Annotated in this window: 52 protein-coding genes; 16 read left to right on the forward strand and 36 right to left on the reverse strand. The window is 62.0% G+C overall.

Annotated elements, in window-relative coordinates; translation table 11 throughout:
• Positions 1-205 precede the first annotated feature (205 nt).
• The 12 genes from AAF358_24035 to AAF358_24090 form a co-directional block, all read right to left on the reverse strand.
• Positions 206-475 carry a hypothetical protein gene (locus tag AAF358_24035; protein MEM7708648.1) on the reverse strand — a complete coding sequence of 90 codons (270 nt, stop codon included), beginning with the start codon at positions 473-475 and terminating at the stop codon, positions 206-208.
• 43 nt (positions 476-518) lie between these two features.
• Positions 519-1,814, reverse strand: a complete 1,296-nt coding sequence (locus AAF358_24040; protein ID MEM7708649.1) for an adenylosuccinate synthase — start codon at positions 1,812-1,814, stop codon at positions 519-521.
• A gap of 13 nt (positions 1,815-1,827) precedes the next feature.
• The gene (locus AAF358_24045; GenBank protein MEM7708650.1) at positions 1,828-2,013 is read right to left on the reverse strand and encodes a DUF2065 domain-containing protein; all 186 of its coding nucleotides are present in this window, start codon (positions 2,011-2,013) and stop codon (positions 1,828-1,830) included.
• Between the two features lie 214 nt (positions 2,014-2,227).
• Positions 2,228-3,094, reverse strand: coding sequence for a protease modulator HflC (gene hflC / locus AAF358_24050; protein ID MEM7708651.1), 867 nt, complete (start codon positions 3,092-3,094; stop codon positions 2,228-2,230).
• A 2-nt stretch (positions 3,095-3,096) separates the two neighbouring features.
• A complete protein-coding gene (gene hflK, locus AAF358_24055) occupies positions 3,097-4,230 on the reverse strand; it encodes an FtsH protease activity modulator HflK (GenBank protein MEM7708652.1) in 1,134 nt (377 codons plus the stop codon).
• A 43-nt stretch (positions 4,231-4,273) separates the two neighbouring features.
• Entirely contained in the window at positions 4,274-5,614 is a 1,341-nt protein-coding gene (gene hflX / locus AAF358_24060; GenBank protein ID MEM7708653.1) for a ribosome rescue GTPase HflX, read from the reverse strand.
• Between the two features lie 204 nt (positions 5,615-5,818).
• Entirely contained in the window at positions 5,819-6,046 is a 228-nt protein-coding gene (gene hfq, locus AAF358_24065) for an RNA chaperone Hfq (GenBank protein MEM7708654.1), read from the reverse strand.
• 186 nt (positions 6,047-6,232) lie between these two features.
• Positions 6,233-7,147: a tRNA (adenosine(37)-N6)-dimethylallyltransferase MiaA gene (gene miaA / locus AAF358_24070; GenBank protein ID MEM7708655.1), complete on the reverse strand. Its 915-nt coding sequence runs from the start codon at positions 7,145-7,147 to the stop codon at positions 6,233-6,235.
• Positions 7,148-7,185: 38 nt separating this feature from the next.
• A complete protein-coding gene (mutL, locus tag AAF358_24075) occupies positions 7,186-8,970 on the reverse strand; it encodes a DNA mismatch repair endonuclease MutL (protein ID MEM7708656.1) in 1,785 nt (594 codons plus the stop codon).
• An 82-nt stretch (positions 8,971-9,052) separates the two neighbouring features.
• Entirely contained in the window at positions 9,053-10,384 is a 1,332-nt protein-coding gene (locus AAF358_24080; GenBank protein MEM7708657.1) for an N-acetylmuramoyl-L-alanine amidase, read from the reverse strand.
• A 64-nt stretch (positions 10,385-10,448) separates the two neighbouring features.
• Entirely contained in the window at positions 10,449-10,919 is a 471-nt protein-coding gene (gene tsaE, locus AAF358_24085; protein ID MEM7708658.1) for a tRNA (adenosine(37)-N6)-threonylcarbamoyltransferase complex ATPase subunit type 1 TsaE, read from the reverse strand.
• Positions 10,910-12,394, reverse strand: a complete 1,485-nt coding sequence (locus AAF358_24090; GenBank protein MEM7708659.1) for an NAD(P)H-hydrate dehydratase — start codon at positions 12,392-12,394, stop codon at positions 10,910-10,912. Before AAF358_24090 ends, tsaE begins: the two co-directional genes overlap by 10 nt.
• A 95-nt stretch (positions 12,395-12,489) precedes the next feature.
• Here AAF358_24090 and queG point away from each other — a divergent pair, with 95 nt between their 5' ends.
• Complete coding sequence (gene queG / locus AAF358_24095; protein ID MEM7708660.1) at positions 12,490-13,527, forward strand: tRNA epoxyqueuosine(34) reductase QueG; 1,038 nt, start codon at positions 12,490-12,492, stop codon at positions 13,525-13,527.
• On the opposite strand, the gene pgi is transcribed toward queG, so the two are convergent.
• The 5 genes from pgi to pcnB form a co-directional block, all read right to left on the reverse strand.
• Positions 13,524-15,152, reverse strand: a complete 1,629-nt coding sequence (gene pgi, locus AAF358_24100) for a glucose-6-phosphate isomerase (protein ID MEM7708661.1) — start codon at positions 15,150-15,152, stop codon at positions 13,524-13,526. The genes queG and pgi overlap by 4 nt on opposite strands.
• On the reverse strand, positions 15,149-15,529 hold the full coding sequence (gene panD / locus AAF358_24105; protein ID MEM7708662.1) for an aspartate 1-decarboxylase: 381 nt from the start codon (positions 15,527-15,529) through the stop codon (positions 15,149-15,151). Before panD ends, pgi begins: the two co-directional genes overlap by 4 nt.
• 444 nt (positions 15,530-15,973) lie before the next feature.
• Positions 15,974-16,834 carry a pantoate--beta-alanine ligase gene (gene panC, locus AAF358_24110; GenBank protein ID MEM7708663.1) on the reverse strand — a complete coding sequence of 287 codons (861 nt, stop codon included), beginning with the start codon at positions 16,832-16,834 and terminating at the stop codon, positions 15,974-15,976.
• Positions 16,831-17,385, reverse strand: a complete 555-nt coding sequence (gene folK / locus AAF358_24115; protein MEM7708664.1) for a 2-amino-4-hydroxy-6-hydroxymethyldihydropteridine diphosphokinase — start codon at positions 17,383-17,385, stop codon at positions 16,831-16,833. The genes panC and folK overlap by 4 nt, the downstream gene beginning before the upstream one ends.
• Entirely contained in the window at positions 17,382-18,677 is a 1,296-nt protein-coding gene (gene pcnB, locus AAF358_24120; protein MEM7708665.1) for a polynucleotide adenylyltransferase PcnB, read from the reverse strand. Before pcnB ends, folK begins: the two co-directional genes overlap by 4 nt.
• Positions 18,678-18,793: 116 nt before the next feature.
• Between pcnB and fdxA the strand changes: the two genes are divergently transcribed.
• Positions 18,794-19,117, forward strand: coding sequence for a ferredoxin FdxA (gene fdxA, locus AAF358_24125; protein MEM7708666.1), 324 nt, complete (start codon positions 18,794-18,796; stop codon positions 19,115-19,117).
• Positions 19,118-19,134: 17 nt separating this feature from the next.
• Here the strand turns inward: fdxA and bamC are convergent, their stop codons facing one another.
• Positions 19,135-19,758, reverse strand: a complete 624-nt coding sequence (bamC, locus tag AAF358_24130) for an outer membrane protein assembly factor BamC (GenBank protein MEM7708667.1) — start codon at positions 19,756-19,758, stop codon at positions 19,135-19,137.
• An 8-nt stretch (positions 19,759-19,766) separates the two neighbouring features.
• Complete coding sequence (gene dapA, locus AAF358_24135) at positions 19,767-20,666, reverse strand: 4-hydroxy-tetrahydrodipicolinate synthase (GenBank protein MEM7708668.1); 900 nt, start codon at positions 20,664-20,666, stop codon at positions 19,767-19,769.
• 133 nt (positions 20,667-20,799) lie between these two features.
• Here dapA and AAF358_24140 point away from each other — a divergent pair, with 133 nt between their 5' ends.
• Positions 20,800-21,264, forward strand: coding sequence for a peroxiredoxin (locus AAF358_24140; protein ID MEM7708669.1), 465 nt, complete (start codon positions 20,800-20,802; stop codon positions 21,262-21,264).
• Between the two features lie 93 nt (positions 21,265-21,357).
• Positions 21,358-22,737: a PhoH family protein gene (locus AAF358_24145; GenBank protein MEM7708670.1), complete on the forward strand. Its 1,380-nt coding sequence runs from the start codon at positions 21,358-21,360 to the stop codon at positions 22,735-22,737.
• 13 nt (positions 22,738-22,750) lie between these two features.
• Here the strand turns inward: AAF358_24145 and AAF358_24150 are convergent, their stop codons facing one another.
• Positions 22,751-23,869: an AI-2E family transporter gene (locus AAF358_24150; protein ID MEM7708671.1), complete on the reverse strand. Its 1,119-nt coding sequence runs from the start codon at positions 23,867-23,869 to the stop codon at positions 22,751-22,753.
• A gap of 168 nt (positions 23,870-24,037) precedes the next feature.
• On the reverse strand, positions 24,038-25,369 hold the full coding sequence (locus AAF358_24155; GenBank protein MEM7708672.1) for a hypothetical protein: 1,332 nt from the start codon (positions 25,367-25,369) through the stop codon (positions 24,038-24,040).
• 244 nt (positions 25,370-25,613) lie between these two features.
• On the opposite strand from AAF358_24155, the gene neuC reads away from it, so the two are divergent.
• From neuC to AAF358_24170, 3 genes are all read left to right on the forward strand, one after another.
• Positions 25,614-26,783, forward strand: a complete 1,170-nt coding sequence (neuC, locus tag AAF358_24160; protein MEM7708673.1) for a UDP-N-acetylglucosamine 2-epimerase — start codon at positions 25,614-25,616, stop codon at positions 26,781-26,783.
• A gap of 28 nt (positions 26,784-26,811) precedes the next feature.
• Positions 26,812-27,921, forward strand: coding sequence for a DegT/DnrJ/EryC1/StrS family aminotransferase (locus AAF358_24165; protein ID MEM7708674.1), 1,110 nt, complete (start codon positions 26,812-26,814; stop codon positions 27,919-27,921).
• Between the two features lie 193 nt (positions 27,922-28,114).
• A complete protein-coding gene (locus AAF358_24170; GenBank protein MEM7708675.1) occupies positions 28,115-29,176 on the forward strand; it encodes a hypothetical protein in 1,062 nt (353 codons plus the stop codon).
• 6 nt (positions 29,177-29,182) lie between these two features.
• Here the strand turns inward: AAF358_24170 and AAF358_24175 are convergent, their stop codons facing one another.
• From AAF358_24175 to tusD, 4 genes are read right to left on the reverse strand one after another with little or no spacing between them, the layout of a single operon-like run.
• Positions 29,183-29,530 (reverse strand): TusE/DsrC/DsvC family sulfur relay protein, encoded by a 348-nt coding sequence (locus AAF358_24175; GenBank protein ID MEM7708676.1) that lies wholly within the window; start codon positions 29,528-29,530, stop codon positions 29,183-29,185.
• The gene (locus AAF358_24180) at positions 29,527-29,868 is read right to left on the reverse strand and encodes a DsrH/TusB family sulfur metabolism protein (protein ID MEM7708677.1); all 342 of its coding nucleotides are present in this window, start codon (positions 29,866-29,868) and stop codon (positions 29,527-29,529) included. The genes AAF358_24175 and AAF358_24180 overlap by 4 nt, the downstream gene beginning before the upstream one ends.
• Positions 29,856-30,215, reverse strand: coding sequence for a DsrE family protein (locus AAF358_24185; protein MEM7708678.1), 360 nt, complete (start codon positions 30,213-30,215; stop codon positions 29,856-29,858). The genes AAF358_24180 and AAF358_24185 overlap by 13 nt, the downstream gene beginning before the upstream one ends.
• On the reverse strand, positions 30,212-30,589 hold the full coding sequence (tusD, locus tag AAF358_24190) for a sulfurtransferase complex subunit TusD (protein MEM7708679.1): 378 nt from the start codon (positions 30,587-30,589) through the stop codon (positions 30,212-30,214). Before tusD ends, AAF358_24185 begins: the two co-directional genes overlap by 4 nt.
• Positions 30,590-30,682: 93 nt before the next feature.
• On the opposite strand from tusD, the gene phoB reads away from it, so the two are divergent.
• The 6 genes from phoB to ppx all read left to right on the forward strand — a co-directional run bounded on the left by phoB (position 30,683) and on the right by ppx (position 38,652).
• Entirely contained in the window at positions 30,683-31,372 is a 690-nt protein-coding gene (gene phoB / locus AAF358_24195) for a phosphate regulon transcriptional regulator PhoB (GenBank protein ID MEM7708680.1), read from the forward strand.
• A complete protein-coding gene (phoR, locus tag AAF358_24200) occupies positions 31,369-32,694 on the forward strand; it encodes a phosphate regulon sensor histidine kinase PhoR (protein MEM7708681.1) in 1,326 nt (441 codons plus the stop codon). Before phoB ends, phoR begins: the two co-directional genes overlap by 4 nt.
• Positions 32,695-32,778: 84 nt before the next feature.
• A complete protein-coding gene (locus AAF358_24205) occupies positions 32,779-33,264 on the forward strand; it encodes a GNAT family N-acetyltransferase (protein ID MEM7708682.1) in 486 nt (161 codons plus the stop codon).
• A gap of 93 nt (positions 33,265-33,357) precedes the next feature.
• Positions 33,358-34,905, forward strand: coding sequence for a M48 family metalloprotease (locus AAF358_24210; protein ID MEM7708683.1), 1,548 nt, complete (start codon positions 33,358-33,360; stop codon positions 34,903-34,905).
• A 109-nt stretch (positions 34,906-35,014) separates the two neighbouring features.
• Positions 35,015-37,075 (forward strand): polyphosphate kinase 1, encoded by a 2,061-nt coding sequence (ppk1, locus tag AAF358_24215; GenBank protein ID MEM7708684.1) that lies wholly within the window; start codon positions 35,015-35,017, stop codon positions 37,073-37,075.
• Positions 37,072-38,652 carry an exopolyphosphatase gene (ppx, locus tag AAF358_24220; protein MEM7708685.1) on the forward strand — a complete coding sequence of 527 codons (1,581 nt, stop codon included), beginning with the start codon at positions 37,072-37,074 and terminating at the stop codon, positions 38,650-38,652. Before ppk1 ends, ppx begins: the two co-directional genes overlap by 4 nt.
• On the opposite strand, the gene phoU is transcribed toward ppx, so the two are convergent.
• Positions 38,649-39,389, reverse strand: coding sequence for a phosphate signaling complex protein PhoU (gene phoU, locus AAF358_24225; protein ID MEM7708686.1), 741 nt, complete (start codon positions 39,387-39,389; stop codon positions 38,649-38,651). The genes ppx and phoU overlap by 4 nt on opposite strands.
• A gap of 227 nt (positions 39,390-39,616) precedes the next feature.
• Between phoU and AAF358_24230 the strand changes: the two genes are divergently transcribed.
• Genes AAF358_24230 through AAF358_24240 form a run of 3 tightly spaced genes read left to right on the forward strand, consistent with a single transcriptional unit; the run spans position 39,617 to position 41,781 of the window.
• Complete coding sequence (locus AAF358_24230) at positions 39,617-40,768, forward strand: glycosyltransferase family 1 protein (protein ID MEM7708687.1); 1,152 nt, start codon at positions 39,617-39,619, stop codon at positions 40,766-40,768.
• Entirely contained in the window at positions 40,765-41,322 is a 558-nt protein-coding gene (locus tag AAF358_24235; GenBank protein MEM7708688.1) for a phosphatase PAP2 family protein, read from the forward strand. The genes AAF358_24230 and AAF358_24235 overlap by 4 nt, the downstream gene beginning before the upstream one ends.
• Before the next feature lie 18 nt (positions 41,323-41,340).
• Positions 41,341-41,781 carry an arsenate reductase ArsC gene (locus AAF358_24240; protein ID MEM7708689.1) on the forward strand — a complete coding sequence of 147 codons (441 nt, stop codon included), beginning with the start codon at positions 41,341-41,343 and terminating at the stop codon, positions 41,779-41,781.
• Positions 41,782-41,807: 26 nt separating this feature from the next.
• Here the strand turns inward: AAF358_24240 and dksA are convergent, their stop codons facing one another.
• The 10 genes from dksA to AAF358_24290 all read right to left on the reverse strand — a co-directional run bounded on the left by dksA (position 41,808) and on the right by AAF358_24290 (position 53,447).
• On the reverse strand, positions 41,808-42,233 hold the full coding sequence (gene dksA, locus AAF358_24245; GenBank protein MEM7708690.1) for an RNA polymerase-binding protein DksA: 426 nt from the start codon (positions 42,231-42,233) through the stop codon (positions 41,808-41,810).
• A 52-nt stretch (positions 42,234-42,285) separates the two neighbouring features.
• Positions 42,286-43,086 carry a UDP-2,3-diacylglucosamine diphosphatase gene (locus AAF358_24250; protein MEM7708691.1) on the reverse strand — a complete coding sequence of 267 codons (801 nt, stop codon included), beginning with the start codon at positions 43,084-43,086 and terminating at the stop codon, positions 42,286-42,288.
• Between the two features lie 186 nt (positions 43,087-43,272).
• Positions 43,273-45,108, reverse strand: coding sequence for a hypothetical protein (locus tag AAF358_24255; protein MEM7708692.1), 1,836 nt, complete (start codon positions 45,106-45,108; stop codon positions 43,273-43,275).
• Between the two features lie 138 nt (positions 45,109-45,246).
• Positions 45,247-48,390, reverse strand: a complete 3,144-nt coding sequence (locus AAF358_24260) for an outer membrane beta-barrel protein (protein MEM7708693.1) — start codon at positions 48,388-48,390, stop codon at positions 45,247-45,249.
• A 6-nt stretch (positions 48,391-48,396) separates the two neighbouring features.
• On the reverse strand, positions 48,397-49,569 hold the full coding sequence (locus AAF358_24265; protein MEM7708694.1) for a hypothetical protein: 1,173 nt from the start codon (positions 49,567-49,569) through the stop codon (positions 48,397-48,399).
• A 12-nt stretch (positions 49,570-49,581) separates the two neighbouring features.
• Entirely contained in the window at positions 49,582-50,208 is a 627-nt protein-coding gene (locus tag AAF358_24270) for an energy transducer TonB (GenBank protein ID MEM7708695.1), read from the reverse strand.
• 31 nt (positions 50,209-50,239) lie between these two features.
• Positions 50,240-50,650 (reverse strand): biopolymer transporter ExbD, encoded by a 411-nt coding sequence (locus AAF358_24275; protein MEM7708696.1) that lies wholly within the window; start codon positions 50,648-50,650, stop codon positions 50,240-50,242.
• Between the two features lie 9 nt (positions 50,651-50,659).
• Entirely contained in the window at positions 50,660-51,259 is a 600-nt protein-coding gene (locus tag AAF358_24280) for a MotA/TolQ/ExbB proton channel family protein (protein MEM7708697.1), read from the reverse strand.
• Entirely contained in the window at positions 51,259-52,686 is a 1,428-nt protein-coding gene (locus tag AAF358_24285) for a MotA/TolQ/ExbB proton channel family protein (GenBank protein ID MEM7708698.1), read from the reverse strand. Before AAF358_24285 ends, AAF358_24280 begins: the two co-directional genes overlap by 1 nt.
• Positions 52,683-53,447 (reverse strand): DUF3450 family protein, encoded by a 765-nt coding sequence (locus tag AAF358_24290; protein ID MEM7708699.1) that lies wholly within the window; start codon positions 53,445-53,447, stop codon positions 52,683-52,685. Before AAF358_24290 ends, AAF358_24285 begins: the two co-directional genes overlap by 4 nt.
• Positions 53,448-53,629: the final 182 nt, after the last annotated feature.

Here is a 53,629-nt window from a genome sequence, read left to right on the forward strand (position 1 = left end):
CGCCGGCCAGGGTGGTTCCCTGGCCAAGGCTCGCAACGCCGCTCCAGGCCTTGTGGGACGCGCCCGAAGGGAGCCCCCTTGGGCAACCATAACCGCGTTGCACCGCTTGCCAAGGGCTACGGCCATTGCCGGCGCGATGCGCCTTGTTCTTGGCGCCCAACGGGGCTCTGAAACGCAACGAACTTGCCAAACAGGACACTGGCCGTCAGGATCGGCGAATACGAACCACTTTCATGATTTCGATTTCCATGCCCGCGACCGTCTCGGTTGCCGGGTAGTAGGTCAGGTTGACCCGCGCCCCCGCCAGGTTTTTATATTTTTTGCGGCGACGGTATTTGAATGGTGTCAGTTCACCCTCGAGCATCACGGTATTGAGATACCACTCGCCGTCTTCGCGCTGAACATGGCTATCGACCTTGCGCAGCTCCGAGTGCACGAGGCCGGGGTGTTTCTTCAGCAGCCGTTCGGGATCCATCGACTCAAGGTAGCGTCATGCTCCGGAGGAGAGCTTGCGAACGTCAGGAAAACGGGTGCTGCAAGACGATGTTTTCGCGGCGGTCCGGGCCGGTCGAGACGATATGAACCGGACTGCCAATCACCTCGCTCAGGCGTTCAAGGTATTGTCGCGCCGCGCTCGGCAGCTTGTCCCAGTCTGTCACGCCCCGGGTGCTGTCGTGCCAGCCCGGAAAGTCCTCAAACACCGGCTCACAGTGGGCGTAGTCGGCCACGTCGGTGGGCGGGACGTCAAGCAGCTCACCGTCGAGTCGGTAGCCCACCGCCATGCGAACCGCATCGAACCCATCCAGCACGTCGAGCTTCGTCACGCACAGGCCGCTGATGCCGTTGACCATAACGGCACGCCGCAGCGCAATCGCATCCATCCAGCCGCAGCGGCGCGGACGGCCCGTCGTGGCGCCAAACTCGTTGCCCCGTTTGGCGATCCGGCCTCCAACCTTATCGTTGAGCTCCGTTGGGAAGGGGCCACCGCCGACACGGGTGGCGTAAGCCTTGGTGATACCGAGCACGTAGTCGATTTCGCCGGGTCCGATTCCGACGCCGGTGCAGACACCACCTGCGGTGGTGTTGGACGAGGTGACGTACGGATAGGTGCCGTGGTCGATATCCAGCATGGCTCCTTGCGCCCCCTCAAACAGGAGGTCGCCATCGCTACTGCGATGCGCAGCAACAGCCGCCACCACATCACCCGCCAGCGGCCGCAACGCCTCGCCCCAGGCCAGCGCCTGGTCGATGGTGGCCTCAACGTCTACACGGCTGGATCGGAGGTACCGATCGAGGACAAAGTTGTGATAATCCATCACGCCACGGAGCAGCTCGCTGGCGCGCTCGGCGTGGAACAGATCCGCAACCCGGAGACCGCGCCGGGACACCTTATCTTCATAGGCTGGGCCAATGCCGCGGCCGGTGGTGCCGATGGCCTGCTTGCCTCGGGCTTTTTCCCGCGCCGCGTCCAGCGCCACGTGATACGGCATAATCACCGGACAGGCGCTGCTGATCAGCAGCCGATCCCGAACCTGTACACCCTTGTTCTCCAGCGCCTCAATTTCTTTGAGCAGCGCGTCTGGCGCCAGGACCACACCATTGCCAATCAGGCACTGAACCGTGGGGTGAAGGATGCCGGAGGGAATCAGGTGCAGGACCGTGGTTTCGCCGTCGATCACCAGGGTATGGCCGGCGTTATGCCCACCCTGGAAGCGGACCACCGCCGCCACCTTCTCGGTCAGGACGTCAACAATCTTGCCTTTGCCCTCGTCACCCCACTGGGTTCCGAGCACCAGTACACTTTTCCCGCCCATAGCCCTCAGTGTCCTACTGTTTTACAAAGTTCAGCAAAATCAGCCCCGCCAGCATACAGGCGCCGCCGAAGGTCCGCAGAGTTTTGTCGTCAAGTGAGGCTAGCTGTCGCATGGCCTCTCGCCAGGCTGAAGGGCTGGCGAACGGCAGCAGGCCTTCGAGGATCAGCACCAGGCATACAGCGGCCAGCAGATCAGACACGCAAACTCCCCATGTATTTCTCGCGAAGACGGCAACAGTGGCTGGATAAGATCAGAGTGAGTTCCAGCGCGGCCACCGCCCGGGCGACGCGCAAGAGCGGCGGCGCGTCCGCCGGTCGCCGTTAGGTTTGAGCGGCGAAACCGCCCCGGTTGTGACACCTTCGACCACAGGCCCGACCGCTAAGCCGGCTGAGCCCAAAGCCGTCGAGGGGACGCTAGTCGACGTCTACCTGTTGGCCGAAGTAGTCGAAAAATTCCGAAGTAGAGTCCAGCATCATGACGTCACCGCCATTGCCGAAGGTTTGCCGGTAGGCCTGCAGGGAGCGGTAGAACGAATAGAACTCGCGATCTCTTTCGTAGGCCTGCGCGTAGAGGTTTGCAGCCTGCGCATCTCCCTCACCGCGAATCCGCTCGGCGTCGCGTTGCGATTCAGCCAGCAGGACGGTGCGTTCTCGGTCAGCACCAGCAGCAATTTTTTCAGCCTCCTCGTTGCCTTCCGAACGCAGCTCGTTGGCCACCTCTTTTCGCTCAGCCCGCATCCGGCTGAATACCGAGCTGCTGACCTGATCCGGAAGATCGATTCGCTTGACGCGGACGTCAACAATTTCGATACCCAGCGAACTGGCGACGCCGCTGGCGCGAACCACCAGCGACTGCATAATCTCTTCGCGTTCGGTTGAGATCACTTCCTGCAGCGTGCGCTTCGCAAACTCGGCCCGCAGTCCGTCAGCGATGATCTGGCTGAGGCGCTGACGCGCTCGAACCAGGTCTCCGCCTCCGGTGGCAGTGTAGAAATCGCGAACGTCGGAGATGCGCCATTTGACGAAGGAGTCGACGATCACGTCCTTTTTCTCGGAGGTGATGAAACGCTCCGGCTGCGCATCCAGCGTGAGAATCCGACGGTCGAATTTGCGCACGTTGTTCACGATGGGCAGCTGCCAGTGCAGGCCCGGCTCAAAATCGGTTCGAACGACCTCACCCAGGCGGAACTTGGCGGCGTATTCCACCTCGGAAACGGTGAACGCCGACAGGTAAAGCAGGATGGCGACCAGTGCGCCGACAATAATTCCTAATCCTTTCATGATCAGCTCCCATCCCGGCCGCGACGCGGCGTTTGTCTCGGGTCGAAGGTGTCGTTGTTCGCACCCGAGTCCGACCGGAAGTCAGAATTGTTGCTGCGCTGCAGTGCTGGCGTCGTGTTCCGAATGATTTCGTCCAGCGGCAGATACATCACGTTGTTGCCTTCTTTGACGTCGACAATGACTTTGGACGTGCTCCCAAGGACGTTTTCCATCGTCTCGAGGTACAGACGCTGGCGGGTGACCTCCGGCGCCAGCTGATACTCGTCGAGCAGCAGGCTGAAGCGCTGGGCTTCACCTTCAGCCCGAGAGGTGACCGCCGACTTGTAGGCTTCCGCCTCCTGGATCAGGCGAGCCGCTCGGCCGCGCGCTTCCGGCACTACCGAGTTGGCGTAGGCCTGGGCTTCATTCTGAGACTTCTCTTTGTCCTCGCGAGCCTTGATGGCATCGTCGAAGGCGTCTTTAACTTCCTGGGGCGGTCGAACCTCCTCCAGGTTGACCGCGGTGATCTCAACGCCGGTTTCGTAGCGATCCATGATGGACTGCTGGATTTCGCGAATCTGAAACGCGATCTCAGCCCGGCCCTCGAGCAGGACAAAGTCCATAATGTTGTCGCCGACCACCTGACGCATCGCCGATTCAGCGGCCTGCCCCATGGTGGCCTCGGGATCCTGCACGTTGAACAGGAAGGCCTCAGCGTCTTTCACCCGGAACTGGGTCGCCATACGCATGTCCACGATGTTTTCGTCCAGCGTGAGCATGTAGCCTTCCGCAACGTCGGAGCGAATCTGCTCGACGTTGACGCGATAAACCCGATCGATGGGTCTCGGCAGCGTGAAGTTCAGGCCGGGCTGCATCGTTTTGACGTGCTGGCCGAAGCGCAGCACAACCCCGCGCTCCGGTTCGTCGATGGTGTAGACCGAGTCGACCAGCAGCCAGACAACAATGGCTGCGATCGCCAGGAAAAACAGGCCAGCATTGCCGCCGCCGCTGCTTGATCCGCGTCGACCACCGCCGCCAAAAATGCCGCTGATCCGGTTCTGCAGATTGCGAAAAACCTCATCCAGATCGGGCGGCTGATCGCCACCGCCACCAGACTTCCAGGGGTCTTTTCCGTTGCCGGGTTCGTTCCAGGCCATGCGTAATTCCTATAGTGACGGGGTGGGCGGCGAGCCCACCATTTTAAAGTTCTCTCCCGGCAGCAGCAACATCACCGGTAGGTTCCTGCCCCGCGTTGACGGCTGAATCCGGGCATTGACCGGGCGGGAAATGGTCCGGCCACTCCCGCTCCAGCGCTTCGTACTCTCGACCGGCGATGGCACAGCATAGCTGCCAGCCGCCCTGATCTGTGGACTGCTCCTGGGTGACGCAACCCATGCTGAACAGTCTCGCGCGCAGCTTGCCCTCCGAAGGCTCGAGCGTCAGCTCGCGCTCCACCAAGCGTCCCGCCAGCTGTTCGCGGATCGCCACGAGCAGCAGGTCGAGCCCGGCGCCGGTATTAGCTGAAAGCCACACGCGCTCGCCGTCCGTCCGCTGCTGACGTTCGGGCGGCCGGCCCAGCAGGTCAATCTTATTGTTGACCACCAGCTGAGGCACGTCGCCCGCGCCGATTTCTTCCAGGACCGCCGCAACCGATTCCACTCGCTCGTCGCGGTTGGGGTCAGCGGCATCCACCACATGGAGCAGAAGATCAGCGTCCCGGGTCTCCTCGAGCGTCGACTTGAAGGCCGCCACGAGCTCATGGGGCAGGTGACGAATAAAGCCCACCGTATCCGCCAAAACCACATCCGACCCGCCCGAAACGGTTCCGTTTGGACCTTCCACCGCCGAGTAGTTCAGTCGGCGCAGTGTTGGGTCGAGCGTCGCAAACAGCTGATCAGCCGCGTAGACCCCGCCGTCGGTGAGCCGATTGAACAGCGTCGACTTCCCCGCGTTCGTATAGCCCACCAGCGACACCAATGGCACTGAGCTACGCGCTCTGGACCGACGGCTCTGCCGCCGCTGCCGGGTCAGGCGCTCAAGCCGCTTGTTCAGCGTCTTTACTCGCGCCCCAAGCAGTCGACGGTCGGTTTCGAGCTGGGTCTCACCTGGACCACGCAGTCCGATACCGCCTTTCTGCCGCTCGAGGTGCGTCCAACCTCTCACCAGCCGAGTGGACAGGTGTTTGAGCTGCGCCAGCTCCACCTGCAGCTTGCCCTCGTGCGAGCGTGCCCGCTGCGCAAAGATATCCAAGATCAGCGTGTTCCTATCGTGAACACGCCGGCACGTGATTTTTTCCAGATTCCGTTCCTGGATCGGGCTGAGCTTGTGATTGACCAAAATCGTATCGATCTTAAGCTCTTTCGCCGCCTCGGCGATCTCCTGAACCTTGCCCTTACCGACGAGCGTCGCCGCGTCCGGCGCGCCGCGCGGCGCTTCGATTTCCGCGCACACCTCCAGGCCAGCGGAAGTCGCCAGCTCTCGAAACTCATCGAGATCTTCCTGGCTATCGCGCGCCTGGAAGCGCGGGTGCAGAAGCAGCACGCGGTCGCCACCAGCAGTCGGCTGGCCAGCGTCGTTGGGCAAAAATTCGATCAACGGTCGGATGTGTCGATTGGTACTAACTTATTAAAGATGTGGGGCGCCTTCGGTCGCAAGGCAAGCGCAGTGTTTCGGCGGCGCAGAGCGGCCAGCGGTGGTCAGAGACAGACCTCGTTGTTTGCGCCCGTGAGGGCGCGTCGAGCCAAGTTACTGGTCTTCGTCGGTAATTTTGACGTTTCGCGACGGGACCACGGTCGAAATCGCGTGCTTGTAGATCATCTGACTGACAGCATTTTTTAGTACCACCACAAACTGATCGAATGAATCGATCTGACCCTGCAACTTGATGCCGTTGACCAGATAAATGGACACCGGCACGCGCTCTCTCCGGAGCGCGTTAAGAAACGGCTCCTGCAGTGAATGGCCTTTGGACATCGGGGCGCTCCTTGTTTTTTCTTAGTATCGGGGCTTCAGAAGGGGCATTCCCTGCGGATCCTTCCTGCCGCACCTAACCTGCCTCACGTAAAACCGCGTTAGCCTATACCTGCGGGCTGACGCTAGGGGTTACAACCTTCGCCGGCCGAAAGCCGAACGCAGGTGGGCAGATCCCAATCCAAAACTCTAGCACACGGGAGTGTGTAGGAAGCGTGCAATCTGGCTTCTCGCCGCGGATTTCCAACTTTTTTCCGTAGGATCCAGCCAGCTGACGTCGTCTAGATGGCGAAGCCAGGTGAGCTGTCGTTTGGCGAGCTGCCGAGTCGCCGCACAGGCTCGGGCCTCAAGGTCGTCCAGCGACCCGTGTCCAGCCAGGTGGGAGATGGCGTGACGATAACCAACGGCCCGCATCGCCGGGGTTTCTGCGGTCAGCCGCGGGTCGCTCATGAGCGCCTTGACCTCGTCCAGAAACCCTAGCCGCAGCATGGCCGCAAAGCGGTTGTTGATCTGCCCGTGCAGGACCCGCCGCTCGCGTGGCGACACGGCCAGCCTTAGGAAATTACCCGAAAATCCTCCCGATTTTCCCGCCTGCAGCGTCGACAGCGGCTCGCCCGTGATTCGAAACACCTCCAACGCCCGCTGAATTCTTTGCGGATCGTGACGATGGATGCGGGCAGCCGCGGCGGGATCCACGCGCGCCAGCTCGTCGTGTAGCGCCGGCCAACCCTTGCGTTCCGCCTCTCGCTCGAGGGCCGCCCTCACCTCAGGATCCGCATCCGGCAGCATCGCCAACCCGTCGATCAAGGCGCGAAAATAGAGCATCGTCCCGCCTACCAGCACCGGCGTGTGGCCACGAGCGGTGATTTCGCCAATCTGGCTGGCGGCGTCAGCGGCAAACTCGGCGGCGCTGTAGGTCTCCCAAGGTTCCCTGATGTCGAGCAGGCGATGGGGTGCGCGGGCCAGGGTGGCCGGATCAGGTTTGGCCGTGCCGATGTCCATGCGGCGGTACACCTGAGCCGAATCGACGCTCACCAGCTCGAATCCACCTCGTTCGTAGAGGTCGATCGCGAGCGCCGTCTTGCCCGCTCCCGTGGGGCCCATGACGCAAATGACGGGCGGCCGTGCGGCCCCTGACAAGACTAGCGTCCCCGCAAAAACAGTCGGTCGAGCGATTTCATGTCAAGCTGAGTCCAGGTGGGCCGGCCGTGATTACACTGGCCGCTGCGCTCGGTTCGCTCCATGTCGCGGAGCAACGCGTTCATTTCGCTGATTTCCAACCGTCGGTTGGCCCGGACAGAGCCGTGACAGGCCATGGTGGAAAGGACCTCGTTGCGGGCCTCGCGCAGCCGGTTCGAGTGCCCCACGCCAGCGAGGTCGGACAGCACATCCCGGATCAACGCCTCCGGATCGGCCTTGATCAGGATTGACGGCACCTGCCGAATCTTGATTTCTTCCGGCCCGGTCCGATCCACCTCAAACCCGAGTTCGCTGAACACCTCGGGCCTCGTTGCCGCGAGCTCCGCCTCCGGTTCGCTGACCCGCAGCGTCAGCGGCACCAGCAGCGGCTGGCTGCGCACGGCGTTGTCGTCCGCCGAGGTCTTCAGCCGCTCGTAGGTGATGCGCTCATGGGCAGCGTGCATGTCCACAAGCACCAACCCGGCGCTGTTCTGCGCCAGAATGTATACCCCGTGGAGCTGCGCCAGCGCATACCCCAACGGCGGCGCCTCGGCAGGATCAGCCGCGGCCGGCGCCAGCTCCATCGCCACCTTCGCTGACCCCGCTGCGCCCGATCGATAGAGGCCAGACCAGTCGGCCGCCGGCTCGCGGACGCTCAGGGGTGCGCGCAGCTGCGAGGGCGGCGCCAGCGACATTGTTGAGGTCGAGCCACCGGCATAAGCAGGTGCCGGCGGACCGTCATCCTGACCTGGCCGGAGTGATCCGAGGACGCCGTGCAGTGACTGAAAGATAAAGCTGTGGACCAGCCCCGAATCGCGGAACCGAACTTCGTGTTTCGCTGGATGCACGTTCACGTCCACCCGCTGCGGATCGAGCGTAAGCTCGAGCACAAAGACCGGGTGGCGACCGTGATAGAGCACGTCGGCATAGGCCTGTCTCACGGCGTGCGCGACCAGCCGATCCTTGACCATGCGGCCGTTGACAAAAAAGTGCTGCGCGTCCCCCTGGGATCGGGAAAAGGTCGGCAGCCCGACCCGGCCGCTCAGACGCAGCCCGGCACCCTCCTGCTCGACCGCTACCGACTGCTCGACAAAACCCTGTCCGAGAGCAGCGGCCAGTCGCCGCAGCGAGCGCGCCTCGTTGTCCGCAGGCGGATAGTGCCGGACCGCTTTGCCGTTGTGAGAGAGTCGAAAATCGACGTGAGGGCGGACGAGCGCCAGGCGCCGAACGAGATCGTCAATGTGCCGGAATTCCGTATTCTCGGTCTTCAGAAATTTTCGTCGCGCCGGCGTGTTGTAGAAGAGGTCATTCACCTCGACGGTTGTGCCGATGGGATGCGCAGCGGGTTCGCTGGCCACAACCTCTCCGCCGTCGATGCGCAGCGCCCAGGCTGACGGTTGATCGGCGGCCCGCGAAACCAGCGACATCCGTGACACCGACGCGATGCTAGGCATCGCCTCACCCCGAAAGCCGAGGCTCGCGACCTGCTCCAGATCATCGAGCGACTGAATCTTGCTGGTCGCGTGTCGCGTCAGAGCGAGCTCGAGCTCCTCCCGAGCGATCCCGCCACCGTTGTCGGTGAGCTTGATTCGGCGGCTGCCGCCCCGCTCAATCGCGATGTCGATGCGGTCGCCGCCGGCGTCAAGGCTGTTCTCGGCCAGCTCCTTGACCACGGAGGCCGGGCGCTCGATCACCTCGCCGGCGGCGATTTGGTTGATCAGCTGAGAGGGGAGCTGGCGAATGCCCATCCCCCATTGTCCTACAGGGGGGTGGCCGTTGCCAAAAAATAGCTGTCAGCGCGGGAGGCTGGGCGCCAGCACCCAACCGGAATCATCCAGCTGGGATCACCAGCACGGTGCCGACCTTGAGCATATCGCCGTTGATGGAATTGGCCGAACGCAAGCGACGCAGGCTCACCCGATGTCGTTCGGCGATGCCGCTGAGCGTTTCGCCGCTGGCCACGATGTGCGACCGCTCGGCCGGGTTATTGGCCAGCCAGGTGTCCGGTGGTGGATTGCCATAAAAGTAGTTTTCAATGCCCGCGGCAATGGCGGCAGCAATTTTTCGCTGCCAGTGCGCGGTGCGCAGGCGCCGCTCTTCCTCGGGGTTGCTGATGTAACCGGTCTCGACCAAGACCGATGGAATATCGGGTGCGGTTAGCACCGCAAATGGCGCACTTTCCACGTAGTCTTTGTGAACCGGACCGATACCGCCGAGGGCGTCTAGAATCCGGTCGCCAATCGACTTGCTGACGCCCATGCTGGCGCCCTGTGACAGATCGAGCAGCACCGCAGCCAGGGTTTCATCCTTGTCACCGAGGTTTACCCCGCCCACGAGGTCGGACTGATTGGCACGGTTGGCGAGAAACTTGGCCGCCTCACTACTCGCGCGCCGCCGCGACAGCACAAACACACCGGTTCCCTTCACCTTGCGGTTCTTGAACGCGTCGGCGTGGATCGAGATAAACAGGTCAGCTCGCGCGGCGCGCGCTTTGGCCGGGCGCTCCAGGTGGGGAATGTAGTAGTCGCCGGTCCGCACGAGCATGCCGCTGAAGCCCGGCTGGGCGTCCAGCTCCTTTTTCAGGGCTTTGGAGATCGCCAGCACCACGTCTTTTTCGTAGGTGCCGTTGAGGCCGATGGCGCCTGGATCTTCCCCGCCGTGGCCTGCATCGATGGCCACGATGATGTCGCGGTTGGCTCGTCGATCCATCTGTTTCACGGGTTTAACCGGCGCCGCGGGCGCAGCCGCTTTACCGGCCGGAAACAGGTCCACCACCAGCCGGTGCCCGTACTGTGCAGCCGGCGGCAGGAGAAAGCTCTGCACCTTGGCGCCGGCCTGGAGATCAAGCACCACCCGCAGGCTGCCGTTGTCCCGGCGGCCTGTGCGAACCCGTCTCACAAAATCGCTGTCAGCCGGGGCCGGTGAAAAGCCGTTGGCCGCTTTGGCGTCACTCAGATCCAGCACAACCCGGTCGGGCGAGTCCAGCGTAAAAAGTCGATAGTCCACTGCGCCCGAAAGGTCGAGCACGGCCCGGGTTTTGTCCGGGCTGGTCCACACCCGAAAATCCACCAGCTCTGTGGCGCCGGCGCCACCACAGGCGGCGAGCACCAGCAGTGCAGCAAGCACCCGGTAGCGACAATAATTCGAGACGAAACCCAACATAACGCCCAGGATTTACCGGATTGAGCGGTGTTTTTCAACTATTTTATCGCTTAAACGCGATAAATTATTGATTCTCCAACGTAAAAGGGGCGAAAAACCCATCCTCAGGGGCTTTTAGCGTTGCCTGCCTGGACGGCCCACCCGTCCGTTCCAGCAGGATGCTCAGGCCCGGCTCTGGGAGCACACCGAGACCCCGCTCTGGCCATTCCACCAGCAGGATCGCTCGCTCCGCCAGCCAGTCTTCCAGCCCCAGGAACTCAAGCTCCTGGGCATCAGCCAGCCGATAAAGGTCCAGGTGATAGCAGCGCCGGCCCGCCAGCTCGTAGGGCTCAACCAATGTGTAAGTGGGACTCTTTACCGCACCGCCCACGCCGCCGGCGCGCAGCACCGCGCGAGCCAGCGTCGTCTTCCCGCTGCCTAGGTCGCCGGTGAGAAATACGATCAGCGGCGCATCGACAGGTGCTTCGGCCAGGCGCTCGGCCAGCCGTGCACCGAGGCGCTCGGTGGCCGCCTCGTCCGCCAACGTCAGCTGCACGGATTGACGACCCGCCGTAGCTGATCCACCACATCTCCTGCCAGTAGACCTCGCTGACCGCCTTCGGCGGCCAAGTCTCCGGCCGCTGCGTGCACCGTCACCCCCAGCGCCGCGCCCTCGGCTGGCGTAAAGCCCTGGCAAAGCAGCGAAGCGATCACGCCGGTCAGGACGTCCCCCATGCCCGCCGTGGCCATGCCGGGATTTCCCAGGCTGCACACCTTGAGGTTCTGGCCGTCGTCGATGATGGTCCCGGCTCCCTTGACCAGCGCCACTCCGCCAAGCTCCGAGCGGGCTCGCCTTACGGCAGCAAAGCGATTGGCCTGGACCTCGGCACTGGAGACTCGCAGCAGCCGGGCCAGCTCGCCCGGGTGCGGCGTCAGCACCCAGTTGTGACGTTGAAACGGTTCAGCGGCCAGCAGGTTGAGCGCGTCGGCGTCGACCACCATCGGCCCGTCAAAATTGGCGCAGGCGTGCCAGATTTCCTGAGCCCAGGGGTCGGTACCTAGGCCAGGACCCACCGCAACCACGTCCGCCTGGTCCAGCAGCGGAGCCAGCTGATCGGCGTCAGCCACCGAGCGGATCATCAGCTCCGGGCGACTCTCCGCCACGGCCTGACTGTAGCTGGGATGGGTCGCCAGCTGCACCACGCCCGCGCCGCTGCGCAGCGCGGCGGCACCCGCCAGACGCAGCGCGCCTGGCATCCCCTGATTGCCCCCAACCAGCAGCAGGCGCCCGAAGCTGCCTTTGTGACTGTCGGCCGGTCGCGGCGGCAGGCTCGTCTGAATCAGCCGCTCGCCGAGGCGCGTCGCTGCGGGCGGAACCTGCGCGTACACCGACGGCTCGACGGCCAGGTCGTCGAACAGCAGCTTCCCGCACTGCTCAGGGCCGGCACCGGTCAGCAGCCCCTGTTTCACGCCGATAAACGTGAGCGTCACGTCAGCCTTGACCGCTTGCCCGAGAATGCTGCCGGTGTCGGCACACAGGCCGCTCGGCACGTCGATGGCCAGCACCTGACTCTCAGCATCGTTGATCTTCTCCACCGCGCCGGCAAACTCACCGCCCACGGGACGCGTAATCCCGGTGCCGAGCAGCGCGTCAACGATGACCGCTCCCTTCAACGATGCGCGGATGCCGGACTCAATTTTGCCGCCAGCGGTGACAAAGTCGGCGCATGCCCGCGCTGCGTCACCTCGGAGCGACTCGGCGTTGACCAGCGCATAGAGCGACACGGTCAGGCCCGCCTGGCGAGCCAGCCTTCCAATGACGTAACCATCGCCAGCGTTGTTGCCTGCACCGCACACGATACTGACGGATGAACCCGGCCACAGCGACTGCAGCCGATCCAGCGAGGCCTGCCCGGCTCGGCACATCAACCTATAGCCGTCGGGGTCGCCGTCGCGGGTTGCGATCGCGTCGAGTTCCCGAGACTGTTCTGCCGTGTAAAGGGTTTGGGGTAGTGCCTCAGCCGGAGCCATTGCCGGTATCCTATGGATGATGTTGCAACTTCTGGACCCCACAAATTAAACCAGACCTACCGCCAACTGCCCACCCGGATCCCCAGGCGCACGACATGATCGAGCTCGCCGGACAGATCAAAGACTGGGGCCAGGCGCTGGGATTTCAGCAAGTGGGCATCTGCGATACGGACCTCGCCAGGCACGAGCAGCATTTTCTGCGCTGGCTGGACCTTGAGCGTCACGGCACGATGGCGTACATGGCCCGCCACGGAACGCGGCGTAGCCGTCCCAGCGAGCTGATTGCGGGTACCTGCAGGGTGATCTCGGTACGCATGGATTACCGTCCGCCAGCGCGCCCGCTGGAGCAGGTGATGGCTGACAACGAGCTGGCCTGCGTCTCCCGTTATGCGCTCGGCAGGGACTATCACAAGGTGATTCGCCGGCGACTGCAAAAGCTTGCTGACAAGATCAGTGGGGTGGTTGGCCCCTTCGGCTATCGGGCGTTCGTGGATTCCGCGCCGGTGCTGGAAAAGGCGTTGGCGGAAAAAGCGGGCTTGGGGTGGATAGGGAAACACAGCAACCTGCTCAACGAAAATGCCGGCTCCTGGTTTTTTCTTGGCGAGCTGTATACCAATTTGCCGCTGCCGATCGACGAGCCCGCGGTGAACCACTGCGGCCGCTGCCGACGCTGCCTGGATGCCTGCCCCACCGACGCTATTGTCGCGCCGTATGAAGTCGACGCCAGGCGGTGTATTTCCTACCTCACCATCGAGCTTAAGGGCGCCATTCCGGAAGCGCTGCGTAAACCGATGGGAAACCGCATCTACGGCTGCGACGACTGCCAGCTTGTGTGTCCCTTCAACAAGTTTTCCGAAGAAACCGAGGAAACCGATTTCTGGCCGCGACACAACCTGGATGATGTGACCCTGATCAGCCTGTTTGCCTGGAGCGAAACGGATTTCGAGCAGCGCACCGCCGGCAGCCCCATCCGGCGCATCGGCTACCTTCGCTGGCTCCGCAACATCGCGGTTGCGCTGGGTAATGCCGGCACGAGCGAGGAGGTACGCGCGGCGCTGCAGGCCCGCGCCGAACACCCCTCAGCGCTGGTTCGGGAACACGTTGCGTGGGCGCTCGCGCAGCACCATCGCTAACGTTTCAGCCAGTCGATCCAAGGTTCGAGACTGGGATCGGGGGTTAATCCAGCGGCAGCCGCGGAATCACCCGAAAGGCGCTCCTCAACCGCCAGCGCCAGGGTTTTGCCCAGCTCCACACCCCATTGGTCGAAGGCGTTGCTGTTCCACAGCACCGACTGCACGAAGACCCGGTGCTCATAGAGCGCCAATAACGCGCCCAGCGACCGTGCGTCGAGCCGATCCAGCATAATGATCGTGCTGGGTCGATTGCCGGGGAAGGTCATGTGAGGCGCGAGCCGCCGAGCGTCTTCCTCGCTGCGACCGGCTTGGATGAGCTCCGCAAAGGTTTGCGCCTCGCTGCGCCCAAACGCCAGCGCGCTGGCCTGCCCGAGCAGGTTTGCCAGCAGCTGGCGATGATGTTCGCCATAAGGATGCTGCGGATCGCGTACGCCGATAAACTCGACGGGCGTCGGGCTGGTGCCTTGGTGAAGCCACTGAAAGTAGGCGTGTTGCCCGTCCGTGCCGACGCCGCCCCAGACCAGCGGGCCGGAATCATGAGCCAGCGGAGATCCATCGAGCGCCACCCGCTTGCCGTTGCTCTCCATGTCCAGCTGCTGGAGCCACGCCGGCAGAAGGCCGAGCCGGTTGGCGTAAGGCACCACCGCGTAGCTTCCGGCTCCGGCGAGATTGCGGTGCCACGCGCCCAGCAAGCCCAGCGTCATCGGCAGGTTGTCCGCGACGGGCGCAGTGAAGAAATGTTCATCCATCGCCGCCGCGCCGGCCAGCAGTTCAGCGAACGTGTCGGCGCCCAGCGCAACCGCGATGGGCAGTCCAACCGTCGACCAAAGCGAGTAACGCCCGCCCACCCAGTCCCACATCGGGAGGATGTTTTCTTCCGCGACGCCGAAATCCACGGCCCGCTGCACGTTGGCGCTCACCGCCACCAGATGCGCCGCCATGGACGCCTCCGGACCGAGCGCGCTGAGCAACCAGCTTCTTGCGCTGTTCGCGTTGGTCAACGTCTCGCGGGTGCCAAAGCTTTTGGAGGTCACGCAGAAAACGGTGGTCGCCGGCTTGAGCTGGGCCAGCAGATCGTCGATCGCGACGCCGTCGATATTGGCAAGAAAATGCACCGACACCGGCTGCTGATCGGACCGGCTCAGAGCCTGAACAACCGCCCGCGGCCCCAGATCGGAACCGCCGATGCCGATGTTGACAAAGTCGGTGATGACCTCACCCGTTGCGCCGCGCCATTGGCCTGAGCGAAGCTTCTCAGCGATTGCCGCCAGCTGGGCATTGGCCGCGTCGATGTCCTCCGCCACGCTGTTCGCTTCGGCACAGCCTCGATGGCGCAGCGCGCTGTGAAGCGCGGGCCGACCCTCCGTCGGATTGATCAAAGCGCCGCCACGCATTCTGTCTGCAGCACCCATCAAGCCAGCGGTGTCGCCCCACCCGCTTAGGGCGGCCCATGCTTCCGGATCGAGCCGATGGCGCGAGTAGTCCACCCGCAGTCCGGCAACCTCGGTGGTCAGCCGCCTCGCCCGCTGCGGATCATCTTTGAACAGGCCGCTGAGGGTCTGATCGGACAGCCGGCGGGCATGGCCTTCCAGCAGCTTCCAGACCTCAGGGGTGGATTGGGTCATGCCGCTTGGGCAGGTATCGCGTTTTTCTGATGCGTGATGCGATTGTCGCCATCGACATAAACCAAGCTGGGCTTGAAGTCCGCGGCCTCGGAGTCTGACAGGTGACAGTAAGCGCAGATGATGACCAGATCACCCGGGTTAGCCCGGTGGGCGGCAGCGCCATTGGCGGAAATGCAGCCCGACCCTCGTTCACCGCGGATGGCGTAGGTGGCAAAGCGGTCGCCGGTGGTGATGTTGTAAATCTCGATACGCTCGAATTCGCGGATGCCAGAGGCTTCCAGCAGCAGCCCGTCAATCGCGCAGGAACCCTCGTAATGCAGCTCGGCCTGGGTGACTGTCGCGCGGTGGATTTTGCCTTTCAGAAACTGGAGAGTCATAGTCTGCCGTCGGTGAGCTAGTAGTGCATGAATGATGGGGTTTTCGCCGCCGATATTCAATTTTTCGGCGCAGTTGTTCACTGGATTGATGCTCGGAGAGAATCCGGAATCGGACTGGACGAGTTTTTGTGTCCCCCAAAAAAAACGCGCCCCCTCAACTTTCGCTGAGGGGGCAGAATCGGAGTGACGATTACCTTAAAACAAATGCGCCCTGTGCCTTGGGAGCTTCGTGGGATGAAGAGAGGAAGCTCTTTTCCCAAGGACAGCTACAGACTAGCACCTACAAAGTCAAAAAGCCAGCAAAGAAGCAACGTTTTGTCGTTTTTCCCCAACCTGTGTCATTTTCGCAACACTCTAACTCGTCCCGCGATCGCTGGCGCCGCTACCGCGACGCCAAAAGTGATGAAAAATCCCTGAGCTATCGGTGATTTTTCCTATGTTTTGCTACCGAACGGTTACAGGCGCCGGCAGCACCAGATTGTCGATCAGGCGCGTCCCGCCAAGGCGAACAGCGGCCAGTAGCACCCACGATTCAGCGCGGCCAGGCGTCGGCAATTCAAGGGATTGCGGGTGGCGAAGCTCGAGATACTCAGGGTCGAGCCCCGCTTGCCGGAGCTCCGTGAGCGCAACTTCTCGTTGCTCCGCCCAGGATTGATCACCCTCGGCCAAGTCATCGCGGAGTTGTTCAAGCGCCCGGTACAGCGCGCTTGCCTGTTGCTTTTGTGCATCCGAGAGATAGCCGTTGCGTGAACTCATCGCCAGCCCGCTCGATTCTCTGGCGATCGGCGCCGCCACCAGGGAGACCGGAAGGAGCAGTTCCGCCACCATTCTTTCCATGGTTTTTAGCTGCTGATAGTCCTTCTGCCCAAAAACGGCAATATCCGGGCTGACGGCGTTCAGCAGGCGGGTAACCACCGAAGCCACCCCCCGAAAATGGCCGGGCCGTGAGGCGTCACACAGACCGGTACCCACGGCGGGTACATCGACCGTCGTGAAACCCTCGATACCCATGGGATAGAGTTCCTCTTGCGACGGCAAAAACGTCAGGTCGCACCCTCGGCTGGTCAGCTTCTCCAGATCCGCTTCTAGCGTGCGCGGATAGCTGGCAAAGTCTTCGCTGGGGCCAAACTGGGTCGGGTTGACGAAGATGCTGGCGACGACGCGGTCAGCCTCCTGGCGGGCGCGGTCAACCAGCGTCAGGTGCCCCTCGTGCAGGTTGCCCATGGTCGGCACAAACGCCACGGTCTCACCGGCCCAGGACAAACGTTTTTGCCGGAGCGCGGCAACCGCAGCCACCGTTTTCACAAAGTGGTGTCCAGCAACTCCACGCGGCTGTCGTCGGGGCACGCTTCGAGCAGCGCTTCCACCGTTTTGCCCGTGCCCGGCACCTCAAAATCCGCCGCAAGCTCAGCCCACGGCACCAGCACAAATTTCCGCAGATAGGCGCGGGGGTGCGGAATCTGGAGGCCAGGACGGCTGATTTGCCAGTCACCCTGCGCCAGCAGGTCAAGATCGAGCGTTCGGCTTCCCCAGCGCGTCTCACTCTCGCGGCGTCGACCCAACGCATGCTCTACCGCCATGAGAATATCCAGGACGTGATGCGGATCTGTGGTGGTACCCAGCGCGATCACCGCGTTGGTGAACGGCTCGACGGACTGACCGCCCCAGGGATCTGTCCGGTAGAGGGATGACGTGCCCAGGAGTCGGATTTCGCGGTGAGCGGTGATCAGCTCGCGCGCCCTGGCAAAGGTCCGCGGCGTGCCTTCGCGATTTCCCCCCAGGCCCACAAAGAGCAGTTCCGCCGCATTGCCATGGCTCGGCCCAAACCGCAGCTCGCTGGCAAACGGTTTGTTCACCCTGCGCCGGCCGCTCGCCGCTGGGCCGGCGACCGCAATCGCTCACGGCGCTCATCGGGGTCCAGCTCCTGCAGCTCGGTCCACCAGTCGGCCAGGCTCTCCAAGCGGGGGTCGGCAACGGCGCGCAGGAGCAGAAAGTCGTAGGCGGCTCGAAACCGTGGGTGGTTATAGAGACGCTGGGCCCGCTTTCCCTGGCGGGAATTGAAACGCGGCTGCAGCGACCAGATTTCCCGCATCGGCACGCTGAAGCGTCGGGGAATGGAGATTCGGCTCACCTGTCTGGAAATGACCTTGTCGGCCGCCAGCTCTGCCGCCGGTAGTGGTTTCATGCCCTGCTGTCGATTGGCGGCTGCCTGACGCTCGAGCGCCGGCCAGAGCAGAACGGCAAACAGGAATGCAGGAGTGGTCGGCTTCCCCACCCGAATGCGCTCATCGGTATTCGCCATGGCGGCCGCGAGCATCCGCTCCAGCCCATCACCTTCTGCCGCCTCCAGCGCCGGAACGGTATCCGGAAACAGGTGGCGCAGGAGGTTGTGCTGATCGAGGGACCGGAAGCTGGCCGCAGCGTGACCCTTCATAAACAGCTTGAGCGATTCGTCAAACAACCGAGCCGCCGGGACGTCATCCAGAAGATCCCCCAGCCCGCTGATCGGTGCTTGGGTCTCAGTCTCAATCTGGAAATCCAGCTTGGCGGCAAAGCGCACCGCGCGAAGCAGGCGGACGGGGTCTTCCCGATAGCGTGCGACCGGCTCACCCACCAGCCGCAGCCGCCGAGCGTGCACGTCTTCATAGCCCTGGTGATAATCGTGGATCGTCAGGTCTGACGGATCGAAATACATCGCGTTGACGCTAAAGTCCCGCCGCGCGGCGTCTTCGTGCATCGGTCCATAAACGTTCTCGGTAATCAGTCGGCCCTTCTCACTTTCGTGGACGCGGCCGTTACCCCGAAAGGTGGCAACCTCGATCACGTCCCGGCCAAAGTGAATGTGGGCCAGCCGGAAACGTCGCCCGATCAGACGACAGCTCCGTTTGAACACCGACTTCGCTTCCTCGGGCGTTGCGTCCGTAGCGACGTCGAAGTCTTTGGGCTCCAGACCGCACAGCAAATCCCGGATGCAGCCGCCGACCAGATAGGCCGCAAAGCCGTGCTTCTGGAGACGGTAAACAACCGAGAGCGCATGACGGTCGAAGTCCTCCGCCTTCAGGCCGTGCTGATCGGCGGAGATGATGTGGGGTGACTGGGTAATTTTTCTAGGTGCTACAGGAACTTCGATGGCGCGACATCCTACCAACGCCGCTTGCCGGGCGGCAACCCGCGAGTCGTTCTTTCGTTTCTCTTAACGAGGGTTTTACCGGCCCAAGCAACGTGCAAAAATACTGGCTGCTTTTACAGGGCCCATTGATTGTTATGACCTTCGTAGTGACCGAAAGCTGTATCAAATGTAAGTTCACCGACTGCGTTGAGGTGTGCCCGGTGGACTGTTTTCACGAAGGTCCGAACTTCCTTGTGATCGATCCGGAAGAATGCATCGACTGTACGCTTTGCGAGCCCGAGTGCCCGGTCGACGCCATCTACCCGGAGGAAGACCTGCCCGCAGACCAGGAGCACTTCACGGAGCTCAACGCCGAGCTGTCGTTGGAATGGCCAGTGATCACGGAGCGCAAGGACCCTCCACCCGACTCCGATGAGTGGGAAGAGGTCAAGGATAAGCTCCAACACCTGGAGCGTTAGCGCTCGGCTCCTGGGTGTTAGCCGAGTCGATCGCGCAGGGGTACCAGCACGTCATCGAGGACCCGGTCGGCCACCCGACCCGGCTCCTCACCGCTAACCTTAATCAGCGTCACGTTGCTCCGGTGAGCGACCACCGATAGGCGATAGGTGCCGCTGTGGTCAGCGGGCCCCTTCTTGCGCAAAAACCATCGGGAAAGAACGCCGGGCCGCTGATCGCGGGCCGTACGGTCGACGTAGTCGATGTCGTAGGTCGCCGTTTCCTCGTCCTGTTCTTCCACCTCCACGCCGAGCCGATCCAGCGCCAGCCCCAGTCGTCGGTAGACGCTGTTGGGGTTGTCGCTCAGCGCCAGTAGCTGCTCGCCTTCCAGCTCAACCAGGCGCACCCCGCTAAGGTTTGCCAGCGGATCAACCTCTTCGGGCTGCCCGACAGCGCCTCCGGCCACCGCAGAATAGGTTGAGCCCGGGACTCGCAGCGAGGTGCTGCCGTCGGGACGGTCGAGGTCGGGCGGGATTTCCAGCGCTTCGCCCGGATCGACCTTCTCAAAAGAAGACTGTTTAGGAAATAGCCCACATCCTGTCGAAGTGAGCACAAAGGCAGCGACCCCGGCTGCCAACCAGCTGTTTCTATTCATCATTTTCATTGTAAGTTCTATTCCGTCCAGGTCGCCGGCAATTCGGCAACCAGCTCAGACAAGGTCATTTTAGTCGCTGACGTGGCTGGTACCAACGGCAGCGCCAGATGTTCTTCCAGCAAACCCAGCTGCGCCAGAGCCGCTTTGACCGGTATGGGGTTCGGCTCCATCATCATCGCCCGATGCAGCGGCGCGAGCTGCTCGTCAAGCTTCGACGCCTGCTCGACCTCTCCCGTCATGACCAGGTCAGCCAGCCGAGCCATGGGCTCGGGCGCAACGTTGGCGGTGACTGAAATCACGCCACTTGCCCCGCGAACCATAGCCTGACAGGCCGACTCGTCATCCCCACTTAAGACCGCAAAATCGCCAGAGGTTTCCCCGACCAGCATTTCGATGCGGCCCATGTCGGGCACCGCCTCTTTGATCGCCACAATATTCGGGTGGCCGCTGAGACTGATAGTCGTCTCCGGCAGCAGGTCGTTTGCGGTCCGCCCAGGCACGTTGTAGAGGATCACCGGGACCGAGGCAAGGTCCGCGAGCGCCCGAAAGTGAGCCTCGAGCCCAGCCTGCGTGGTTTTCAGATAGTAAGGGGTCACGCACAGCAATGCCGAAGCGCCACACCGTTCGGCAGCCCTAAGCTGCACCTTACACTTGTCGGTGGACGGTGACCCCAAGCCAGCAATGAGCGCAACATTGCTGTCGCTGACCACATCGCGGGCTACCGCCATGCACGCCTCGAACATCTCCTCCGACAGAACGGCGCCCTCGCCGGTTGTACCCGCGATAACCACACCGCTGGTACCAGCGGCCAGCTGGCGCCGCAGAAGCTTTTGCAGCGCCCCGCGATCGAGCTGCGCGTCGCTGTCCATCGGCGTCACGGTGGCAACAATGCTGCCGCTGAAAGGGGTCGTAGGCATGATGGTTCGCGCGAAAAACGAGAGCCGCATGGTACTTGAGCGTCAGCGGCGCAAACAAGTTGCCGGTGTACCTGGCTGGTCGATCTCGATACACTTCGGCGGTCTTTATCGATCCTAAGGAGAACCTCCGTCGATGCCAGAACTGGGCAGAGTTGTACCAGACTTCAAGGCCGAAGCCACCGGCGACCAGACCATCCAGCTCAAAAAACTTCGGGGTAAGAACGTTGTCCTGTACTTTTACCCGAAAGACAATACGCCCGGCTGCACCCGGGAAAGCCAGGATTTTCGGGACCTTGCAGAAGACTTTGCCAGCGCTGATACCGTCATCCTCGGCGTTTCCCGCGACAGCCTCAAATCCCACGACCGCTTTCGGGAGAAGCAGGAGCTGAGCTTCGACCTGCTGTCAGATCCTGACGAAAAACTTTGCCAGGCCTTTGACGTGATCAAGGAAAAGAACATGTATGGCCGTAAGGTTATGGGCATCGAGCGCAGTACGTTCCTGATCGACGCCAAAGGCAAACTTCGCGCTGAGTGGCGCAAGGTCAAAGTGCCGGGGCACGCCCAGGCTGTCCTCGACGCCGTCAAGGAACTGGACTAAGTCGAGTCCCCGCCCCCTACCCGCCTGACCGCGTGAGCGGCGCCCACAAGCCTCTCGACGCACCTCAGGCCCGTCATCCGGAGCCGTTCGCTTATGACCCGTGAAAAGCGCCTCTATGTGCTCGACACCAACGTGTTGATGCACGACCCCACAGCCCTGTTCCGATTCAAGGAACACGATATCTTTCTGCCGATGATGGTGCTCGAGGAACTCGACTCCGCCAAAAAGGGCATGTCGGAAGTCGCTCGCAACGTTCGCCAGGTCAGCCGATTCTTGAGCGAATTGATCGACGCCAACGACGGTGAAATCGGTTCAGGCATCGAGCTCAAACAGCCTGGTGACCTGGACCTGAGGCTGGATGGTGAGCACGGCCAGCTGTTTTTTCAGACCCGCAACGGCGAAACTAACGGCCGGCTCCCCGACAACCAGATTCTGGCCGCGGCGCTTCACGAGCGGGACGAGCGCGGCACCGAAACGGTGCTGGTGTCGAAAGACATCAATCTGCGTATCAAAGCGTCCATCGCCGGGCTGCCGGCGGAGGACTATCAGAATGACCGCGCGCTGGACGATCTGGCGCTGCTCTACAGCGGCACTTCCGAGGTCAGCAACGAGCTCTGGGGCGTTGGCGACAAGCTCAAATCCTGGACCGAGGGCCCGCACACGTTCTACGAGGTTCGCACCGACGGCGCCCACGGCTGGCACCCCAACCAGTTCCTCTACACCGCTGGCGAAGCGGGCACGGAGGCCGTGGTGCAATCGGTCGACAACGGCTCGGCGGTGCGCCTGCGTATCGCCACCGATTACCGCAACGAACGCCACAGCGTGTGGGGCATCACCGCGCGCAACCAGGAGCAGAACTTCGCGCTCAACCTGCTGCTCGATGAGAACATCGATTTTGTCACGCTGCTGGGCACCGCCGGCACCGGCAAAACGCTCCTGTCACTGGCCGCCGGCCTGACGCAGACGCTCGAGCACAAGCGCTACACCGAGATCATCATGACGCGGGCCACGGTGCCGGTCGGCGAGGACATCGGCTTCCTGCCGGGGACCGAAGAAGAAAAAATGACGCCCTGGATGGGCGCGCTCACCGACAACCTCGAGGTGCTGACCGGCAGCAGCGAGTCCGGCGAATGGGGCCGGGCGGCAACCAACGATCTGCTGTCCAGCCGCATCAAGATCCGCTCCATGAACTTCATGCGCGGTCGGACTTTCCTGAACCGCTACGTGATCGTCGACGAGGCGCAAAACCTCACGCCCAAGCAGATGAAAACGCTGCTGACCCGGGCTGGGCCCGGGACCAAGATGGTGTGCCTTGGCAATGTCGAACAGATCGATACGCCCTACCTGACTGAGACCACGTCAGGTCTGACGTTTGCGGTCGACCGCTTCAAGAACTGGGAGCACAGCGGACACGTCACGCTACGCCGCGGCGAGCGTTCCAGGCTGGCAGATTTTGCGTCGAGTACCCTCTAGACGGCCAATCGGCTCAGGCGGCTGAGCTTTCAACCTCCGGGTTGGACAGCGCTTCGCTGGTGGCCTCAGCCGCTTCGCTGGCCGCGATCTGTCCCGTCCTGAATGCCCTTAACAGCGCGCTGCTGAGGGTCGCCAGCGGAATGGCGAAGAACACGCCCCAGAATCCCCAGACGCCGCCAAACAGGAGCACCGCGGCAATGATCGCGACCGGGTGGAGATCCACCACCTCGGAGAACAGCAGCGGCACGAGCGCGTTGCCGTCGAGCATCTGAATGATGCCGTAGGAGATGAGCACCCAGGCGAACTGGGAGGTCCACCCAAACTGGTAAAACGCCACGATCGCCACAGGCAGCGTAACCACCGCCGCCCCGATGTAGGGCACCAGCACGGAAAAGCCCACGATGGTGGCTAGCAGCGCGGCGTACTGCAGGTTCAGAAACTGGAAGGTCACGAAGGTCACAACGCCCACCACCAGAATCTCTACCGCCTTGCCGCGCACGTAGTTGCCAAGCTGAACGTCCACCTCGCGCCACACTGAAATGGCCAGGTGACGTTCTTTCGGCAGAAACTGCTGGAACCAGCCGATCAGCTGGTGCTTATCTTTCAGCAGGAAAAACACCAGAATCGGCACCAGGACCAGAAATACCAGCAGGGTAATCACGCCGCTGATGGAGGCGAGCGTCTGGGTCACCAGCCCCTGCCCCGCTTCGGCCAGCTGATCACCCAACGAACCCATAAAGGCCGTGATCTGCTCCTGGCTGACGAGCTCCGGATACTTTTCCGGCAGCGTTTCGATGGTCGTTTGAAGACGATTGACGAAGGCCGGAACCTGCTGGACAAGCTGGGTAACCTGCCGAGTCAGCAGCGGCACGATGCCAAAAAACATCACGAGCAGCGTGGCGACAAAGATGACAAACACCAGCGACACAACCAGGAGCCTGGGGAGGCCAAAGTCCTGCAGCCGGATGACCACACCTTCCAGCAGATAGGCGATGACCAGCGCTGCGAACAGGGGCGCAAGGATGTTGCCAAATGCCCAAACAGCCACAAAACCGAGCAGCACGAGCGCCAGCAGGATGAAAACCTGCGGGTTCGAGAAGCGGCGCACAAACCATTCGCGCAGTAGCTGCATGGGTGTCCTTTTACCTCGGTCGCCAGAAAAGCTGGACGCTTGCTGCTATGAAACCTGAAATGCCCTCACCGCACAAGATGGCTTAAGCAATGGATGAACCGTTGTCAGCTAAAGAACAGAAAGCGGCCAAACGAGATCGGTGCCGACGCGAAGCCGGCGGGTGGTGGGTCAGAAGTTCAGCGTCCAGAGCAGTTCCAGCTCGATGCTGTCGCCGCGCAGATCCGTGGGGCTCGCAAACTGCGGGTTGCCCAGGTAATACTCCGCCGGCGCATAGCTGGCGTTGACGCTGAGTCGGGAGTTCAGCGTCGTCTGGTGATCCAGGCCGAAGCTGATGTTGCGGTCGGCAACGTCGCGCCGTAACGCCCGAGCCAGCAGCGGCGAATCGGGTTCGGGCTGTTGCGAGGTGCTGTAGCTAACCGACCAGGACGACCGGTCGCTGCTTTGCCAGCTCCAACCCACCTGGTAGACGGTCAGGTCGTCCCAGTTAAAGTCCGGGCTGGCGCTATCGCCGAGCAGCGACAGGAAGCGATCGGGCAGCAGCGCCGTCGTGAACGTGCTGACTTCGCTGTAGAAGACCCGCTGCACGTCAAAAGTCACCGCAGACCGGCGTCCGGACCGCACCGTGACGCCAAAGTTGGCGCTCGCCGGTATGTCGAAATCGCCGGGCTCGGCGTAAATGCCCCGGTAGTTCTGGAACGCCTCCATGTCGATGCGCGACTGGAATGACGCCCCCATGGTCACGTCCGGATTCAGCTCTGACGTCAGCCCGAGACGCAGACCGGCGCCGCTGGACTGCTCTCCCTGGCGCAGGAACTGGTTGCGTTTCTGATCGAGGCGTCGCATCTGGCCCGGATAGTCGTAGGCCGTATTGGCAGTGACGGCGCCAAAGCCGGGCGTGGCGTATCCCTGCTGCGCAAAAACCGCCGAAACGTCGATGCTGCTCTCGTCGCCAAGCGCCTGGCGGAACCCGGAGGAGATCACCGACCGCTCAAACTCAAAGCCGCCGACCCGCTGATCCAGCAGCCGCTGAGGGCCGTTGCTGGAGATCTGCGCCATGCTCGGCCCCTGCCGGGAGGAGAACCGAAAGGTCAGCGCCGTCTGCGCTGGCGGCGCCAGGTTGGAAAATTCCGGTCTGAGGAGATCGTCGTTGAGGCTAAGCAGCCCGATCTCCACGTCGACGTCGAACCCGAGTTTGTCCGCAAAGTCCGGCATCAGCGCGCGCTGAGCGTAATCGCGCCAGTCGCGAAGGTTCATGCGACCAAGGGCCATCGCGGCAACCGGGGAGCGCAGCACGGTCGTGCCCGGCAGCGCGAGCGCGTTTGCCGCCAGCTGCTGCTGCGCGGCGGTGATCGACGGCAGCGATCCTGCCTGCGAGGGAGCCGCCAAAACCAGGCCGAGCGCGAGCGTCAGCCCACGGCCCCAGCGGGCAACGGACTGTCTGCAGCTAACTCGTTGATTTATGGCGATACGAATGTGGTTGTCCCCCAAGCGCACATACACGCGTTATCTAAGCCAAACTATGGCAAGAACACAACAGACTGTCAATTGAACTCCATCACGTTCTGAGCCTTACGCCACAAGGGATTGCGAAAGGGTTGCCGGGGGTCAAAGACCGGCTCACGTGGCGATTGTTGCTCAAAAACCACAGCTTGGAGACGCCGCGCCCGCCGACCGTTGAAGCGAGGATTGCAGTCCGCGCGTCCGAACGACATGATAGCCCGCCCGTCCGCATGCTCAGCAACCCATGGACCAGCGTCCCCGAAGGATAACCGCGCTCACCTCATCGAGGGCCGATTACGCTCACCTCTATTGGGTGCTTCGCGCGCTCCAGGCGAGGCCCGAGCTGGACCCGGAGGTAGTGCTGTTCGGTGCCCACCTGTCACCGGAGTTCGGCCATACGGGTGATCTGGTGAAGCAGGACGGCTTTCGCGTCCGGGCGGAGCTCGAATGCCTGCTCAGCTCCGACAGCGATACGGGGATGGCAAAAACCATCGGCCTGGCGACGCTGTCCTTAGCGGACGAGCTCAGCCACGATCGCCCAGACCTGCTGCTGCTCATCGCCGATCGTTACGAGATGCTCGCCGCGGCCAGTGTTGGCCTGGCGCTGCGAATTCCTATGGCTCACCTGGAGGGCGGCGAAATCTCGGCCGGCGCGATCGACGACGCGGTGCGCAACGCCCTGACCAAACTCGCGCACCTTCATCTGACGCCCCACGAGGAGGCGCGCCGCCGCGTGATCGCCATGGGCGAGCAGGCGTGGCGGGTAACCACCTCTGGCGCTCCGTCACTGGACGCGCTGAAGCATCTGGCACTCAAGGACGCTGAAACGCTTTCCCGTGAGCTGGCGCTGCCGCCGGGACCGCCTCTCGTCGTCGCCTGGCACCCGCTCACGCTGGCCAGCGATACCAACTGCGAAACCGACGCCCTGTTTGCCGGCCTGGACCGGTTTCTAACGCAGTGGGATGGACCGGTGGTGTTCTGCTTTCCCAACGCTGACGCCGGGTCGCGCAAGATCGTGCGACGCGCCGCGCAATGGTGTGAGGCGCAAACGCACGGGCGGCTTTACACGAATCTTACGTCGACCGACTACTTTTCACTCCTGGCCAGCGCCGCTGCTCTGGTGGGCAACAGCTCGTCAGGCATTATGGAATCGGCGTCGTTTCGCCTGCCGTGCGTGAACGTCGGCCGGCGCCAGCTCGGCAGGCTGCTGGCCGACAACATCATTGATGTCCCGGCCAGCGAAGCGGCGATTGCCGAAGCGCTGAACCTCGCGGTCAGTCGGTCATTTGCCGAGGGCCTCCGCAAGCTGCAGAATCCTTACGGCGACGGCAACGCCGGTGAAACCATCGCTCGGGTGCTTGCCGAAGCGCCTGCCGCCGAGAAACTGCTGATCAAGGAACCCACCCCTGTCTGAACAACTGACTAGCCTAACCGAGGAGGACGTGTCGCCAATCCCGCTGGCCAGACCGTCAGTCGGCGACGAGGAGCGAGCACTGATCGACGAGGTGCTGGGCAGCGGCCAGCTCAGCCGTGGACCGATGGTGAAGCGCTTCGAAGCGGCCTTCGCGGAGTTTCTGGGCGCTGACCACGCGGTTGCGCTCAGCTCGGGAAGCGCGGCGCTGCACCTGGGCATCAAGGCCCTGAAGCTCCCGCCGTCCGCTGAGATCATCACCAGTCCGTTCAGCGTTCCCGCTACCGCCAACATGGTGCTCGCGGCAGGGGCGCGACTCCAGCTGTGCGACATCAGCCCGACCCATCTCGGGCTCGATCCCCCGCAGGTCGCCTGCACGATCACCGACGAAACGGCGGCGGTCCTCCCGGTGCACGTATTCGGCCAGTCGGCGGAAATCGAGGCGCTGGTGGACGTTTGCCGCATCGAGGGCATTCAGCTGATCGAAGATGCCTGCGAAGCGCTGGGGACGCGGGTTGGGGGGCGGGCCCTTGGAACCTTCGGCGACATGGGCTGTTTCGGCTTCTATCCGAACAAACAGATCACCACCGGCGAAGGCGGGATGCTGGTCACCGACAACCCTGAGCTCGCTGAACGCGTGAGGCTGATGCGAAATCACGGCCGGAGCATGGATGGCCCCTGGCACGACCAGCAGCTCGTCGGGTTGAACTACCGCCTACCGGAACTCTCGGCAGCCCTCGGGCTCGGGCAGCTGCAGCGCATCGAAGACACCATGACCCGCCGTGCTGCCCTGGCGGCCACCTACCGCAAGCAGCTCGCAGAGATACCGGGCCTGCGGCCGGTGGCCCCCGAAGATAGCAACACTTGCTGGTTCGCCTGGGTGGTGATTCTCGACCCGGACCTGCCGCGCGATCAGATCATCGCTGATCTCGAGGATCGCGGAATTCAGGCCGGACGCTACTTCGCCCCGCTGCACCAGCAGCCTGCGCTGGCGCCGCTGGTCGGAGACCAGGGGCCATTCCCGGTCGCTGAAGCGATGGCCGCGCGGGCACTGGCCCTGCCGTTTTTTAACGACATGACCACCGATCAGGCGGAACAGGTCTGCGAGACGCTGGCAGCCCTCATCCAGCGATACCGCTAACTTGGTTGCTCACCGGCGGCTGAGAGGCCACACTCCTAGCAAAATAACAGGCTTTTTTCCTATTTTTTCTATGCTTCTTTCCCCCAAAAACAGACTTTAGGGTCCGTCCAGGGCGCAAAACGTTCGATGACTTTTTCGGGACAGGTTCCTCAAACCGGTTGAGACCGGCCTGCTCAGCCACTACCCTAACGGAATGAAAGCGCTGATCGGCATGCTGGTGCTGTTGCTGTCGGGGCCCTCCTGGGCTCAGACCGGTGCTCTGTCGACCGTTCAGATCAACCCGGTCTCTGACGTTTCAGGCGCAGCGATCGCGCTTTCGATCAGCGGGCAGTGGGAATCCACCTGTACGCCGCTTATCGATGACCTCCGCCTGGAAGGGCGCGGTCTGACGCTGCTGGCGTCCTACGAGACCGACAAAGCCTGTGCAAAGACACCCAGCGGCTACTCGTTGTCGGTTGATCTTGCGGAATATGATCTGTCCGCGCTTGAGGCAGGCGTTCATCCCGTCTCTCTATATGTACGAGCCCAGGGTCAGCGAGAAGCACGGCTTCTCGGTTTTGACCTGGTGCAGCTCGGGGTGAGCGCAGCCATCACGCCGGAAACGGGCCTCTGGTGGCCTGAGGCCGGCGGCACCTTCGAAACGTCGGGACCCGGCGTCGGTTTCTCGCTCGAAGTGCAGGACGGCGAAGCGATTCTGATGACCAACACCTACTCCGACGAGGGTGACGCGCGGTGGCTGGTGTCTACCGGCAGCCTGGACGGGCGCATCATTCGTGGCGACCTGACCGAGCTGGGCGGCGGTCATACGCTGTTCGGCGAGTTCCGCGAGCCAGGCCAGGCGTTTCGCAGCGGACGAGCGCTGTTGGAGTTCCACTCAAGCTCCGCCGCAACACTCTGGCTGGTAAGCAACCTCGGTGGGGAAGATCTGCTGGTCCAGCCTCTGTCGCTGGTGCGGTTTTCGTTTGGTCCACGCTCGATGCTCAACGGCACCTGGCTGCTGCTGCCGGAAACGGGCGGCGAGGCCCTCCGGCTGGACCTGGCGGAGGTAGAGTCAAGCGGCGGTACGGTCACCCTTCTCGATGGCTCGGGCAGCACGGTGACCTGCGAGCGGCTGCTGAGCAAAAAACTCTCGCCGCCCGACAGCTGTCGGCTTCGCGGGATCCAGGACATTCGCTTCCACGACGTTGGGCTTGATCGCTGGCGCGGCACCGACGCCGCCGGCGTTGCCTACATCGCCGTCAGGCTGGACCCCTGACTTCGCTCAAATGCAGCTGACCGGCCGCGGCAGCCCGGCATAACGACAGGCCTGTTTCGCTGGGCCGTCCGGGAACAGGCGATAAAGGTAGCGGCTCTCCCCCTTTTCGCTTCCGAGGCGAACCGCCACGGCTTTCACCAGAACGCGCATCGGCGGCGCCATTTTGAACTCTTCGTAGTAGCCCTGGAGAAACTCAATGATCTCCCAATGCGCGGCCGTGAGGTCCACCTCGTCGTCGGCCGCCATGCGCTCCGCCACCCAGCGCTGCCATTGATCGCGGCGCGTGAGGTAACCGCGCTCGTCGAGCTCGAGCTGGCCCAGGTCCTGTTCGAGGCTATTGCTAACGTCGCTCATGCCCAGCTCTGCTGCATCGCATAGCGAACGCTGAGAGACACGAGCTCATCCATCGAAATACACTCGATACCCGAGGCCACGTCTTCCTCTTGAAGCCCCAGGCTGTGGAGATCGGGCCGCAGCACCAGCCAGCGTCCCCGACGACCTGGGAGCCATTGCTCTGCCGCCACCGAAGCGAGCGCCGCCTCAGCCTGCAACACCACGCAGTCATCGTCACGGACGGTCGCGAGACAGCTGGCGAGGAGCGGGTCGGCACTCGGGTCCCGCCAAAGCCAGTGCATGATCGCGAGGTCCGTGCTGCGTTGGTCTTCGGGCGCCGTAGCCGCTAAGTCAGACATGACAGTTCATCCATGGCGCTGCGAAGCTCCGCACTAGAAACTGCTTTTGCGCTGATGCGCAGGTCGTCGACGGCCAGTTCGTATCGCTCAAGCGCCGAGGCTTCGGCAAAAATCTGTTCAACGCCAAACATCACCAGCGTGCCAAGCGCCGCGGGAAAATCTCGCAGCTCGTCGGTCACTGCCGGGCGGCGCAGGAGCTGTACGCCTGGCCCGAGGAAAAACAACGAGAGCGGCCAGTCGGCGGCGGCCAGGGCAAGGGCGAGATCGAGCCGCTCCCGGGCGTCAGCGCCGTCGTGCGGCCCGCGGAAAAAAGCGAGGCCAACGGGCTTGGCGGCCAGCTCAGTCATGGGAACCGCAGCACCCGGTCAGCGCTGGCCATCGCCGCCAGCCATTGACCCAAACCGGTGATGGCAAAGCCGCTGGCCAGGCTTTCGTCAACAACGCCTCGCCGCTGCGCGGATCCGACGCAGATGAGCAGCCGCAGCTCGTGCTCAATCGCCAGCTCCTGCCATGCCCGGCGAGGATCATAATCGTCGCTGCTGATCTGAGCCGTAGCGAGGCCAATCGCGGCTGCCGCCTGGTAAAAAAAGACGGTCTCGAGCTGATGGCCCGCCTTAAGCGCGGCCCGCGCAAAAGAGACAGCGGCGCGGGCCCGCAGCAGCTGATCTGGCGAGTGGCAAATCATCAGAGCAAAACGGTGCTGTACTTGTGGCGGTGTCACGACGTTGTAACAATGCGTCGTTTAAATGACGCGCAATTAGCTGGCGGCGGCGATTTCGGCAGTCTGTCAGCATCAGGGCAGCGGAGCAAGATTTTGCAGCGGCGCATACTCATCGTTGAAGACGAGGCGGCGATTCGTGAGATGGTTTCCTTCGCGCTGTCGCGTCACGGGATGCTGGGTGTCGAAACCAGCGACGTGCGCGGGGCGCAGGAGGAGATCATGCACGCGGTTCCCGATTTGATTCTGCTCGACTGGATGCTTCCAGGCATGAGCGGGCTCGACTTTGCCCGACGCCTGCGTAAAGAAGAACTCACCCGAGACATCCCGTTCATCATGCTCACCGCCCGAGGCGATGAGGACGACCGAATCCTGGGTCTCGAAAGCGGCGCCGACGATTATCTGGTCAAGCCGTTTTCGACCCGTGAGCTCATCGCCAGAATCCAGGCGGTGCTGCGTCGCTCGTCCCCGGCTGGACTCGACGAAGTGGTGAGCAAAGGCGGCCTGAAGATCGATCTGGCGGCTCATCGAGTCTATGCCGACGACAACCCAATCAACATGGGGCCAACCGAGTATCGTCTGCTGTCGTTTCTGATGACCCATCCGGAGCGCGTCTATTCCCGAAGCCAGCTCCTCGACCAGGTGTGGGGTGGCGATGTCTATGTCGACGAGCGGACAGTAGACGTGCACGTCCGCCGAATTCGCAAGGCCCTCGAGCCTTATGCCAGACATAAATACATTCAGACCGTTCGTGGCGCCGGCTACCGCTTCTCGACCACGCTGTGATTCAGACGGAGGTCATCAGAGCGCTGCGGATTTACCTGGGGCAGCTTCTTCTTAGTGTCCTGGCCGCTGGCGCCCTCGGTTACCTAATCGGCTTTACCGGCTGGCTGGTCGCGGCGACGCTGGCTGCCCACCTCGCCTGGCATATCACCCGGCTGGTCCAGCTCAACCAGTGGACCCACGACCAAAAACGACGCCCGAGGCCGTCCGGCGGCAAGGGCCTGTGGGAATATGCGTTCGCCGCCGTTGCCCGAGGACGGCAGGAGTCGCGCGAACGCAAAAAGCGGCTTGCCTCGCTGGTGCGCGAGCTGCGCAACGCCTCAACCGCGCTCCCCGATGGGATTGTGGTCCTCGACGAAAAAGACCACATCATCTGGGCTAACCAAGGCGCTGGACACTTGCTGGGCGTCAAATCTTCTCACGACCGAGGTCGGCCGCTGGCGAATCTCGTGCGCGACCTGCGCATCGTCAACTGGATGACAACCGCCGACGAGGAGAGCTCCCTAACCATTGATTCAATTCGGCAGTCGGGCCGTAAGCTGCGGCTGCGCGTCTTTCCCTACGCTGCCGACCAGCGCCTCCTGATCGCTCGAGACGTCACGGAAATGGCGCGTGTCGACGCCATGCGCAAAGACTTTGTCGCGAATGTCTCCCACGAGCTGCGTACCCCATTAACCGTGATCAGCGGCTACGTCGAAACCATGGGCGAGGAGGTCGACAAAGAATGGCATCCGATCGTCGAGCGAGTGGAGCTGCAGACCAATAGGATGCGCTCGATTGTTGAAGACCTCCTGACGCTTTCCCGACTCGAAGCCGGTGACTATGGAAACATGGAAAGCCTGGTCAACGGCCAGTCGCTGATCAGCAGTATCGTGATGGAGGGGCGTGCGCTCAGCGGCGGAAAGCACGACATTGATGTCCAGGTGGACGAAAACCTGCACTTACGCGGCAGCGCCAGCGACCTGCACGGAGCATTCCTCAATCTCGTCACCAACGCCGTTCGCTACACCCAGGACGGCGGAAGGATCGAGCTGAGGTGGTTTCGTGACGGCGACCGAGCCGTCTTTTCGGTAAGCGACAACGGGCCGGGTATCGCCAAGCAGCATCAGACCCGGCTGACCGAACGCTTCTACCGCGTCTCCACCGACCGCTCCCGTGAATCGGGCGGTACCGGCCTGGGCCTGGCGATCGTAAAGCACGTGCTGGCCACCCATAATGCCGAGCTGATCATCGACTCCACGCCCGGCGAAGGCAGCACCTTTTCCTGCGTTTTCGACGAGTCCCGCATCCTGGACCACTGGCCGGAAACCCGCGAAGTCAGCTAGCCAAACGAGCCAGCACAGATGACTGCGGCAACGGTCGCAATCTGACGCTGTCCTCCGCAACCCCCCGGCGTGTAGGCTCCCCGTATGGCCCTTGAGATTGTGGACTACCAGCCAGCACACCAGCCGGACTTTGCTCGGCTCAACCTGCGCTGGCTGGAGGCTTACTTCACGGTGGAGCCGATCGACGAGCAGGTCCTGGGTGATCCGGACACCCATATCATCAGCCCGGGGGGCAGTATTCTCATGGCGGTGGACGGGTCGAACGTTCTCGGCACGTGCGCGCTCAAAGTGCACGGTACTCAGGAACTCGAGCTGACCAAAATGGCCGTTGATCCTGCCTCGCAGGGCCAGGGGGCGGGAAAACTGCTCATGTCTGCCGCCATCAGCCGGTTTCGCGGCAGCGGCCGTCGGCTGCTCTGGCTTGAGACCAACCATATCCTGACGACGGCCATCGGTCTGTATCAACACTTTGGATTTCAACGTATCGGCGATGGCCCGCGGCCCGGGTCAGGCTATCAGCGGTCTGATTACTACATGGTCTGGCAGCATGGCGGCCCCGAAAGCCCCTGAGGCGTTGCAGGACCCGCCACCTGAGTCGGGAACCCGGTCTGCTAGACTGGGTCTGACCTAATAGTGCCCCTGAGGGCGCACCTTACGCCTCCGATGAACGCTGACGCTGACCCAACACGCCCAATCAAGCTCAAGAGCCGCCTGCTTTTGCAGAGCTTTTGCCTGCTGCTGGGCGCTATGAGCGCCACAGCGCAGGACAACGTGCGTCTGCCCGATATCGGCGCCTCTGCCCAGGCGATAGTCTCGGAGCAGGACGAACGGCGTTACGGTGAGGCGCTGGTGCGCGAACTGCATCGCGTCGCCCAGGTCATCGATGACCCGCTGGTTTCCGGTTACATCCGCCATCTGGGCTATCGGCTGGCCGCCTTCAGCGACGAACCCGAGCGCGACTTCACCTTTCTCACGCTCGACGCTGACGCGATCAACGCTTTCGCTGCCCCGGGCGGCGTCATCGCGATCCACAGCGGCCTGATGCTGCTGGCGGATACCGAGTCTGAGCTGGCCGGCGTTGTCGCCCACGAGATTGCCCACGTCACCCAGCGGCACCTCGCTCGACGGATGGAGAACAGTAAAAAGGTCACCATTCCGATGATGCTGCTGATGCTGGGCGCAGCGGTGGCCGCCAGCGGCAGCGGGGACGGCGTTCAGGCGGCCATCGTCGGCGGTCAGGGCCTGATGCAGCAGATGATGATCAACTTTACGCGCAACAATGAGTACGAGGCTGACCGCATCGGCATCCGGACCCTGGCGCGCGCCGGCTTTGACCCCCAGGGGATGGCCGAGTTTTTCGGCAAGATGTCCGTGGTCTCACGCAATTATGGTGGCCGGGGTATCCCGGAATTTCTGCGCACGCACCCGGTGGAAACCACGCGGATCGCGGAGGCCAAGGGCCGAGCCGGTTCGGTCACGGTCATCGAAAACCCAGACTACGACCCCGAATACTTCCTGTTTATCCGCGAGCGAGTGCGCGTGCTCACCGCCGACACGCCGCAGGACCTTGAGGAATACTACGGCTTACGCGAGCGCGGTGATGGATTGACGCCGGCCGAGCGGTACGGCCGCGCGCTGCACTTCCTGGAGACCCGACGCCTGGTCGAGGCCACCGAGCTGCTGGAAGTCCTGCTGCGGGATAGACCTAACTCCCTGCCGGTGGCGCTGGCCACGGCCAACGCTGAAGAGCTGGCCGGTCTGGCCGATCGGGCTGAGGAGCGTTTTAACGTGCTCTACGAACGGTATCCCGGCAATCTTGCGGTCACGACCGCGTTCGCTGAGGTGCTGCTGACCCGGGGTGCCGGCGGCGACGTCAAAAAAGCGGAATCGATGCTGCGGCCGCTGCTGAGCCGCTATCCGGATAACGCCAGCCTGTTCATCCAGTACTCGCGCGCAGCCGAGGAAAGCGGCCAGTATGTCCGCGCACAGGAAGCTTACGCCCAGCATGTGTTTCTGTTGGGACAGGTGTACGACGCCGTGTCTCACCTCGAAAAACTCATGAAGAGGCCGGAGCTGGATTACTACGAACGGTCTCGGGTTGAGGCACGGCTGAACGACTACCGTCCGATCCTGGCCGAGATTCAGCGCGAGGACGGCTACGATCCAAGCGAGCAGCGCCGTCGCCGGGACGACCGCATCTCCGCACCTTAGCGATTCAGCGCTGCCGTTAACCCAATCGACGGCACGCTCGTAACCTGGCTGTAACCTAAACCCCCGCCAGCGTTGTACACTGCGGGTAACTATACGCTGACGGCACCCGATGTCTCGGAATAAATTCTCCTCGCGGCACTTTCTCAACCGTGAGCTGAGCCAGATTGAATTCAACATCCGGGTGCTGGAACAAGCGCGTGACGCCGCCACACCGCTGCTCGAGCGGGTACGCTTTCTCTGTATCTCCTGCACAAACCTCGATGAGTTTTTCGAGATTCGGGTCGCTTCACTCAAGCAGCTCGAACAGTTTGGCGCTGGCAAGCAAGGCCCCGATGGACTCGACCCGGCAACAGCCCTCGAAAAGGTGCACGAAGCGACCAATATGCTGGTCAACGGCCAGTACCAGGTGTTCAACGAAGAGCTGGTGCCAGCACTGGCTGAACAAGGCGTGCGCGTGCTGCGCCGGGAGCAGTGGTCCAAAGCCCAGAAAACCTGGCTCGCCGACTACTTCCGCAAAGAAGTGCTGCCGGTGCTGTCACCACTCGGCCTCGACCCGGTGCACCCGTTCCCGCGCCTGCTGAACAAAAGCCTGAACTTTGCGGTAATGGTGCAAGGTGACGACGCCTACGGACGAGATGCGGAGATGGCGCTCGTGCGCGCGCCTCGCTCACTGCCGCGGGTCGTACAGATCCCCGGGCGGCGGGAAACCGGTTATGACTTCGTCTTTCTGTCGTCGATTCTGCAGGCGTTTGTCGACCAACTCTTCCCCGGCATGCAGGTCAGCGGCTGCTACCAGTTTCGCGTCACTCGAAACAGCGAGCTTTATGTCGACGAAGAAGAGGTCGAGGATCTCGCCCAGGCGCTGAAGGGTGAGCTGCTTGAGCGCAGCTTTGCGTCAGCCGTACGGCTGCAGGTGCTGGAAGCCGCGCCCGACGAGATTGTTGAGTTCCTGAGACGTTGCTTCAAGCTTGAAGAGCGAGACGTCTTTCGCTGCAACGGGCCGGTCAACCTCCACCGCCTGGCTGAAATCTTTTCGATGGTGCACCGCCCGGACCTGAAGTACCCGGAGTTTCGATCGCATACGTCGCCGGACCTGATCAGCGGCACGCCGCTTTTCTCCGCCATCGGCAAGCGCGACTACCTGATGCACCATCCGTTCGACGCGTTTGCACCGGTGATCGATCTGCTGCGGCAGGCCGCCGCCGATCCCGACGTGCTCGCCATTAAACAGACCCTTTATCGAACCGGTAAGCGGTCACCCATCGTCGAGCTGCTGATTGAAGCGGCCCGTGCCGGCAAAGACGTCACCGCCGTCATCGAGCTTCGCGCGCGCTTCGACGAGCAGGAAAATATCGAGCTGGCCAACCAGCTGCAGGAGGCCGGCATCCAGGTGGTCTACGGCATCGTGGGCCACAAAACGCACGCCAAGATGCTGCTGATCGTGCGTCGAGAGGGTGGCAAGCTCCGACGATACGCTCACCTCGGGACAGGCAATTACCACTATCGCACCGCAGCGGCCTACACGGACCTGGGGATGCTCACCGCTGACCGGCTGATCTGCGCTGACGTCCATACACTTTTTCAGCAGCTCACCGGCCTCGGCAAGCTGGAAAAGCTCAAGCGCCTTTATCAATCGCCTTTTACCCTTCGGGAGATGCTGCTGCGGAAGATTCGACGCGAGATGAACCACGTGAAGAAGGGCCATGGGGGCCGAATCGTGGCGCGGATGAATGCACTGACCGAAGCGAGTCTGATCCGCGCACTCTACAACGCGTCCAACGCCGGAGTTCAGATCGACCTGATTGTTCGCGGCGCGTGCTGCCTGCGGCCGGGCATCAAAGGCGTCTCCGAAAACATTCGGGTACGGTCGATTGTCGGGCGCTTTCTCGAACACTCTCGGGTCTTCTACTTTGGCAACAACGGCAAACGGGAAGTCTATGCGGCCAGCGCCGACTGGATGGACCGCAACATGTACTCGCGCGTCGAATGCTGCTTTCCCATCCGCGATCCTGCCATGGCTAAGCGAGTGGTCCACGAGACGCTGGAGGTTTACCTGAAAGACAACACGCAGGCCTGGGAACTCGGTAGTGACGGCAGCTATCAGCGGCTCACCTCCGGCGGCGACAAGCGATTTTCCGCGCAGGAGTACCTGATGGAGAAGCGGCCTTGAGTTCAAGCCCTGTCGCTCCCGCCACGGGTTTAAGCTCGGAGGCCAACGCCGACTTTGACTTCTCGCCCGACCAGCTTTTTGCCGCGGTGGACCTGGGCTCCAACAGCTTTCACCTGATTGTGGCGAGGTACGAACACGGCACCCTGATCATTGTCGACCGGATCAAAGAGATGGTGCGGCTGGCCGAGGGCGTTAACAGCAAGGGGCAGCTCTCGGCGCCGGTAGCCAACCGGGCGCTCGAATGCCTGGCCCGGTTTGGGCAGCGCCTGGCCGGGCTGCAGCCAGACCGAATCGCCGCGGTCGGCACTAACGCGCTGCGCAAGATGCGCGACGGCTGGCGGTTCCTTGAGCAGGCCGAGGACCGGCTTGGCTGCCCGATTGAGGTGATCTCCGGCGAAGAGGAGGCAAGGCTGATTTACCTGGGCGTTGCCCACGGGGTTTCCGAGGAAGGCCGGCAGCGGCTGGTGATCGATATCGGCGGCGGCAGCACCGAGCTGGTGATCGGCCGGGAATTTAACGCGGTCATGGTGGAGAGTCTGTTCTTCGGCTGCGTGGCCATCACCCAGAAGTTTTTTGGTGATGGACGCATCACGGCCAAACGCTGGCGCAAAGCCAGCGCCGCGGTGCTGTCGGCGCTGCGCCGCTACGCGCCGCAGTTTCGCGAACTGGGCTGGCAAGAAGTGTTTGGGTCCTCGGGCTCGATGCGGGCTGCCGGGGCGGTATCGGTCGCACAGGGCTGGACCGAGTTCGGCATTTCCAAAGATTCAGTGGCCGCCATTCGAAAGCACCTGCTCGACGCAGGCCACATCGACCAAATCTCGCTGTCGGGCCTAAGCGAGCGCCGGCAGCCGGTATTTGTCGGCGGCATGGTGGTCGTGGAAGCCTGCATGAGTGAACTCGAGCTGGACCACGTTCTCGTCACCGACTACGCGCTGCGTGAAGGGCTGCTGTACGACCTGATCGGACGTATTGAGCACCCCGATCCCAGAGTTGGCGCAGTCCGCTCTCTGCAGCAGCGGTATCCCGTGGACAAGGCTCACGCCCAGGCGGTTGCCGATACCGCTGCCGGGCTGCTCGATCAGGTCGCCGGTCGCTGGCACTTGGAAGATGAGGATCTTTTCCTTTTGCGCGCGGCGGCGCATCTCCATGAGCTTGGCCTGAGCATCGCGCACCACGGCTACCACCGTCACGGCGCCTACCTGCTGGAGCATTCGGACCTGCCTGGATTTTCGAAGCAGGAGCAGAAAATTCTGGCGGTGCTGGTTCACAGCCATCGCGGCGCGCCGGTTCAGACACTATTCGACGAGCTGCCGGAGAGGCTGCAGAAGCGCGTTCGGCGACTCGCCATCCTGCTGCGGCTGGCGGTCGTGTTTAATCGCGATCGGCTACACCAGGAAGTGCCGATCGCACGCCTAAAGGCGGCCAAAGACGAAAATCAGCTCAAGCTGCACCTGCAGGAAGACTGGCTGGCGGAACACCCGCTAACGGCGGCGGATCTGGAGTCAGAGCAAGCCAGCCTCAATAAGATCGACGCGACCCTGAAGCTGGTTCAGGACAACCCGACTGAAAAAGCCTAGCCCTCTGAGTCGACGACGGATTGTGACGGCAGAGGGGGATCTACCGGGGTCTCGTCCTGGGCCGCAGCCACCACGGCCTCAAAGGTCGTGTGGCGAACGTCTTTGCCCTTGACCAGATAGATGATGTACTCGGCGATGTTCTGGCTGCGGTCGCCGATCCGCTCGAGCGCCCGCGCGGCCCACAGGATATTCAGCACGGCCGGAATCGCCCGCGGGTCTTCCGCCATGTAGGTCATGAGCTGGCGGGTGATCGATTCATATTTGGCGTCGACTTTCTGGTCAGCCTCCACCACCGCTACCGCCTGCTCGACGCTGGTCCGCGCAAAAGCGTCCAGGACGTTGGCCAGCATCGCCCGCACGAGCTGCCCCATGTGCTCAAACTCGGTCATGACGTTTTCGTGCAGCCGGTCGCCGCCCATAAACTTTGCCATCTTGGCAACCCGCTCCGACTCATCGCCGATGCGTTCAAGGTCTGAGATGGTCTTGATCACGGACATCACCAGCCTGAGCTCCGAGGCTTCCGGCTGTCGCTTGGCCAGCAGACGCGTGCACTCCTCGTCGATCTCCACCTCTTTAGCGTTGATTCGGTAGTCGTCCCGTTCGATGGTGCGGGCTTTGTCCGTATCGCCAGCGATCATGGCCTCGATCGCGCCCTGCAGCTGACCCTCAACCAAACCGCCCATGGTGAGTACCTGGTTGCGAACACGCTCAAACTCTTCGGCAAATTGCTGTGGCATAGGGCTGGCTGTTGTCTTCCGCGTTGCTTGAATTGAGGGAGGGGCTGTCGATGATCGACGCCCGGTCAGGAATAACGCCCACACGTGCAGTGTACTCTTTTTCTGGAAATTACGGTGGAAGTTTCCGCGTTTAGCCGTCGCTGCCATGTCATTTGGCCGCAATAAATGTGTCAACGAACCGCAATCCATGCTCGTTACGGTGTGCCGAACTCATCAGGAGATTTGCCGTGGATCACGCGCGGATGCACATCGCCATCGTATCGGAGACCTACCCGCCGGAAATTAACGGCGTCGCCTTGACGGTGCGGGGCATGGTCAACAGCTTAAGAGCGGCGCATCAGGTGACCGTGATCCGTCCTCGGCAAGGCTCCGCGGACCAGCCGGCCACCGATGCGAGTATGGTCGAACACCTGATGCCAAGCCTGCCGCTGCCGCGCTATGAAGGCCTGCGATTTGGTCTGCCAGCGCTTCGCCGCGTCGCCCGGGTCTTCGACCAGCACCAGCCGCAGGCATGCTATATCGCGACGGAAGGCCCGCTCGGCTGGAGCGCTTTGCGAGCCTGTCGACAGCGAGGCATTCCCGTACTGACGGGGTTTCACACGCGCTTTGATCAGTATGCCGGGCACTACGGTGTCGGGATGGCGGAGCGCTCGGTCGCAGCTTATCTCAAACGGTTCCACAACCGCGCGCACGGCACCCTGATACCGACCCGGGAGCTGCAGCGCGACCTGCAGCAAAAGGGGTATCAGAACGTCATGCTGCTGCCCCGAGCCGTGGACACAAAACTGTTTTCGCCAGCCAAACGCTGTGTCGAGCTGCGGCGCCGGTGGGGCGTTCCAGATAACGGCCTCGCCGTGATCTACGTTGGCCGGCTGGCGGCCGAAAAAAATCTGTCCGTCGCCGTTGAGGCCTTCGAGGCGATCAAAGCTCGCAACCCCCGAGCGCGGTTTATCCTGGTGGGCGACGGTCCCGCCAGGGCCGCCTTGGAGCAGCAGAACCCCGACTACCAATTCTGCGGCCTTCAGCTTGGAGAGGCGCTCGCTGCACACTACGCGAGTGCGGACATGTTCTTGTTTCCAAGCATCACTGAGACGTTCGGCAACGTGGTCCTCGAGGCGCTTGCCAGCGCGGTGCCGGTGGTTGCCTACGACTACGCCGCTGCCGCCGAGCACCTGCGCAACGGCGAAAACGGCTATGCGGCGCCGTTCGACAACCGCGACGCCTTTATCAGCAGCGCGATTGTGCTGAGCGGGCTGGCCGGTGAGTTACCCGACCTCCGGTCTGGGGCGCGCCAAAGCGTCATTCAGCTAGAGCCCCACAGCGTAGCCGAGGGGCTGGTGGAACTATTTCATGGGTTGGCTCGGGAGAAGGCCGCATGAATATCGTTACCGGTATGCCAGGATTTCTGGCGCAGCATGACTACAAACTGAGTCTTTGGCTCAATCGTCTCGGCGAGAATGAACGGCTCAAGCAGACCCTCGGTCAGGTCAGCCGGCTCGGGGACGGCTTCCTCTGGCATGTATTGATTCTGGGATTACCTTTTGTCATCGGCAGGTCTTTTGTGCCCGTTTCTTTGTGTCTGGCGCTCACGGCTCTTAGCGGCGTGTGGATCTACAAGCGGATCAAGGCGCACTATCGTCGGCCTCGGCCCTACCGCAAAGATCCCAACTTTCTTGCTCGCGCTGTGGCTCTCGATGAATACAGCTTTCCTTCTGGCCACACGCTGCACGCAACCGCGTTCCTGTTTGTGTTCGCGATGACCTCTCCGATGCTTGCGATCCTGTTTGCGCCGTTCGCTATCGCCACAGCGGTTTCGCGTGTGATACTGGGCATGCACTATGTGTCGGATGTGTTTGCCGGCGCGGTGGTGGGTGTGGCCGTCGCTGGCTTTTGGCTGGCTGCCCTGAGCAACCTTGGCTTCCTGAGCCTGTAACAAAGAGCGAAAAACAACTTGACCACCGATCGAGCCGCGACACTCTTTCTTTGTACCGGAAACGCCTGTCGCTCCCAGATGGCCGAGGGGTGGGCACGACATCTGGACCCTGAGGGCATTTACCTCTCGGCGGGCATCGAGACTCACGGGCTGAATCCGCACGCGGTGGCGGTGATGCGGGAAGCGGCCGTGGATATCTCCTACCACTCCAGCAAGACCCTGGACGACATACCGGAGATCGATCGAGTCGACCTGGTGGTCACCGTTTGTGACCATGCGAGTGAAAACTGCCCGGTGTTTCCCGCAGACGCTACGGTGATCCATCGAGGCTTCCCCGATCCACCGAAATTGGCCAAAGCGTTAGAAGACCCTGAGGACCAGCTTGACTGCTATCGGCGCGTCCGCGATGAGATTCGCGCGTTCGTCGTCACCGAGCTGCCGCGGCTGACGACTGCGTAAACGCGATTGCTGAACCCCGGGCGTTGCTAGAACGCCATCCTCGACGCCTCGCGAGAAACCCCCAGGCTGCGCTCCTGTCGCTCCTTAATCTCCTGCGCATCCAGGCAAAGGTTCGCGATAGGCCTCGCTTGCAGCCGGGCAACCCCTATCGGCTCTCCGGTGATCTCACAGTACCCGTAGGAACCCTCGCGGATGCGGTCCAGCGCCATATCGATCTTTCGGATCAGCTTGCGATACCGGTCGCGGGTGCGCAGTTCAAACTGCTGGCTTTCGATCCGGACCGACTCATCCGCCTCGTCACCGATTTCAGGCTGCGCGTCACGCATGTGATCGATCGTCTGACGAGAGGCCTGCAGTAGCTCTTTACGCCACGTCAGGAGATGCTCACGAAAGTATTCGAGCTGTGCGTCGCTCATGTAGGGCTCGTCAGGCGTCCATGGTTGCGTCTTCATCAGAAGTCTCCTTCAGTCCGTTGTGGGTTGCGCCACGTTCCGTGTGAGCCGATTACGCCGCGCTGGAAAGCGGTGAGTCGGTCCACCAGTGGCTGGGAAGGGTCGCGAGGCATTCGCTGCGATCGGCACAGCGCCAAAGCTCAAAGCCGCCCTGTTCGAGCTCACAGATTGTTGTGCAGTGTTCGACCCAATCGCCGTCGTTCAGGTAGGCGATGCCGTCCACACAGCGGATATTGGCGAAGTGGATGTGACCGCAGATATAGCCGTCTACAAGGAGCCCACGAGCCTCGTTCATCGCGCGCTCTTCAAAGCATTGAATGTATGCCATGGCTTTGGTCAGGCGACGCTTGATGCTCACCGACCACGGTGAGTAGGTCAGGTCCATTCGCTGGCGCGCCGAGTTGTACCAGGTGTTCAGTCGACAGCTGAAGCCGTACAGCGTCTCACCGACACTCTCCAGCCAGCGTTTGCCCTGGCCCAACTCGTCCAGCTCATCACCGTGACGTACGCGGTAGCGGGATCCGTCGACGGCAACGTAGTCCAGCTCGCGCCGGATTTCGATGCCGCGCCATTCAGCCCCGCAGAAGGCACGGGCTTCCTCGTCATGGTTGCCAGGCACGTAGACCACCCGAGTTCCTGAATTGGCGAGCTCGAGCAACCGCTCGAGCACCCTCGTGTGGGTGGGATGCCAGTAGGCCCGGCTACTCATGGCTTTGATGTCGACAATATCTCCGACGAGAAACAGCTGCCTGGCGGTTGTGGTGTTCAACAAATGGAGCAGGTGTCCCGCCTGGCAATCGGGTGTGCCCAAGTGGACATCAGAAACAAACAACGATCTGACTCGACTGTGCATGGCGTATCACCTCTCACTGCGGAACTCTGGCTTCGTGGTTAGCAAACCAACACTTCAGAAGACTTCACGTTTGCGCGGAGTTTGAGCGGTCGGTGTTACAGAAGTTGTAATGCTGTATGTCAGTTTTTTTGCGCAAAAAAAGGGCGCCCGAGGGCGCCCTTTTGGGTATTGCTTGACGGAAACCCCTTAGAGGTCTTCGTCAGGATCTACGTTGGTCCACTCACCGTTGGTCCAGTCTTCGCTCGGCGAAGCACCCGGGACCAGCGCGCCTGCGTAGTCGACCTTGTCAAAGAAGTCGTCAAACAGCGTGGCGTCGATAACGCCGATGCCGTCAGCCGGCGAGCCGGCAGCGGGAATCAGCGCGTTGTTGGAGGCAGAACCGATGCGACCGCCAGCAGCCAGCCCGGTGAGCTGCGGGTCAGCGGTCGTGTTGTTGGCACCGCCGTTGAACAACTCAGATTCAAGCAGATCAGCCTCATTGTCATCGAAGAGGTTGCCGTCACAGGCCAGAACCGAGTTGGCGATCGTGCCGTTGTTCGGGTCAGCGTTCACGTCGATGTTGATCTGCGGACCGTCAATACGGAGGCAGTCGCTCGGCGCGAGGTCGCCGGATCCGCTGGCCACCAGCAGGTTGGTGATGTTGAAGAGCGCACCACGACGAATGCGCAGTGCCTGCTGAGGCCCTTCACCAACGCCCGCTTCGTAGAAGATGGTCACATTAGCGAACTGCGGGAAGGTCCGCGGCGTGGCGCCTTCGTTACCTTCCTGGCCATCCCACTCGAAGCCGCGTGCGTCTTTCAGAGCGGCCTCAGACATGTGGGCAATGCCGTACTGCAGCTTGGGCTGAGCCCCCTGCGTCATGTCAAAGCTGTCATCATCAACCGCGGTTACCAGCGCGTATTTTACGTTGCCGGCACCACCGAACCACTCAATGCCGTCATCGCCGTTGCGGTGAACGTGGATGTGATCGATCACCGTACCGTTACCCACGGTGTACAGCGAAAGGCCGTTCAGCTCAGCAAGCGCAGAGATTTCTGTCCCGGCATATTCGATGCGAACGTACCGCAGCTCGCCGCTGTTGTCGTCGTTGTTCGTGCCGCCGTAGTTTTGGATCTCGAGTTCATCAAGGCAGCTCGCCGGATCACAATCGTTAGGAACACCTCGGCCGGCGATGATCACGCCACCCCACTGGCCCGCGGTCAGGTCACCTTCCAGCAGGTGCCGCTTAGAGGTAAACACAATCGGCGCTTCCGCGCTGCCAACCGCCTTGATTTGATTGCCTCGGCTGACCGAGAAGAACGCGCCAGCGTCCTGTGAGCCCTGGGGCAGGTTGTCGCCAACTACCACGGTGCCGGGCTCAATGGTGAGAACCGCCGGCGTACCGCCTTCCGGACCGAGGTCGTGGCCAAAGCGGAAACCGCTCAGGCTGATAACCCAGTGCAGGTCGTTGGTCAGCGTCTGGCTGGTGTTGAGCGTTGCCGGGAGAACACAGGCACCCGGAATATCCGGATCAGCGCCGGCAGAAAACGCCGGGCAAGTCGCCGCGCCGAACGTCTCAGTCCACGGGCAGGCCGGATCAGGAACCAGCGAGGTGAAGTTGATCGTTCCACTGCCGCCACCGTCGAGGGTGTACGTGACGTCCATAGAGGAACAGCTGTTAAACAGGAAATCTGCGCTGCCAACGACCGTGTTGGCCACGTTGCCGGATGAGTTGAAATCCCCGCCGGTGTTGGTGAAAAGATCCAGTCCGTTGTAGCTGTTGATACCGGTGACGGTTGTGGTGTTGGCGGTAACCCAGGTCGCGTTGCCGCTGTCGTCGTTGGCAAAGAACGCAAAAAAGAACTGGCGACCGCCACCCGGCAGCTCGAGGATGCTCAGGGTGGCACCGGTGCCGAGGTTTCCGTTCGGAATCCAGGTAGCGGGCATCACCTTGGTCACGGTCAGTGCACTGGCGGCGCCAGCGAGTAACAGTGCGGCGACACCCATGAGCGCAGACGTCAGGCGTCGGTTGCTGTGTAGCATTTGTGTTCTCCCTAGGAAGCGAGGAATAGGTAGGTTGAGTTAAGTGTTGCAATCGGTAACGCGACGCCAAGATAGGTTGGCTTTGTTACAGTCTCTTGAGCGGTGCGTTACAGATTTATGACAGCGGTGTGTAACCCGTCAGAAACGCCAATCCACGCCGATTCCGAACTCGCGGCCCCGCTTAAAGGTCCGCGTGAACTCGTCTCCCTGGGTAAACAGCACCCGATCGTCAAGCAGGTTTCTTGCGTTAAAGCCAAGTTTCAAAGAGCCATCCAGGAAGGTCTGGCTGAAGACAAAATCCACAACGTGAGTGGGCTGCTCAAAGATGTCTGGCACCCCCTGCGCGCCGACAAAGCTGATTCGCTCGCCGAAGGTGTTGTAGAGCAGCGTCGCCTTGATGCCGCGGTCTTCGTTGTCGTAGCCGATCTGCAGGTTAAACACATACGGAGACTGGCCCTGTAGTTCCCGGTTGAGGTTGGTGAGGCGGCCCGCCTGCTCTTCGGTAATTTCCACGCTGGAGTCGATGTAGCTGTAATTGCCGGCTACGTACAACTTCGAGAACAGCCCGAGATCCCACCAGCGCTGCAGCGGCTCCAGGCTGCGATAAAACTCCAGCTCAAGGCCGTTGATTTCCGCAGCCTGCACGTTGCCTACGGTGGTGCTCTGGGCCGAGCCGCCCAGAAAAATCAGCTCAATTGGGTTCTCCAATTCTTTGCGAAACAGCGCAACGGAGATGTTGTTGATGGTGTCGAAGTATCGTTCCCAGCGCAGGTCGTAGTTGGTGATGTTGACCGGCACGAGATTCGGGTTACCGTTGATGTTCAGGTCAAGCTCAGGATCGGTGTAAAGAGACGTGGACGCCTCGCGAAATTCCGGACGCGTGGTGGTCTCACTGAAGCTAAGCCTTAGCTGGGTGGCGTCACTAAATGACCAGGTGGCGCTAACGCCAGGATACTTTTCGTCTGTCTGGATATCCGACACGACAGGCTCGCTGGTGTCGAAGCGGTCGACGGTTGTCACGTTCTGGTCAAAAGCCTCGTCCCGGATACCCAGATAGACGCGAAGCTTGCGCCAGGTTGCGTCGACCGAAAGATACTGGCCGTCGATGGTCTGGTCCGCGAAGTAGGTATCGGAGCTGAGCGTCCGCTCAAAAAACTGAAACCCACCGTCAGGTGAAATGTTGATCGGGTCCAAAACCGTTTCGGGGTCTTGCCTGCGAAGATCACGGTCACGGCAATCGCGACTGCGACACTCAAAGCGGAACCGACGAATGAACGAGTTTCGATCTTTGTCGACCTTGTTGATGCCGGCACCAAAGGACACGGAGAGATCATCCCACTCCACGGGCAGCCGAAGATCGACCGCGTAGTTGGTGGCGTTGTCCTCCAGCAGCGACCAGAATCGCTCGTTCGCCGTGTTGCTGCCGGTAAACACAAAATCGCCTTCACCGAAGTCGGTATAGCTGTAGCGCCGCGCGTCGGGGGAGTCTCGGAACGTATCCGCGTCGGAGTAAAACCAGCTGATTTCAAAGTCGGCCAGCTTCGGAAACACGTGCTTGCCGTTGAGCTGCAGCGCAGAGAGCTCCCGCGACTCAAATTCGAGGAACGTTTCCTCGATGATGTTGCCCTCGATCTCCAGGCCGCGTGAAACCCGCGTTTCGTCCTCAGAATTGCGGAGCCGCATGCCGGTGAAACTCAGCTGGTGAAGGCCTTTCCAGTCGATCCCGGCCGACAGGTAGTTGGTGATATTGATGAACCGGCGGGTGATGTCGACATCAAAATCGGTTGCGGTCGTCAGACGGATCTCATCATCAACGAGGAACCCGAAGAACGAATCGCGGGTTTCAAAGCGGTTGCGGAAATCCTGATCGTAGGCATAGACCGCCAGCGCACCCGCGGTTACGTCACCCCAGTCTCCGCGCCAGCCTCCGGAAATTGTCAGGTTGTAGTCAGCCGGCAGCTCGCGCGGGCGATTGTTGTAAATCGTCGGAAGCTCTTGCCCGGTGGTATCCGTGAGAGAAAAGTCGGGCGTCGGGAAGGCTCGGGTTCCATCATCTTTGCCGAGAAAGTCGTCATTACCGCCGCGGTAGTCCCCACCGCTGTCCCAGGTCGACTGGTTGTGCCAGGCCGACGAAACGCCAACCCGATAAAAACTGCTGGCAGGGATGCCGGTGGTTCGAAGGTTGATGGTGCCGCCGCCAAACTCCGCCGGCATGTTGGACTCAAAACTCTTCTGGACCAGGACGCTGGCGAGGATATCCGCCGGAAACAGGCTCAGCGGCACGACGCGACGCGTTGGGTCGGGGCTGGGGATGTTGGCGCCGTTCAAGAGCACGCTTGAGTAGCGTTCACCCAGGCCGCGCACGTACACATATTTCCCGTCCACCAGCGTCAGGCCGGTAACTCGCTTCAACGCACCGGCCGCGTCGCCGTCACCCGCGCGGGATATGGCCTCCGCGCCGAGCACGTTGGCAACACCCGAAGACGTTCGCTGCTCCTCGAGCACCGAGGCCAGCGAGCCTTCGACAAACGGCTCAAGCACCACAAACTCGGGCAGCTCCAGACCAGCCGGTACCAGCTCCACCTCCAGCGGCGTGGTTTGCTCGCTCACGATTTCGATGCCGTCCTGGGTGAGGGTCGCATGCTCCCCGTGCATCACGGATATCGAATAGGTGCCCGGCGGCAGGTCGACCTCAAACAAGCCGTCCGGGCTGGTCTGTAAATCGACTGGCGTACCGCTGATGAAGATCCGAGCGCCGCTTACACCCTCGCCCGTCTCAACTGAGAACACTTTGCCTGAGAGCTTGCCGGGATCGCCGGCGACGATGAGCTGCTCGGCCTCGCCGCTGGCCTCGAGACCCTGTCCCTGGTTGGAACTGTCGAGGACGATACTGGCGTCCCGGCCATCATCAAAAATCGTGACCAGCAGCTGCGCCGATTCGTCGGGAATGAGGTTGAGCGGCAGCGTTGCAATCAGCGCTTCTGCGCTACGGATTGTCAGCTCGTGCTCGCCTGGCGCCAGCTCAAAGAACAGCGCTCCGCGAGAATCGGTCTCGCCGATCAGCTCATCATCCAGCACCTCGATTCCCGGCTGGGGAACGCCACCGGAGAAAACGAAGATCGACAGCCGAGCGTTTTTGGGTGGCGGCTCCGGTTCATCAGTGGCTGGCGCCTGGGCGGTTGGGCCAGCCTGCGCGTCATCTCCCGGCGCCGACTCCTGCGCGTGAGCACCCGCCATCGCTAGCAGCAGCAAGGCCGCGATATGGATCCAGAGTCTGGTCATCGCGAATCAGGCGCAGCGCCACGGTTCGGCGCGGCAGTCTTCCATGGCCCGGCGGAGCTCAACAGCCTTACGAAACAGATCAGGGCGTTTGAGGAGACTGATGTGGCGAATGGCGTCGTCAAACTGATTCATCTTGAAATACGCGTAGGCCAGCGCATAGCGAAGATCTTCCTCCGCTTCCAGCAAACCTGCCCGGTTCAAAGCGTCTTCCATCGTGACGATGCCGCTGTAGTCTTCCAGCTCCAGCAGGATGGCAAGGCGTTGTTTCAGTTTGATGTCCTGCGCCTGGATTTCCGTATTGAGGCTGAGGGCTCGATAGAGCTTGCCTGCGCGGCGATAGAGCTCAGCCGCCTCGGAAACGAGCGCGGGATCAGCGAGAGACGCCTGATAAAAAATCTCCGCGGCCGCCAGCGGGTCACCGCGCCCGAGGTAGGTGTGGGCCTTGACCTTCGCGAGGTCGAGATTCTCCGGGAACTTCAGGCCACCGATTTCTAAGAAGCGCAGCGCCTCGTTGAACTGACCGGCGCTTCGCAGCGCGTTGCCGATGGCAACGTAGTCCTCAGCGGTCCCTTCCGAGGCGTCGAGGTACGCTTTACCGAGCTCGGCGGCTTCCTGATACAGAGAAAGCTCGATCAGGTAAAACACCTTTCGGCGGGTGAACGAATAGTTGCCGGGGAAACGCTCAGACGCCGCGGCGAGAATATCCCAGGTGCTGTTGCGCTCGTTGAGGAGCCAGTGGGCGTGCGCCCGCATGATGTAGGTAGAAGAAAGCCGCGCAGCCGCCTCACCCGCTTTCTCAATCGACTCGATCGCCTCGCGGTACTCCTCCAGGGAGTAGTGCACCTGAGCGAGGTAGATGTAGATGACGTCCGGCGTCTGGCCGGTGGTTTCATCGACAAAACCTTCGTCGATGGCCCGGTAGAAGTTGGTTTTGGCCAGCGCCGCCTCGCTGCGATTGAGCTGCACCAGCCCGTAAACGGCGTAGTACTTGCCGCGATCGACGTCCTCGTCCTGCGCGAGATCGACGCTCAGCAGCGCCTCTTCAGCGCGGTCGTAGTGCCCGTCCTGAACGAGCACCGACGCCAGCTCGATGTAGTCAACGTCCTCGTCTTTCGCCCACACGCAAGAGCAAAGGGCCAGCAAAACGCTGGCCAGGAGGGTGCGCCACATCGGGGTCATGTCGCGAGTCGATTACGAAAGGTCGAAGCGCACGCGCTGGCGAGCCCATACGCGTACGCTTTCACCGTTGTAGCTTGCGGGCTCAAACTTCCAGCTTTTGACGCCGGCAACCGCCACGTCCTCGAAGATACCGCTGGGGCTGGCCTCGAGCACCTTAACGCGCTCCACGTCACCGGTGGGGCTGATCAGGACCGATAGCAGCACGTAGCCTTCGATACCTTTGGCCTTGGCTCGGGGCGGATAGGCCATGGCGCTTTGAACGGTGGGTCGGGGCGGATCGTCAACCGAATCGTCGGTCATGACCACGTTATCCGAACCGCCCAGCAGGTCGCCGGTCAGGTCGCCAAGATCGTCAGCATCAAAGCCCGGCAGGCCCAAGTCCAGACCCGACAGCGATGACAGGCCGGTCACAGGCGCCGGGGCGCGCCGCGGCTGCGGCTTGCGTGGCGGCCGCTTCTTCTGCACCTGCTTCTTGGGCTTAGGCTTCTCTTTCTTTTCGTAGTCGATCTTCGCCGTCTTGATCTGGTCTTCGGCCTGCGGACCGTCCGCAAACTTATTGATCAGCACAATGGTGCAAAACACCAGCGAGGATCCGAGCACCATGGACGCCATAGCGATCGAGTGTTTTTTGATATTCATCAATAGAAAAACCTTATCTGTAGTCCCCGGGTCAGCCTTCGCCCGCCTCTGCCACCGTTGCCACGCCGACATCTTCGGCACCAGCGAGCCTCGCCTGGTCAACCACTTCAACCAGACGGTTAGTGGGCACAATCTCGTCGGTCACTACGAGCACCGACTTGTTGGTTCCACCCTTTAACAAATCACGCAGCCGGCTCTGAATCACCCAAACCCGAATCGGTTCGCCGTTGAGGTAGGTGTCGCCGCCTTTATCGATGTACAGCCGGATCGCCTTGGTCGACGCGACGCTGCTGCTGGACGCCGCCGGCCGTTCGAGGTCCAGCTTCATGTCCTTCACAAACGTGGTGCTGACCATAAAGAAGATCAGCAGAATAAAGACCATGTCGATCAGGGGTGAGATATCAATCCCCTCTGGGCCGCGCTTTTTTTCTCGGTATCTCATCGGCGTCTCTTACACACGGCCAGCCGTCAGCAGGTCTTTGATCTGCGCCAGCTCAAGCTCCAGCCGGCTTTGCTGCCGATCCAAAAAGCCTTTAACCAGCAACCCTGGAATGGCCACTGCCAACCCCATCTGGGTGGTGAACAGCGCCTGCGAAATGCCGCCGGCGATGCCGCCGGACTGGGAATAGAGCGACATGTCGCCGAGTGAGTCGAAGGTTTCGATCATGCCAACAACGGTACCGAGCAGCCCCAGCAGGGGCGCAACGGCAATGATCGAGGTAATCAGCGCGTTGTATTTCTGCAGATCGCGCTCGTAGGGGGAAAACGCGTCGTCCAGATAAGGGCGCGCGCCGGTGGGATGGGTTCGCACCACCTCAACCCCGGTCAAAACGGCGCGGTCGATGAGGCCCTTCGCCTTGGTAAATTTGCCCTTCTTGGCGCGGCTCAGCAAGATTCGGACGCTCCGCCGATTGCCTCGCTGCAGCAGCGAAATGCGATAGCCAATGGCAAGCCAGAGCACCACGGTGGCAACGATCAGCGGCGGCATGACATAGCCACCCTTGTCCACGTAGGCCAGCAGCTCCGCCAGGATGGTTTCCATCAGGAGCATCAGGCGGCCGCCCTCAGCTGCGACTTGCGATCCTGGCTGACGTTGATGACGTGAAGCGCCGCTTTCTCCATCTGATCTTTGATGGCCTCGGACCAGCTGGACAGCATGTTTCCGAGCAGCAGCAGCGGGATCGCAACAATCAGGCCCAGCTCGGTGGTGACCAGGGCAATCGCAATACCCCCAGAAAGCAGCTTCGGATCGCCAGTCCCAAACTCGGTGATGATCTCAAAGGTGGAGATCATGCCGGTGACGGTACCCAGCAGACCAAGCAGCGGCGCCACGGCGGCGATGACGAGGATAAAGATCCCGAAGCGATTCAAATGCGGACTTTCGTGCAGGATCGCCTCAGAGACGATGTCTTCAATGTGATCCCGATCTTTTTCGAGGTTGCGAATCGATGCCGCCACCACGCGAGCCGGCGCGCTCTTTTTGTTGCGCAGGTATTGCAGCGCTTCATCCTGGCGCCCCTCTCGCACCATACCGCCGACACGATCACCCAGCTTGCCGGCGCCGGTACTGGCGCCGCGCAGGAACACAAAACGCAGCACGCAGAGGAGCAAACCGATGGCACCCAGCGTGACGATTACCCAGCCGATGGTTCCGCCGTCGTTGATAATGTCCACCGGCGTTTTCGCTTTCTTGGTCTCGACTTCTTTCGCCAGGGACTCGAAGAGGAACACCGGAATGGTGGCTGCGCCGCCGTTCGCCAGGACACCGTTCACGGCTTCCGGGTCGCCGGCCGGCCAGACCTTCAGCCGTTCGCCGCCGGCAGGCGCCAGCACGGAGGACACGCCAGCACCCCGACCGTAGGCCGCGATGTTCCCGACGCGCAGGATTTCACCCGCAATCTCCTCGCCGTCGGCCGTGTAGAAGACGCCCTGCTCGCGCCGTATCTGGCCGAGCGTCTCAATCAGCTGCGCACCCTCGTCAAACAGCGCCGCCACCCGCTGATCGTCCGTCATGTTCGCGAACGCTTCGCTGTCCAGCGTGCTGATGTCGTATTGCTCGAGGGTCACGCCAGCCTGCTGAAACGTCGCGGCCAGGATCGCTCGGTTGTCGGCGTTGGCGAGCGCCTGTTCTTCTGAAGCGTTCACCTGCTCGTCGACGGCGTCCGCCTGCGAGTCCAGCCGCACAACGGAGCGCTGTAGGGCGTCAACCTCCGCCTGCAGGGCATTGGACGCCTGGGCGTTTCGGCTTTTGGTCTGCTCGATCAGCCGCTCCAGCTCGCGCCGCTGCGCTTCGAGGAAGGCAAACTCGCGCTGGTAAGCCTCTTCAACCGAACGCCCTTGGGGTGCCGGCGCGGGGGCTGGAGCCTGCTGCACCGGCGGCTGCGAGACGCTCTCGTCCGCGGCCTGATCCTGCGCCAGGCTCACACTCGGCTGCAGAAGCAAGCCGGCCAGCAGCAACGCTGTGATGCGAGCGATCACGACGGCACCCGTCCGGTCAGCGTGTTGGGCAGCTCAAAGTAGCCCTGACGAATCTGCTTCTGAAGCGAATCGAACAGGTTGGCGATGCTGGCGATGGCCTCAGCGTCCGAAACGGGCTGAAAGCGCCATTCGTTGCCCGCCTGCACCACCTGGCCATACTGAAGGTCTGCGGTTCGGTAAAACATCATGACCGTGCCGATCTTGGCTACGTCGGCAAGCAGACGCTTCCCGTTAAGATCGATCGTTTGGGAGTAGATGCCGTTTTCCCGGGTCAGGCGGATTTCGTCTTCGTACAGCGCCCACAGCCGGTTTGCCGCGCGGTTGGGCGGGATGACGTTGGTCTCGAGCTGCACCCGGATCTCCTCCAGCTCGCTAAGCCGCTCTTCTCTTTTAAAAGGAAGCGAGCGCCCGATGTACGACTCCATGTCGGCAATCGCAGCGAGCACCGCAGGGAGGAGGACGTCGTTGTCGACGCCGGCTTCGGCTGCCTCAGCCTGGTTCTCGCTCAGCTTTTGCTGAAGCTGCTGGACCTGAGTTTCCAACCGGTTCTGGTTAGCAGCGAGCTCCGTTTTTTGCGCGGCCAGGCTGGCCATCGTGGCGCGCTGCTCGTCCTTTAATATGTCGAGCTCCTGGTTGAGCTCCTCGACTTCCGTGCGCAGCGTAATCAGCCGACTCGCCAGCTCGTCGATCTCGTCGCTAAATACCGGGGTCGCTAGGACCAAACCCGCCAGCGCAGATGCGCCGAGCCGCCAAAGTGTCATGTTGTTTATCCGTTAGGCCGTTAGGTACAGGAAAGCGCCAGCGCCCTGACGGACTTCTGGTGCCGCAAGGATAATCAGGCCATATGACACTTTTGTTACAGAGCCCCGAATCGAGCGAAGAGATGTCACTTTTGGTGCTGGCAGACCCAAACTTTCTCTCTATCGCCGTGATCAGCGCAGCC

The sequence above is a fragment of the Pseudomonadota bacterium genome, assembly GCA_039033415.1.
Lineage (GTDB): Bacteria > Pseudomonadota > Gammaproteobacteria > Xanthomonadales > SZUA-38 > JANQOZ01.

Bases quoted from the DNA above. Each gene is read 5' to 3' on its own strand.
- AAF358_24035 (MEM7708648.1), bottom strand. From the start codon at position 475: ATGGATCCCGAACGGCTGCTGAAGAAACACCCCGGCCTCGTGCACTCG.
- fdxA (MEM7708666.1), top strand. From the start codon at position 18,794: ATGACCTTCGTAGTGACCGAAAGCTGTATCAAATGTAAGTTCACCGAC.
- panD (MEM7708662.1), bottom strand. From the start codon at position 15,529: ATGACTCTCCAGTTTCTGAAAGGCAAAATCCACCGCGCGACAGTCACC.
- dksA (MEM7708690.1), bottom strand. From the start codon at position 42,233: ATGAAGACGCAACCATGGACGCCTGACGAGCCCTACATGAGCGACGCA.
- hfq (MEM7708654.1), bottom strand. From the start codon at position 6,046: ATGTCCAAAGGCCATTCACTGCAGGAGCCGTTTCTTAACGCGCTCCGG.
- hflK (MEM7708652.1), bottom strand. From the start codon at position 4,230: ATGGCCTGGAACGAACCCGGCAACGGAAAAGACCCCTGGAAGTCTGGT.
- hflC (MEM7708651.1), bottom strand. From the start codon at position 3,094: ATGAAAGGATTAGGAATTATTGTCGGCGCACTGGTCGCCATCCTGCTT.
- AAF358_24260 (MEM7708693.1), bottom strand. From the start codon at position 48,390: ATGACCAGACTCTGGATCCATATCGCGGCCTTGCTGCTGCTAGCGATG.
- AAF358_24270 (MEM7708695.1), bottom strand. From the start codon at position 50,208: ATGAATATCAAAAAACACTCGATCGCTATGGCGTCCATGGTGCTCGGA.
- AAF358_24140 (MEM7708669.1), top strand. From the start codon at position 20,800: ATGCCAGAACTGGGCAGAGTTGTACCAGACTTCAAGGCCGAAGCCACC.
- AAF358_24150 (MEM7708671.1), bottom strand. From the start codon at position 23,869: ATGCAGCTACTGCGCGAATGGTTTGTGCGCCGCTTCTCGAACCCGCAG.
- AAF358_24275 (MEM7708696.1), bottom strand. From the start codon at position 50,650: ATGAGATACCGAGAAAAAAAGCGCGGCCCAGAGGGGATTGATATCTCA.
- queG (MEM7708660.1), top strand. From the start codon at position 12,490: ATGATCGAGCTCGCCGGACAGATCAAAGACTGGGGCCAGGCGCTGGGA.
- AAF358_24205 (MEM7708682.1), top strand. From the start codon at position 32,779: ATGGCCCTTGAGATTGTGGACTACCAGCCAGCACACCAGCCGGACTTT.
- AAF358_24175 (MEM7708676.1), bottom strand. From the start codon at position 29,530: ATGAGCGACGTTAGCAATAGCCTCGAACAGGACCTGGGCCAGCTCGAG.
- neuC (MEM7708673.1), top strand. From the start codon at position 25,614: ATGGACCAGCGTCCCCGAAGGATAACCGCGCTCACCTCATCGAGGGCC.
- AAF358_24145 (MEM7708670.1), top strand. From the start codon at position 21,358: ATGACCCGTGAAAAGCGCCTCTATGTGCTCGACACCAACGTGTTGATG.
- pgi (MEM7708661.1), bottom strand. From the start codon at position 15,152: ATGACCCAATCCACCCCTGAGGTCTGGAAGCTGCTGGAAGGCCATGCC.
- dapA (MEM7708668.1), bottom strand. From the start codon at position 20,666: ATGCCTACGACCCCTTTCAGCGGCAGCATTGTTGCCACCGTGACGCCG.
- phoU (MEM7708686.1), bottom strand. From the start codon at position 39,389: ATGCCACAGCAATTTGCCGAAGAGTTTGAGCGTGTTCGCAACCAGGTA.
- AAF358_24180 (MEM7708677.1), bottom strand. From the start codon at position 29,868: ATGTCTGACTTAGCGGCTACGGCGCCCGAAGACCAACGCAGCACGGAC.
- AAF358_24250 (MEM7708691.1), bottom strand. From the start codon at position 43,086: ATGCACAGTCGAGTCAGATCGTTGTTTGTTTCTGATGTCCACTTGGGC.
- AAF358_24280 (MEM7708697.1), bottom strand. From the start codon at position 51,259: ATGCTCCTGATGGAAACCATCCTGGCGGAGCTGCTGGCCTACGTGGAC.
- ppk1 (MEM7708684.1), top strand. From the start codon at position 35,015: ATGTCTCGGAATAAATTCTCCTCGCGGCACTTTCTCAACCGTGAGCTG.
- AAF358_24080 (MEM7708657.1), bottom strand. From the start codon at position 10,384: ATGTTGGGTTTCGTCTCGAATTATTGTCGCTACCGGGTGCTTGCTGCA.
- AAF358_24170 (MEM7708675.1), top strand. From the start codon at position 28,115: ATGAAAGCGCTGATCGGCATGCTGGTGCTGTTGCTGTCGGGGCCCTCC.
- AAF358_24265 (MEM7708694.1), bottom strand. From the start codon at position 49,569: ATGACCCCGATGTGGCGCACCCTCCTGGCCAGCGTTTTGCTGGCCCTT.
- miaA (MEM7708655.1), bottom strand. From the start codon at position 7,147: ATGGGCCCCACGGGAGCGGGCAAGACGGCGCTCGCGATCGACCTCTAC.
- AAF358_24290 (MEM7708699.1), bottom strand. From the start codon at position 53,447: ATGACACTTTGGCGGCTCGGCGCATCTGCGCTGGCGGGTTTGGTCCTA.
- AAF358_24185 (MEM7708678.1), bottom strand. From the start codon at position 30,215: ATGACTGAGCTGGCCGCCAAGCCCGTTGGCCTCGCTTTTTTCCGCGGG.
- AAF358_24235 (MEM7708688.1), top strand. From the start codon at position 40,765: ATGAATATCGTTACCGGTATGCCAGGATTTCTGGCGCAGCATGACTAC.
- AAF358_24210 (MEM7708683.1), top strand. From the start codon at position 33,358: ATGAACGCTGACGCTGACCCAACACGCCCAATCAAGCTCAAGAGCCGC.
- bamC (MEM7708667.1), bottom strand. From the start codon at position 19,758: ATGAAAATGATGAATAGAAACAGCTGGTTGGCAGCCGGGGTCGCTGCC.
- AAF358_24040 (MEM7708649.1), bottom strand. From the start codon at position 1,814: ATGGGCGGGAAAAGTGTACTGGTGCTCGGAACCCAGTGGGGTGACGAG.
- AAF358_24255 (MEM7708692.1), bottom strand. From the start codon at position 45,108: ATGCTACACAGCAACCGACGCCTGACGTCTGCGCTCATGGGTGTCGCC.
- mutL (MEM7708656.1), bottom strand. From the start codon at position 8,970: ATGGGCATTCGCCAGCTCCCCTCTCAGCTGATCAACCAAATCGCCGCC.
- AAF358_24090 (MEM7708659.1), bottom strand. From the start codon at position 12,394: ATGGCTCCGGCTGAGGCACTACCCCAAACCCTTTACACGGCAGAACAG.